General features: G+C 59.2%; 66 protein-coding genes and 5 pseudogenes (1 of these 71 running past the window's edge). 32 read left to right on the top strand and 39 right to left on the bottom strand.

Annotated features, from left to right (window positions below):
* From ACYHH6_RS13370 to ACYHH6_RS13350, 5 genes are all read right to left on the bottom strand, one after another.
* A protein-coding gene (locus ACYHH6_RS13370; RefSeq protein ID WP_352591458.1) for an ABC transporter substrate-binding protein crosses the window boundary here: on the bottom strand, positions 1-149 show its 5' portion. Its footprint begins 790 nt before the window's first position; the window shows 149 of its 939 coding nt (coding positions 1-149); it begins with the start codon at positions 147-149; the stop codon falls past the left edge of the window.
* An 82-nt stretch (positions 150-231) separates the two neighbouring features.
* A complete protein-coding gene (locus ACYHH6_RS13365) occupies positions 232-1,233 on the bottom strand; it encodes an ABC transporter permease subunit (protein ID WP_352591461.1) in 1,002 nt (333 codons plus the stop codon).
* Positions 1,230-2,774 carry a sugar ABC transporter ATP-binding protein gene (locus ACYHH6_RS13360; protein WP_352591464.1) on the bottom strand — a complete coding sequence of 515 codons (1,545 nt, stop codon included), beginning with the start codon at positions 2,772-2,774 and terminating at the stop codon, positions 1,230-1,232. The genes ACYHH6_RS13365 and ACYHH6_RS13360 overlap by 4 nt, the downstream gene beginning before the upstream one ends.
* Positions 2,771-4,150 (bottom strand): FGGY-family carbohydrate kinase, encoded by a 1,380-nt coding sequence (locus ACYHH6_RS13355; protein ID WP_352591467.1) that lies wholly within the window; start codon positions 4,148-4,150, stop codon positions 2,771-2,773. The genes ACYHH6_RS13360 and ACYHH6_RS13355 overlap by 4 nt, the downstream gene beginning before the upstream one ends.
* The gene (locus tag ACYHH6_RS13350) at positions 4,147-4,929 is read right to left on the bottom strand and encodes a DeoR/GlpR family DNA-binding transcription regulator (RefSeq protein WP_192254653.1); all 783 of its coding nucleotides are present in this window, start codon (positions 4,927-4,929) and stop codon (positions 4,147-4,149) included. The genes ACYHH6_RS13355 and ACYHH6_RS13350 overlap by 4 nt, the downstream gene beginning before the upstream one ends.
* A 199-nt stretch (positions 4,930-5,128) precedes the next feature.
* Between ACYHH6_RS13350 and ACYHH6_RS13345 the strand changes: the two genes are divergently transcribed.
* From ACYHH6_RS13345 to ACYHH6_RS13335, 3 genes are read left to right on the top strand one after another with little or no spacing between them, the layout of a single operon-like run.
* A complete protein-coding gene (locus tag ACYHH6_RS13345) occupies positions 5,129-6,172 on the top strand; it encodes a class II aldolase/adducin family protein (protein WP_352591470.1) in 1,044 nt (347 codons plus the stop codon).
* Positions 6,156-7,445 (top strand): FGGY-family carbohydrate kinase, encoded by a 1,290-nt coding sequence (locus ACYHH6_RS13340; protein WP_352591473.1) that lies wholly within the window; start codon positions 6,156-6,158, stop codon positions 7,443-7,445. Before ACYHH6_RS13345 ends, ACYHH6_RS13340 begins: the two co-directional genes overlap by 17 nt.
* Positions 7,442-8,293, top strand: a complete 852-nt coding sequence (locus ACYHH6_RS13335; RefSeq protein WP_352591476.1) for a TIGR01459 family HAD-type hydrolase — start codon at positions 7,442-7,444, stop codon at positions 8,291-8,293. Before ACYHH6_RS13340 ends, ACYHH6_RS13335 begins: the two co-directional genes overlap by 4 nt.
* On the opposite strand, the gene ACYHH6_RS13330 is transcribed toward ACYHH6_RS13335, so the two are convergent.
* Positions 8,263-8,556, bottom strand: coding sequence for a hypothetical protein (locus ACYHH6_RS13330; RefSeq protein WP_352591479.1), 294 nt, complete (start codon positions 8,554-8,556; stop codon positions 8,263-8,265). The two genes, ACYHH6_RS13335 and ACYHH6_RS13330, sit on opposite strands and share 31 nt — an antisense overlap.
* A gap of 568 nt (positions 8,557-9,124) precedes the next feature.
* Between ACYHH6_RS13330 and ACYHH6_RS13325 the strand changes: the two are divergent.
* Positions 9,125-9,968, top strand: a pseudogene (locus ACYHH6_RS13325) (transglutaminase family protein).
* 67 nt (positions 9,969-10,035) lie between these two features.
* Positions 10,036-10,866: a transglutaminase-like domain-containing protein gene (locus ACYHH6_RS13320; protein WP_352591482.1), complete on the top strand. Its 831-nt coding sequence runs from the start codon at positions 10,036-10,038 to the stop codon at positions 10,864-10,866.
* A gap of 375 nt (positions 10,867-11,241) precedes the next feature.
* On the opposite strand, the gene htpG is transcribed toward ACYHH6_RS13320, so the two are convergent.
* On the bottom strand, positions 11,242-13,134 hold the full coding sequence (htpG, locus tag ACYHH6_RS13315) for a molecular chaperone HtpG (RefSeq protein ID WP_352591484.1): 1,893 nt from the start codon (positions 13,132-13,134) through the stop codon (positions 11,242-11,244).
* A 761-nt stretch (positions 13,135-13,895) separates the two neighbouring features.
* Between htpG and ACYHH6_RS13310 the strand changes: the two genes are divergently transcribed.
* A complete protein-coding gene (locus ACYHH6_RS13310) occupies positions 13,896-14,507 on the top strand; it encodes a cell envelope biogenesis protein TolA (protein ID WP_352591487.1) in 612 nt (203 codons plus the stop codon).
* 113 nt (positions 14,508-14,620) lie between these two features.
* Here ACYHH6_RS13310 and ACYHH6_RS13305 read toward each other — a convergent pair whose 3' ends face one another.
* The 3 genes from ACYHH6_RS13305 to ACYHH6_RS13295 form a co-directional block, all read right to left on the bottom strand.
* A complete protein-coding gene (locus tag ACYHH6_RS13305) occupies positions 14,621-14,824 on the bottom strand; it encodes a hypothetical protein (protein WP_352591490.1) in 204 nt (67 codons plus the stop codon).
* 335 nt (positions 14,825-15,159) lie between these two features.
* Positions 15,160-15,456: a PilZ domain-containing protein gene (locus ACYHH6_RS13300; protein WP_352591496.1), complete on the bottom strand. Its 297-nt coding sequence runs from the start codon at positions 15,454-15,456 to the stop codon at positions 15,160-15,162.
* A gap of 167 nt (positions 15,457-15,623) precedes the next feature.
* Positions 15,624-15,857, bottom strand: a complete 234-nt coding sequence (locus ACYHH6_RS13295; protein WP_352591499.1) for a hypothetical protein — start codon at positions 15,855-15,857, stop codon at positions 15,624-15,626.
* Positions 15,858-15,891: 34 nt separating this feature from the next.
* Between ACYHH6_RS13295 and ACYHH6_RS13290 the strand changes: the two genes are divergently transcribed.
* The gene (locus ACYHH6_RS13290) at positions 15,892-16,032 is read left to right on the top strand and encodes a hypothetical protein (protein WP_352591502.1); all 141 of its coding nucleotides are present in this window, start codon (positions 15,892-15,894) and stop codon (positions 16,030-16,032) included.
* A gap of 156 nt (positions 16,033-16,188) precedes the next feature.
* On the opposite strand, the gene ACYHH6_RS13285 is transcribed toward ACYHH6_RS13290, so the two are convergent.
* Both ACYHH6_RS13285 and ACYHH6_RS13280 read right to left on the bottom strand, forming a co-directional pair.
* Positions 16,189-16,431, bottom strand: a complete 243-nt coding sequence (locus tag ACYHH6_RS13285) for a hypothetical protein (RefSeq protein WP_352591505.1) — start codon at positions 16,429-16,431, stop codon at positions 16,189-16,191.
* A 702-nt stretch (positions 16,432-17,133) separates the two neighbouring features.
* Positions 17,134-17,400: a hypothetical protein gene (locus tag ACYHH6_RS13280; RefSeq protein ID WP_352591508.1), complete on the bottom strand. Its 267-nt coding sequence runs from the start codon at positions 17,398-17,400 to the stop codon at positions 17,134-17,136.
* A gap of 637 nt (positions 17,401-18,037) precedes the next feature.
* Between ACYHH6_RS13280 and ACYHH6_RS13275 the strand changes: the two genes are divergently transcribed.
* From ACYHH6_RS13275 to ACYHH6_RS13265, 3 genes are all read left to right on the top strand, one after another.
* Positions 18,038-18,226, top strand: coding sequence for a hypothetical protein (locus ACYHH6_RS13275; RefSeq protein WP_352591696.1), 189 nt, complete (start codon positions 18,038-18,040; stop codon positions 18,224-18,226).
* Between the two features lie 213 nt (positions 18,227-18,439).
* Positions 18,440-19,678, top strand: a complete 1,239-nt coding sequence (locus ACYHH6_RS13270) for a hypothetical protein (protein ID WP_352591511.1) — start codon at positions 18,440-18,442, stop codon at positions 19,676-19,678.
* Positions 19,665-20,288, top strand: a complete 624-nt coding sequence (locus ACYHH6_RS13265) for a hypothetical protein (protein ID WP_352591514.1) — start codon at positions 19,665-19,667, stop codon at positions 20,286-20,288. The genes ACYHH6_RS13270 and ACYHH6_RS13265 overlap by 14 nt, the downstream gene beginning before the upstream one ends.
* Before the next feature lie 158 nt (positions 20,289-20,446).
* Here ACYHH6_RS13265 and ACYHH6_RS13260 read toward each other — a convergent pair whose 3' ends face one another.
* From ACYHH6_RS13260 to ACYHH6_RS13240, 5 genes are all read right to left on the bottom strand, one after another.
* Positions 20,447-20,896, bottom strand: coding sequence for a GtrA family protein (locus tag ACYHH6_RS13260; RefSeq protein WP_352591517.1), 450 nt, complete (start codon positions 20,894-20,896; stop codon positions 20,447-20,449).
* The gene (locus ACYHH6_RS13255; RefSeq protein WP_352591520.1) at positions 20,874-21,566 is read right to left on the bottom strand and encodes a class I SAM-dependent methyltransferase; all 693 of its coding nucleotides are present in this window, start codon (positions 21,564-21,566) and stop codon (positions 20,874-20,876) included. The genes ACYHH6_RS13260 and ACYHH6_RS13255 overlap by 23 nt, the downstream gene beginning before the upstream one ends.
* Positions 21,541-22,608: a glycosyltransferase family 2 protein gene (locus ACYHH6_RS13250; protein ID WP_352591678.1), complete on the bottom strand. Its 1,068-nt coding sequence runs from the start codon at positions 22,606-22,608 to the stop codon at positions 21,541-21,543. The genes ACYHH6_RS13255 and ACYHH6_RS13250 overlap by 26 nt, the downstream gene beginning before the upstream one ends.
* Before the next feature lie 179 nt (positions 22,609-22,787).
* Positions 22,788-23,012 (bottom strand): DUF768 domain-containing protein, encoded by a 225-nt coding sequence (locus ACYHH6_RS13245; RefSeq protein WP_192251991.1) that lies wholly within the window; start codon positions 23,010-23,012, stop codon positions 22,788-22,790.
* Between the two features lie 266 nt (positions 23,013-23,278).
* A complete protein-coding gene (locus tag ACYHH6_RS13240) occupies positions 23,279-24,619 on the bottom strand; it encodes a DUF6600 domain-containing protein (RefSeq protein WP_488500437.1) in 1,341 nt (446 codons plus the stop codon).
* Between the two features lie 384 nt (positions 24,620-25,003).
* Between ACYHH6_RS13240 and ACYHH6_RS13235 the strand changes: the two genes are divergently transcribed.
* Together ACYHH6_RS13235 and ACYHH6_RS13230 are read left to right on the top strand one after the other, a co-directional pair.
* Positions 25,004-25,189, top strand: a complete 186-nt coding sequence (locus ACYHH6_RS13235; RefSeq protein ID WP_352591526.1) for a hypothetical protein — start codon at positions 25,004-25,006, stop codon at positions 25,187-25,189.
* A gap of 326 nt (positions 25,190-25,515) precedes the next feature.
* Positions 25,516-25,869: a DUF2934 domain-containing protein gene (locus ACYHH6_RS13230; protein ID WP_352591681.1), complete on the top strand. Its 354-nt coding sequence runs from the start codon at positions 25,516-25,518 to the stop codon at positions 25,867-25,869.
* Positions 25,870-26,778: 909 nt separating this feature from the next.
* Here ACYHH6_RS13230 and ACYHH6_RS13225 read toward each other — a convergent pair.
* Both ACYHH6_RS13225 and ACYHH6_RS13220 read right to left on the bottom strand, forming a co-directional pair.
* Entirely contained in the window at positions 26,779-27,195 is a 417-nt protein-coding gene (locus ACYHH6_RS13225) for a hypothetical protein (RefSeq protein WP_352591529.1), read from the bottom strand.
* 10 nt (positions 27,196-27,205) lie between these two features.
* A complete protein-coding gene (locus ACYHH6_RS13220; protein ID WP_352591531.1) occupies positions 27,206-27,499 on the bottom strand; it encodes a hypothetical protein in 294 nt (97 codons plus the stop codon).
* Between the two features lie 245 nt (positions 27,500-27,744).
* On the opposite strand from ACYHH6_RS13220, the gene ACYHH6_RS13215 reads away from it, so the two are divergent.
* Positions 27,745-28,050 carry a hypothetical protein gene (locus tag ACYHH6_RS13215; RefSeq protein WP_352591534.1) on the top strand — a complete coding sequence of 102 codons (306 nt, stop codon included), beginning with the start codon at positions 27,745-27,747 and terminating at the stop codon, positions 28,048-28,050.
* A gap of 8 nt (positions 28,051-28,058) precedes the next feature.
* On the opposite strand, the pseudogene ACYHH6_RS13210 reads toward ACYHH6_RS13215, so the two are convergent.
* A pseudogene (locus ACYHH6_RS13210) lies at positions 28,059-28,776 on the bottom strand (SOS response-associated peptidase).
* 325 nt (positions 28,777-29,101) lie between these two features.
* Between ACYHH6_RS13210 and ACYHH6_RS13205 the strand changes: the two are divergent.
* Both ACYHH6_RS13205 and ACYHH6_RS13200 read left to right on the top strand, forming a co-directional pair.
* Positions 29,102-29,362, top strand: coding sequence for a hypothetical protein (locus ACYHH6_RS13205; RefSeq protein WP_352591537.1), 261 nt, complete (start codon positions 29,102-29,104; stop codon positions 29,360-29,362).
* Between the two features lie 113 nt (positions 29,363-29,475).
* Entirely contained in the window at positions 29,476-30,018 is a 543-nt protein-coding gene (locus ACYHH6_RS13200; protein ID WP_352591540.1) for a group I truncated hemoglobin, read from the top strand.
* A gap of 215 nt (positions 30,019-30,233) precedes the next feature.
* Here ACYHH6_RS13200 and ACYHH6_RS13195 read toward each other — a convergent pair whose 3' ends face one another.
* The 6 genes and pseudogenes from ACYHH6_RS13195 to ACYHH6_RS13170 form a co-directional block, all read right to left on the bottom strand.
* A complete protein-coding gene (locus tag ACYHH6_RS13195; protein WP_352591543.1) occupies positions 30,234-30,419 on the bottom strand; it encodes a hypothetical protein in 186 nt (61 codons plus the stop codon).
* Between the two features lie 453 nt (positions 30,420-30,872).
* Entirely contained in the window at positions 30,873-31,064 is a 192-nt protein-coding gene (locus ACYHH6_RS13190; protein ID WP_352591545.1) for a hypothetical protein, read from the bottom strand.
* 121 nt (positions 31,065-31,185) lie between these two features.
* On the bottom strand, positions 31,186-31,386 hold the full coding sequence (locus ACYHH6_RS13185) for a hypothetical protein (protein ID WP_352591548.1): 201 nt from the start codon (positions 31,384-31,386) through the stop codon (positions 31,186-31,188).
* Positions 31,383-31,982 carry an ATP-dependent DNA ligase gene (locus tag ACYHH6_RS13180; protein ID WP_352591551.1) on the bottom strand — a complete coding sequence of 200 codons (600 nt, stop codon included), beginning with the start codon at positions 31,980-31,982 and terminating at the stop codon, positions 31,383-31,385. The genes ACYHH6_RS13185 and ACYHH6_RS13180 overlap by 4 nt, the downstream gene beginning before the upstream one ends.
* 40 nt (positions 31,983-32,022) lie before the next feature.
* A pseudogene (locus ACYHH6_RS13175) lies at positions 32,023-32,346 on the bottom strand (DNA ligase-like domain-containing protein); the annotation flags it as partial.
* Positions 32,347-33,986: 1,640 nt separating this feature from the next.
* On the bottom strand, positions 33,987-34,469 hold the full coding sequence (locus ACYHH6_RS13170) for a DUF982 domain-containing protein (RefSeq protein ID WP_352591554.1): 483 nt from the start codon (positions 34,467-34,469) through the stop codon (positions 33,987-33,989).
* 189 nt (positions 34,470-34,658) lie between these two features.
* Between ACYHH6_RS13170 and ACYHH6_RS13165 the strand changes: the two genes are divergently transcribed.
* Positions 34,659-34,817 (top strand): hypothetical protein, encoded by a 159-nt coding sequence (locus ACYHH6_RS13165; protein ID WP_352591557.1) that lies wholly within the window; start codon positions 34,659-34,661, stop codon positions 34,815-34,817.
* Between the two features lie 78 nt (positions 34,818-34,895).
* On the opposite strand, the gene ACYHH6_RS13160 is transcribed toward ACYHH6_RS13165, so the two are convergent.
* The 4 genes from ACYHH6_RS13160 to ACYHH6_RS13145 all read right to left on the bottom strand — a co-directional run bounded on the left by ACYHH6_RS13160 (position 34,896) and on the right by ACYHH6_RS13145 (position 36,291).
* On the bottom strand, positions 34,896-35,105 hold the full coding sequence (locus tag ACYHH6_RS13160) for a hypothetical protein (protein ID WP_352591560.1): 210 nt from the start codon (positions 35,103-35,105) through the stop codon (positions 34,896-34,898).
* 36 nt (positions 35,106-35,141) lie between these two features.
* On the bottom strand, positions 35,142-35,486 hold the full coding sequence (locus tag ACYHH6_RS13155; RefSeq protein ID WP_352591563.1) for a low affinity iron permease family protein: 345 nt from the start codon (positions 35,484-35,486) through the stop codon (positions 35,142-35,144).
* A 177-nt stretch (positions 35,487-35,663) separates the two neighbouring features.
* Positions 35,664-35,972: a DUF1236 domain-containing protein gene (locus tag ACYHH6_RS13150; RefSeq protein WP_352591566.1), complete on the bottom strand. Its 309-nt coding sequence runs from the start codon at positions 35,970-35,972 to the stop codon at positions 35,664-35,666.
* A gap of 52 nt (positions 35,973-36,024) precedes the next feature.
* Positions 36,025-36,291, bottom strand: a complete 267-nt coding sequence (locus ACYHH6_RS13145) for a hypothetical protein (protein WP_352591569.1) — start codon at positions 36,289-36,291, stop codon at positions 36,025-36,027.
* Between the two features lie 210 nt (positions 36,292-36,501).
* Between ACYHH6_RS13145 and ACYHH6_RS13140 the strand changes: the two genes are divergently transcribed.
* Entirely contained in the window at positions 36,502-36,801 is a 300-nt protein-coding gene (locus tag ACYHH6_RS13140) for a DUF1236 domain-containing protein (protein ID WP_352591572.1), read from the top strand.
* Positions 36,802-36,933: 132 nt separating this feature from the next.
* Here ACYHH6_RS13140 and ACYHH6_RS13135 read toward each other — a convergent pair.
* A pseudogene (locus tag ACYHH6_RS13135) lies at positions 36,934-37,356 on the bottom strand (ATP-dependent DNA ligase); the annotation flags it as partial.
* A gap of 110 nt (positions 37,357-37,466) precedes the next feature.
* On the opposite strand from ACYHH6_RS13135, the gene ACYHH6_RS13130 reads away from it, so the two are divergent.
* The 10 genes from ACYHH6_RS13130 to ACYHH6_RS13085 all read left to right on the top strand — a co-directional run bounded on the left by ACYHH6_RS13130 (position 37,467) and on the right by ACYHH6_RS13085 (position 45,517).
* On the top strand, positions 37,467-37,655 hold the full coding sequence (locus ACYHH6_RS13130) for a DUF3606 domain-containing protein (protein WP_352591575.1): 189 nt from the start codon (positions 37,467-37,469) through the stop codon (positions 37,653-37,655).
* 348 nt (positions 37,656-38,003) lie between these two features.
* Positions 38,004-38,750, top strand: a complete 747-nt coding sequence (locus ACYHH6_RS13125) for a Crp/Fnr family transcriptional regulator (RefSeq protein ID WP_352591578.1) — start codon at positions 38,004-38,006, stop codon at positions 38,748-38,750.
* A 1,453-nt stretch (positions 38,751-40,203) separates the two neighbouring features.
* Positions 40,204-40,650: a Ros/MucR family transcriptional regulator gene (locus tag ACYHH6_RS13120; RefSeq protein ID WP_352591581.1), complete on the top strand. Its 447-nt coding sequence runs from the start codon at positions 40,204-40,206 to the stop codon at positions 40,648-40,650.
* A gap of 1,683 nt (positions 40,651-42,333) precedes the next feature.
* On the top strand, positions 42,334-42,753 hold the full coding sequence (locus tag ACYHH6_RS13115) for a TM2 domain-containing protein (RefSeq protein WP_352591584.1): 420 nt from the start codon (positions 42,334-42,336) through the stop codon (positions 42,751-42,753).
* Positions 42,750-43,052: a hypothetical protein gene (locus ACYHH6_RS13110; RefSeq protein ID WP_352591587.1), complete on the top strand. Its 303-nt coding sequence runs from the start codon at positions 42,750-42,752 to the stop codon at positions 43,050-43,052. The genes ACYHH6_RS13115 and ACYHH6_RS13110 overlap by 4 nt, the downstream gene beginning before the upstream one ends.
* Positions 43,052-43,330 carry a hypothetical protein gene (locus ACYHH6_RS13105; RefSeq protein ID WP_352591590.1) on the top strand — a complete coding sequence of 93 codons (279 nt, stop codon included), beginning with the start codon at positions 43,052-43,054 and terminating at the stop codon, positions 43,328-43,330. The genes ACYHH6_RS13110 and ACYHH6_RS13105 overlap by 1 nt, the downstream gene beginning before the upstream one ends.
* Before the next feature lie 294 nt (positions 43,331-43,624).
* Positions 43,625-43,834: a hypothetical protein gene (locus ACYHH6_RS13100; RefSeq protein WP_352591593.1), complete on the top strand. Its 210-nt coding sequence runs from the start codon at positions 43,625-43,627 to the stop codon at positions 43,832-43,834.
* Between the two features lie 10 nt (positions 43,835-43,844).
* Positions 43,845-44,336, top strand: coding sequence for a hypothetical protein (locus ACYHH6_RS13095; protein ID WP_352591596.1), 492 nt, complete (start codon positions 43,845-43,847; stop codon positions 44,334-44,336).
* Positions 44,337-44,581: 245 nt separating this feature from the next.
* Positions 44,582-44,764 carry a hypothetical protein gene (locus ACYHH6_RS13090; RefSeq protein WP_352591598.1) on the top strand — a complete coding sequence of 61 codons (183 nt, stop codon included), beginning with the start codon at positions 44,582-44,584 and terminating at the stop codon, positions 44,762-44,764.
* 555 nt (positions 44,765-45,319) lie between these two features.
* Positions 45,320-45,517 (top strand): hypothetical protein, encoded by a 198-nt coding sequence (locus ACYHH6_RS13085; RefSeq protein ID WP_352591601.1) that lies wholly within the window; start codon positions 45,320-45,322, stop codon positions 45,515-45,517.
* A gap of 676 nt (positions 45,518-46,193) precedes the next feature.
* Here the strand turns inward: ACYHH6_RS13085 and ACYHH6_RS13080 are convergent.
* Positions 46,194-47,035 (bottom strand): annotated as a pseudogene (locus ACYHH6_RS13080) (ATP-dependent DNA ligase).
* 164 nt (positions 47,036-47,199) lie between these two features.
* On the opposite strand from ACYHH6_RS13080, the gene ACYHH6_RS13075 reads away from it, so the two are divergent.
* From ACYHH6_RS13075 to ACYHH6_RS13060, 4 genes are all read left to right on the top strand, one after another.
* Positions 47,200-47,412 (top strand): DUF3606 domain-containing protein, encoded by a 213-nt coding sequence (locus ACYHH6_RS13075; RefSeq protein WP_352591604.1) that lies wholly within the window; start codon positions 47,200-47,202, stop codon positions 47,410-47,412.
* Positions 47,413-47,447: 35 nt separating this feature from the next.
* Positions 47,448-47,675, top strand: coding sequence for a hypothetical protein (locus ACYHH6_RS13070; RefSeq protein WP_352591607.1), 228 nt, complete (start codon positions 47,448-47,450; stop codon positions 47,673-47,675).
* 149 nt (positions 47,676-47,824) lie between these two features.
* Positions 47,825-47,941: a hypothetical protein gene (locus tag ACYHH6_RS13065; protein WP_435053438.1), complete on the top strand. Its 117-nt coding sequence runs from the start codon at positions 47,825-47,827 to the stop codon at positions 47,939-47,941.
* Between the two features lie 461 nt (positions 47,942-48,402).
* Positions 48,403-48,798, top strand: coding sequence for a response regulator (locus ACYHH6_RS13060; RefSeq protein ID WP_352591610.1), 396 nt, complete (start codon positions 48,403-48,405; stop codon positions 48,796-48,798).
* 353 nt (positions 48,799-49,151) lie between these two features.
* Here ACYHH6_RS13060 and ACYHH6_RS13055 read toward each other — a convergent pair whose 3' ends face one another.
* Entirely contained in the window at positions 49,152-49,436 is a 285-nt protein-coding gene (locus ACYHH6_RS13055) for a hypothetical protein (RefSeq protein WP_352591613.1), read from the bottom strand.
* 88 nt (positions 49,437-49,524) lie between these two features.
* Here ACYHH6_RS13055 and ACYHH6_RS13050 point away from each other — a divergent pair, with 88 nt between their 5' ends.
* A complete protein-coding gene (locus tag ACYHH6_RS13050) occupies positions 49,525-49,833 on the top strand; it encodes a hypothetical protein (protein ID WP_352591616.1) in 309 nt (102 codons plus the stop codon).
* Between the two features lie 157 nt (positions 49,834-49,990).
* Here ACYHH6_RS13050 and ACYHH6_RS13045 read toward each other — a convergent pair whose 3' ends face one another.
* From ACYHH6_RS13045 to ACYHH6_RS13020, 6 genes are all read right to left on the bottom strand, one after another.
* Positions 49,991-50,227: a hypothetical protein gene (locus ACYHH6_RS13045; protein WP_352591619.1), complete on the bottom strand. Its 237-nt coding sequence runs from the start codon at positions 50,225-50,227 to the stop codon at positions 49,991-49,993.
* A 209-nt stretch (positions 50,228-50,436) separates the two neighbouring features.
* Positions 50,437-50,658 (bottom strand): DUF768 domain-containing protein, encoded by a 222-nt coding sequence (locus ACYHH6_RS13040; protein ID WP_352591622.1) that lies wholly within the window; start codon positions 50,656-50,658, stop codon positions 50,437-50,439.
* 351 nt (positions 50,659-51,009) lie between these two features.
* The gene (locus ACYHH6_RS13035) at positions 51,010-51,195 is read right to left on the bottom strand and encodes a hypothetical protein (protein ID WP_162712310.1); all 186 of its coding nucleotides are present in this window, start codon (positions 51,193-51,195) and stop codon (positions 51,010-51,012) included.
* 138 nt (positions 51,196-51,333) lie between these two features.
* A complete protein-coding gene (locus ACYHH6_RS13030; RefSeq protein WP_435053439.1) occupies positions 51,334-51,552 on the bottom strand; it encodes a DUF768 domain-containing protein in 219 nt (72 codons plus the stop codon).
* A gap of 117 nt (positions 51,553-51,669) precedes the next feature.
* Positions 51,670-51,888 (bottom strand): hypothetical protein, encoded by a 219-nt coding sequence (locus ACYHH6_RS13025; RefSeq protein WP_352591625.1) that lies wholly within the window; start codon positions 51,886-51,888, stop codon positions 51,670-51,672.
* The gene (locus tag ACYHH6_RS13020) at positions 51,885-52,745 is read right to left on the bottom strand and encodes an ATP-dependent DNA ligase (protein ID WP_352591684.1); all 861 of its coding nucleotides are present in this window, start codon (positions 52,743-52,745) and stop codon (positions 51,885-51,887) included. The genes ACYHH6_RS13025 and ACYHH6_RS13020 overlap by 4 nt, the downstream gene beginning before the upstream one ends.
* Between the last annotated feature and the right edge of the window lie 443 nt (positions 52,746-53,188).

The raw sequence follows: 53,188 nt of genomic DNA, 5'->3' as shown, positions 1-53,188 counted from the left end.
TCTTCGATGCCCTTGATGGTAGCGACGAAGAACGGGTTGCCGAGCAGGCCGACCGAGATGCCAACTTTGTTCAGATCCTTGGCCGATGCCGGCGCGGTCACGACGGCCGCAAGGGCGACGCCGCAGAGCAGTTTAGCGATAGTCTTCATTGCTTGTTTTCCTCCAATTGCCCCGCGCCTCTCACGGTGCGTTACACATGAAACCGGCTCCCTTGCCGGCGACTAAGGGCCATCACGTTCTTGCTCCTGCCTGGAGCCTGTAGCGGTCGAGGGCGACTGCCACGATGATGACCAATCCTTTGATGATGTACTGCCAGATGTCCGAGACACCGGCCAAGATGAGCCCGTTGGAGAGCACCGCGATGATCAGGCCGCCGATCAGCGTGCCCCAGATCGAGCCGACGCCGCCGACGAAGCTGGTGCCGCCGAGAATGACCGCGGCGATGGCATCCAACTCGTAGGACTGTCCGAGCTGCAGCCCGTTGGCGGCGTACAGCCGGGCCGCCGACATGGCGCCCCCAAGACCGGCCAGAAGGCCGGAAGCGCCATAGACAAAGAGGAGCACCAGCGGCACCTTGATGCCGGTTAGCCGTGCCGCCTCGGCATTGCCGCCGACGGCGTAGATCCAGGTGCCGAGCACGGTGCGCTTGAGCACCAGCCAGGACAGCACGACGACCGCCAGCGCGATGATGACCAGCCAGGGAACGCCGAACAGCGAACCGTTGCCGATGAAGTCGAATGGCAGGTCCGAGTTGAACACCGTGGTATCCTGGCCGAGCAGGCGGGCGACGCCGCGCACGGCCGTCAGCGATCCCAGCGTGACGATGAAGGGCGGCAGCCTGATATAGGCGATCAGCAACCCGTTGATGACGCCGAAGCCGAGGCCGACGAGAATGGCCGCCGGCACGCCCAGCAGTCCCCAATCGGGCACCAGCGACACCATCACCGCCACCATCGCCGAGGCGGCAAGGATCGAGCCTACGGACAGATCGATGCCGCCGGTTAGGATGACGAAGGTCATGCCGGCCGCAAGCACGATGTTGATCGACGACTGCTGCATGACGATCAGCAAATTGGTCTGGGTGAAGAAGCGCGGGTTCATCAACTGGAAGCCGACCGCCAGCAGGATCAGGATCGGCAGCATGCCGAGCGCGGCGAAGGCGGTGCGCCACCTTTTGCTCGTGCCGACCGCCCGGTCGTCCGCTTTTGTCGTGTCGGCCACCTTGTCGGTCATCGCTGAGCCGCTCCCGTTGCAAGTTCCATGATCGCTTCCTGGCGCAACGGCTCGCCCTCCGACGCCGTCACCTCGCCGACGATGGCGCCGTCGCGCATCACCAGCACGCGGTCGGCGATGCCGATCACCTCCGGCAATTCGCTGGAGATCATCAGGATGGCGATGCTTTTCTTGGCGAGATTGTCGATCAACCGGTAGATTTCCGACTTCGCACCGACATCGACGCCGCGGGTCGGCTCGTCGAGGATGACGACCTGCGGCTCTGTTTCCAGCAGCCGGGCGAGCAGCACCTTCTGCTGGTTGCCGCCCGACAGCGAGCCGGCATTAGCCTGCACCGAGCGGGTGCGGATGGAGAGGTCGGAGACTGCCTTGGCGGCGCGCCTTTCGGCGGCATTGAAATCTCGCAAACCACCGGCCTTCGCATCCATGGCCAGCACGCCCATGCTGATGTTGTCGGAGATCGACATGTCGAGGAACAGGCCAAGCTGCTTGCGGTCCTCGGTGAGGTAGGCGATGCCGGCGTCGAGCGCCTCGCGCGGCGAATCGATGGATATCGGCTCGCCGCCGAGCTCAAGCGTTCCAGACGTACGCCGGTCGGCACCGAAGATCAGCCGTGCCAGTTCGGTGCGGCCCGAGCCGACCAAGCCGGCCAGTGCCAGCACCTCGCCTTGGTGGAGGTCGAAGGAGCAATCCTTGATGAGATTGGCATCCGACATGCCGCGTACCGACAGCGCGACGGCGCGCTTCTCGTCCGGTGGGCGGTGATCCTTCTTGTAGAAGGTCGACAGATCGCGGCCGACCATCATCGACACCAGGCCCGACGCGTTCAGGTCGGCGCGGTCGAGCGTGCCGACATAGCCGCTGTCCCGCAGCACGCTGACGCGGTCGGCGAGCTGGTAGACCTCTTCCATGCGGTGGCTGATGTAGATAATGGCGATGCCTTGCGACTTCAGCGTCGCGATCACCTCGAACAGCCGGTCGGTCTCACGCGAGGTCAGTGAAGTGGTCGGCTCGTCCATGACAATAATGCGCGCATTGGTCGACAGCGCCCGGGCGATTTCCACCAGCTGGCGTTCGCCGAGCGACAGGCTTGCGACCGGGGTGCGGACCGAAAAGGTCACACCGAGGCGCGCGATGATCTCGCCGGCGCGCCGATTGCACTGCTCGCGGTCGACGATGCCGAACCGTCGCGGCTCGTTGCCAAGAAAAATGTTCTGCGCCACCGACAGATTGGGCGCCAGCGACAGCTCCTGGTAGATGACGGCTATGCCCTGGGCGCGTGCCTTGATCGGATCGCCGGTCGCGACTGGCGTGCCGTCGATCAGGATGTTGCCGCCGGGATCGGGCCTATAGGCGCCGGAAAGCACCTTCATCAGGGTCGACTTGCCGGCACCGTTCTCACCCATCAATGCATGCAGTTCGCCGGCATGGACGAGCAGCGATACATCGTGCAAGGCGCGGATCGGGCCGAACGTCTTCGAGATGTGGCGCATTTCCAGCACCGGCTGGCGGGCCGTATCGATCCGGGCGGCGGCGCTCATCGTGTGCCTCCAGAGGCTGCTCCGGCTGCACGCCGGTCAGCGGCGAGGCCGCGCCAGTCGTTGCGGTAGCCGGCAAGGCCGCCGAAGCTTGCGGGGCGCACCGCCTCCGGCGCCTCGGTGGCAAACGCGCGTCCGGTGCTTTCGAAGGCAAGTGCGGCGGCACCGGTGGCGCTGCCCTCGAGCGTTGCTCCCTGCAGGAAAGCCTGCCCCGGTCGCAATTGCGCCAGCAGCGAGGCAAGGATTCCGCCAGTGTTGAGGCCGCCATCGACGATCACGGTGTTGTCGGAATGGATCAGCTCGAGGCACCGATCGACCATCAGCGCGACATAGAGCAGCGCCACGGCTGCGCGTTCCTCGGCACTGGGTGTACGCCCGACCAGTTCGCCGCGGCGATGAGGCATCGGCCCGCCCGGCGCGAAGCTCGGCAGCGCCATGATGCCAGCATCGATCACCCGCTGCACTGCCGCCGGCGCAATCGGGCCTTGCCAGCCGGGACTGATCGTGGCGAATTCGCGGCCGCCCATGAAGCGGATGGTCGGCACAGGGCCGCCGTCGACATCGACATTGACCAGCATGTCGCGCTCGCCGTCGAGCGCGTCGATCGGGCAGTCCGGATTGAGCACGATGACCCAGGTGCCGGTCGAGACCACGGTCACCGGCCCAAGCTGCTGGCGGCGATAGGCATGGAGCGCGGCATTCGAGTCATGGACGCCGTTGTGGATGGCGATCGGCTTCGGGGCCTGGCCGAAGCGCTGCTCGCCGATCACCGCGCCGGCGCGCTCGAAGCCGGGCATCTGGCCGCGCCAGCCTTCGGCGTCGACCAGCGAGGAGAAATCGCGTTTGCGCGGCGCCCATAGATGCGAGTGGCAGCCGAGATAGGAGACTTCCGATACCGGCCGGCCGCCAAACCGCCAGCTCCAGTATTGCGGATAGCCGAGGATCGATTTCGCGGCGGTGAATGCACCGGGTTGCACCGCCTGTAGCCACAGCATGTGGCGACCGTAGTTGAAGCCGAGTGGCAACCGTGGCGAGAAGGTCTCGGCAAAATCCGGAATGCGGCGATCGATTTGCGCGGCGAACTCGGCCGGCGGCTCCTGCTCGTAATCGAGGATCGGATGCGTCAGAGCCGCCTCGTCGACGAGGGCAAAGGTGCAGCCATGGCCCGACACCATCACGCCCTCGATACCATGGATGTCGGCGACCTCGCTGACGGCTCCAACCGCCCAATCGTGAAGCGCTGCCTCATCAAGCACGCTGAAGCCATCTTTGCGCATCCAGTTCGGCCGGGTCCGGCGCTGGTCGAGGATGCGTCCGTCCGGGGCGAAAACGAACAGCTTCGAATTGGTCTTACCGAAATCGAGGACGGCTGTGTTCACTGGCCGCCTCCCGAAGAAGAGGCTATCCGCACCATGACGCCGGCGTCTTCGAGCATGCGCGCATCGGTATCGGACAGGCCGTCATCGGTGACCAGCGTGCCGATGCGCGATAGCGGCAGCGCCACGTTGCGCGCGTGGATCGACAGTTTGCGGCTGTCGGCCAGCACCACGATCTGGTCGGCGCAGAGGCTGAGCTCGACGATCGAGCGGACCAGCAGCGGGTGCGATTCCAGCAAGCCGTCCTGGCCGATGCCTTGCGCGCCGAGAAAGAATTTCGAGGCGTAGAACGGCACCGCCTGGGTCAGCGAATGGATGATGCCCGGCTCGCGGTAAAGGTCGCCGCCGGCGACGGTCAGACTGCAATGGCCGTGGTCGCTGAGATAGGCCGCCAGCGGCATCGAGTTGGTGTAGAGCCGGATGTTGCGATCGGCGAGCTTGACGCCGAGATGAAAGCAGGTCGAACCGCCGTGAACGATGACGGCGTCGCCGTCACGGACCATGGTCGCTGCGAGCGCGGCGATCTGCCGCTTGGCCTCGACCGCAAGGTCGCGGTTCTCGTCATAGGGCCGAGCATAGGCGACACCCGCGTGCGAAGAACCATCGAGCGCCGAGATGCCGCCATAAACCTTCCTTGCTTCGCCGGCCTCGTCGATCTTGTCGATGTCGCGCCGCACCGTCGCCGCCGACACGCCAAGCCGCTCCTGCAGCTCCCGCACCGATGCGAAGGGGCGATCCCGCAGCAACTCGACGATCTGACGCTGGCGGCCGGAGTCGCTCAATCGTTTTTCCTCCCGGAAGCCGTTTTGCCACGGCCTTTGATGTAACTTACTCAAATGCTCTCTGATTGCAAGAACGTTTGATGATATTAGATCACTGTTGACGTAAGTCGCTCGCGTCTGCGATACAAACATCAACATTCGCCCAGCGACGGTGTATCCGAAGCTGCGAGGCTGGCGGAGCTGATAGAGGAAATGGGCCATGGCGACCTATGCGGATGCGCAGGAAATGGCTGCTTTGCGGTCGCTTTCGGCCAGCATCGGGCGCAGCCCAAATCTGACCCAGGCCGCCGGCGGCAACACCTCGCTGAAAGCAGGCGACACACTGTGGATCAAGGCTTCCGGCACCTGGCTGAAGGATGCGCTCTCCGAAGACATCATGGTGCCGGTGGCGATGACGCCACTGCTCAGGGCTGTCGAACAGCATGACAGCGCCGCCGACCAGCCGCAGATCTTCGCCATCGAGACGCTCAACGTCCGCCGCCTGCGCCCTTCGATTGAAACCACCGTTCACGCGCTGATGCCGCAGCGCGTGGTCCTGCATGTCCATTGCGTCGAAACCATTTCGCTGGCGGTACAGGCCGATTGCGAGGTGCAAGCCGCCAAACGCCTCAATGGCCTCAAATGGGCGTATGTTCCTTATTTCCGGCCGGGCCTGCCGCTTGCGCAGGGTATTGCCGCGCGGCTTCAGCCGGGGGTCGACGTGCTGATCCTTGCCAATCACGGGCTGGTCGTCGCGGCCGATACCGTCGCCGAGGTCGAAGTGCTGCTGCGCCGCGTCACGCTGCTTCTGGCGCGGCCGGCGCGCCAGGTGGTGGAACCGGATGTTGCGGCATTGACGGCACTGGCCGGGAACACCGGTTATAGGCTGCCGGTGGAAATCGAGGCGCATGCGGTCGCCATCGATCCCGAAAGCCGCCGCATGGCGTCCGGGGGCAGCCTCTATCCCGATCATGTCATCTTTCTGGGCCGGGGATCGGTGCTGGCGAAGCCCGGTGAGGATGTGCCGCGCGTCACAGAGCGGTGCGGTGCCAAGCCCGCGGCGATCCTGTTTCCCGGGCTGGGCGTGCTGATGCGCGGCGACGCCAGTGCTGGCGCCGACGCCATGCAACGCTGCCTTGCCGACGTGACGGCACGGATCGACATTGCGGCGCGGCTGAACTACCTCACCGCCGCCGAGAATGATGAGCTAATCAACTGGGACGCCGAGAAGTATCGCCAGAAACTCAATGCCGCCAGCCGCTGACACGCCGCTTGCCATAGGCATCGACATCGGCACGTCCGGTGCGCGGGCCGTCGCCATGCGTCCGGATTTTTCCATTGCCGCCCGGTCCGCCGTTCCGCTCGAGTCGTTTGGCCAGAATGCCCGCGACCCAGCAGTGTGGTGGTCAGCGGTCGGCGCAGCGCTGGCGGAGTTGCTTTCGCGCATCGATCGAACAGCGGTCCGATCGATCGCTGTTGACGGCACTTCAGGCACGTTGCTGCCGATCGACGGCGCCGGGCGGCCGCTGGCCGGGCCGCTGATGTACAACGATACGGTCGCCGACAACGCCATTCTGGCCGCTATCGCTCGCGAAGCCCCAGCGACCAGTGCCGCACTTGGGGCGACGTCCGGTCTCGCTAAGGCGCTCTGGTTCCAGCGCACGCCCGGCGTTGCCGCGGTGCTGCATCAGGCGGACTGGATCGCTGGACAATTCTCCGGTCGCCTCGATGTCAGCGACGAGAACAATGCCTTGAAAACGGGTTACGATGTCGCGGCCCGCTCCTGGCCGGACTGGATTGCGGCGACCGGAATGCGCATGGAGTTGCTGCCCGGTGTCGCCAGGCCGGGCGATGTCGTCGGCAAGCTCACCGCGGATGCCGCGGACATGTTCGGCTTACCGCGCGAGATGGCCGTCGTCGCCGGCACGACCGATGGCTGTGCGTCGTTCCTGGCGACAGGTGCCTCGACCATCGGTGACGGCGTCACCGCGCTGGGATCGTCGTTGACCGTCAAGATCCTGTCCGATCGGCCGATCTCGGCGCCACGCTTCGGCGTCTACAGCCATCGGCTTGGAGATGTCTGGCTGGCGGGCGGCGCATCGAACTCCGGCGGCAAGGTGCTGAAACAGCATTTCCCTCTGGCGCGCATCATCGAGCTAAGCATGGCGATCGACCCGATGACCGAGGCCGGCCTCGACTATTATCCTCTTGCCGCTGCAGGCGAACGCTTTCCGATCGCCGATCCGGAACTGCCGCCGCGGCTTGTGCCGCGACCGGTGGAGGACGCCGACTTTCTGAAAGCGATGTTGGAGGGTATCGCGGCGATCGAGGCGCTCGGCTATGACAGGCTCGCAGAGCTCGGCGCGCCGCGGCTGACGTCGGTCAGAAGCGTCGGTGGCGGCGCGGCAAATGCCACCTGGACGGCGATCCGGCAGCGTAGACTGGGCGTTGATTTTCTGCCGCCGCTTTCGGACGAAGCCGCTGCCGGCACGGCGCGGTTGGCGCTAATGGGCGCAAGCATGGCGGGGCTTCTATGAGTGCCAAACCAGTCGAACACCTCAACGGCATCAGGCCGCTGGCCGAGCGCTATGATGTTTTCCTGCTCGATCAGTTCGGCGTTTTGCATGATGGCACCAGCCCCTATCCAGGCGCGGTGGAAGCACTGTCGGCCCTGAAGCGCGCCGGCAAGACCATCGTGCTGATCTCGAACTCGGGCAAGCGGGCGGGGCCTAATGAGAGCCGGCTGCTAAAGCTCGGCTTCGAACCAAGAAGCTGGGACCATTTTGTCTCTTCCGGCGAGGTAGCGTGGGAGCTCTTTCACGACATGGCGGCATCCGGAAGGCTGCTGCCAAACACGAAATGCCTGCTGATAAGCCGCGACGATGACCGCTCTGCGATCGAAGGTCTGCCCTTCGCATTGACCAAGGACGGTGACGATGCCGGGCTGGTGCTGATTTCGGCCAGCGAGGGCGACCGCTACGATCTCGACCACTACCGCAGGCTTCTTGCACCAGCTGCAGCGCGGCAGGTGGCATGCTTCTGCACCAACCCGGACAAGATCATGCTGACGCCGGTAGGGCCGCGCTTCGGTGCCGGCCAGCTGGCGGATCTCTACGAGAACCTCGGTGGTAGCGTCACGCGTGTCGGCAAGCCTTACCCTGCGATATTCGACACCGCGCTAGCGCTGGTAGGCAATCCGCACCGCAGCACCGTGGTCTGCGTCGGCGACAGCGTCGAACACGACATCGCCGGCGGGCTTGCTGCCGGCGTGTCCACGGTGCTGGTTCAGTCTGGAATATTGGCGGACACCGCTGACCTGATCGACTTGTTCGACACGATGGACGCCTACCCGGATTACACGATGGATCGCTTCAGATATTGCTGATTTGATTGACCTGGCACGCTCGCGCCTGAATCCCGCCGAGCAGTTTTTCCTAGCGGCGGATCATTGCCGAGCGCTATGGCGTTGTGCCGATGTTTCGAAATCGAAAAGCGTCCGCGTAACGAGAGCCGCATCGGACCAAACGGCACATCGCCAAACGATACTGCTTCGCCGCCGCTGACAATCAGCGGATCGCCCATGCCTGTCTCGGTTTTAGCGCTCGTTGGCCCCGACCTTCCTTCCTGCATTCCAAGCGTGTCGATCATGCGCCGCAGGATCGTACTTTGAAAGCCCGCCGCCGCCTAAGGCCCGGGCCTAACCCCAAGCCCCCGCCCAGGCAGCGGGCTTACTTTTTCTCCAGATCGGCGACGAGTGCTTCCAGCGCCTTAACGTCACTCTCATAGGAGGCGGCGTGAGCCGGGTATCGCTCGCGTTGGTGGCGGTAAAAGTCGAGCCACTTTGGAAGATCGGCAATCGGGAAGGTCCCGCGCCATTTGTCTTTCACGATTGTGAAAGTGCCAGTCCCCGAATTGTAAGTCGCAGTCGTTTGCATGCCCGGTTGTAGACGCGCCAGCGATTTGCGTCATGTGAACGCGTGCAGCTAGACGCGACTTCAAACCTGAGGAACGATCTCCAAGAACCCCTCGGTGGCGTCCATCTCTGGCTGGCTGTCAACTTTCGACTGGAGTGCGAGGATCCATCTGACAAGGCGTCCAGCGGCTGAGTTTTCACGACAACTGCCGGGAGGATCGCTAGAAGCGGAAATAGTTCGTTCAAGGTCCGATTAGGCACTAGGTTGATGTAAACGTGCCAGGGATCATTGGACGGACGCCGATGCCGATCTTTTCTGTCAAGCACACCACTGTCTATCGCTATAACCGGCCTGTGAAGTTTGGCGAGCACTGGCTCATGTTCAGGCCGCGCGACGGTTTCGATCAGCGGCTGCTGGATCACGCCTTATCCGTAAGACCCGAGCCGAGGGAGGTTCGATGGATCCATGACGTTTTCGGAAACTGCGTAGCCGTGATCGATTTCCACGGATCGGCCAATGAACTTCATTTTGCGACAGACATTCGGCTCGATCACACACCTCAGCATGCGCCCGATTTCCGTATTGATGAGGCCGCGTTGAACTATCCATTCTCCTACGATCCTGACGAGGTAGCCGACCTCGCGCAAACAATGGAGCGCCATCACGCCGATGATGGTGACGAGATCGGCAAATGGGCACGACAGTTTGTCAGTGCCGGAGGCACACCGAGACCGGAAAACTGTTGATGACCCTCTGCTACGCCATCCACGAGAGCTTCGTGTATTCCCGTCGGTTCGAAACTGGAACGCAACCGCCGCTCATGACCTTGCATCTGCGCAAGGGCACATGCCGGGACTTTGCGCTTTTCATGATGGAAGCCGTTCGTTCTCTTGGCTTTGCTGCTCGTTTCGTGACCGGTTATGTGTATGTGCCGAGCCGCGACAGTGATGCTGTCCGCGGCGGAGGCTCGACGCATGCCTGGTGCCAAGTCTACTTGCCCGGGGCCGGTTGGCTGTGGCTCGCCATCCCCGACAAGCCATCCCACTTTCTGGAAGCTACTCCGGAAGCGCGACAAGTTTTCTGGGCATGAGCGTGGAGGTGAAGGTGGCGAAGGAAACCACGCCAACGAAAATGAGCGCTGTCTGATGTTCTCAGGAACTGTTTGGCAAACACGGAGTTTGCCCAGTTCCTGGATTAGAACATTGGAGCATCGATGCGGATCCGCGCAGGTTTCAGCCTTACCTACGAATGCCCGCAGCTGACACCGATGCTGCTGGTCCTTGAGATCCATCCCTCACGCCGCGTCGATCTGCTCACAGAACAAGTCATAGGTTTTGATCGCCCGATCGAGGCCCGCGGATACATTGATGCTTTCGGCAACGCCTGCACGAGAATAGAAGCGCCAGCAGGGCTGACGACGATATCGACGAGCTTCGAGATATACGACACCGGCAAGTCCGATGTTGTCCTGCCGAACGCCATTCAACACGATATTAAGGAACTCCCGGACGAGGTGCTTAGGTTTCTGCTTGGAAGCCGCTATTGCGATACCGATCGGCTTGGCGACCTCGCTTGGGCGAACTTTGGCAACACCACGCCTGGATGGACCCGAGTACAGGCGATTTGCAATTTCGTGCACGATCACATCGCTTTCGATTACCAAGCCGCCAATCCGCTGCGGACCGCCTATGGCGCCTTCGAAGATCGAGCCGGCGTCTGTCGCGACTTTGCGCATCTGGCCATCTCGCTATGCCGCTGCATGAATATACCGGCGCGCTATTGCACCGGCTATCTCGGCGACATCGGCGTGCCTCCAGTGCCGGATCCCATGGATTTCAGCGCGTGGTTCGAAGCATATCTTAGCGGTCACTGGTTCACATTTGATGCTCGGCATAACCGCCCTCGCATCGGTAGGATCCTGATGGCGACGGGTTGCGACGCGACTGATGTTGCCCTCTCAACCAGTTTCGGGTCATCGAGACTTGCCGGCTTCGAAGTTGTCACGGAAGAAATCCCGGCGGAGCACTTGTTGGCGACCCTATGACCGCGCAAGGCCATGTCGTGAAATGGACCTGAAGCTGGATAGCGCTAGCCGAACAATGCGAGACATTAGAGGTCCGCATATTGTAATCGCGCAGTTATGCCGTCACGCATCGAGCGATGCTCTTCAACATTGCGCCAATGTGCCAGCGCAACCCACTTCCTAGGCGTCCTTCCTGAACGCCCAGCGAAGTAGGTTGCTCAGCGTGAAAAAGCTGGCCTGATTTGGGCGGCCCGCGAGCATCAAATCAAAGCGACGCTGAGTGCCGCGTTCCAAACCCGTCTCCGCCTCGCTTGGAGCCATTGGAATGGGAAGCGGTAGCCCAAATCGGGGTCGATCGCCGCAACGATCTGGAAGGGTCGGCCATGAAATGAGCGACTATCCTTTGGTCAGGCCGCGCGCGATCAGCCGCGCCAGACGCTGCGAAAACGCAGTGGCGTCCGCTGGTTTGTCGCCGTCGAGCACCCGGGCCTCGTCGTAGAGAAGATGGGCTGCATCGTCCTTAAAGGCCTGCTCGTCTTCGCCGAGGCTGGCGAGCGCCAGCACGCGCTCATGCCGTGGATTAATTTCCAAGATGGGCTTGGCCGCCTTGTCGAGGCGGCCGGCGGCGTTCATCAGCCGCTCGAACTGGCGGTCCGGACCGTGCTCGGGCGCGACAAGGCAGACCGCGCTTTCGGTCAGGCGGTCGGAGGCCTTGACGTCCGAGACGGCGTCGCCGAGAGCCGACTTCACGAAGGCCAGGAAGGCGTCGACCTCCGGCGTTGCCGCCGTGTTCAGCTTTTTCCCGTCGTCGAGCAGCGGGATGTCCGATAGTTCCGCCACGCCCTGTGTCACCGACTTGAAGGGCTTGCCCTCGAAGTCCGGCGCCATCGTCACCCAGAAGCTGTCGACAGGATCGGTGAGCAGCAGCACCTCGATGCCGCGCGCCTTGAACCCTTCCAGCTGAGGCGAGGCTTCGAGCCGGGCGCGGTCGTCGCCGGCCATAAAGAAGATCGTCTTCTGGCCTTCCTTCATCGCGGCGACATAGTCGGCGAGGCTGCGCCAGCCTTCGCTCGAAGCGGTCGAGCGGAAGCGGGCGAGTTTCAGTAATTGCTCGCGCCGCTCATAGTCCTCATAGAGTCCTTCCTTGAGGACAACGCCGAAATTCTCCCAGATCTTGGAATAGGCCTCAGCTTCGTTTTCCGACAGTTTGCCAAGATCGCCAATCACGCGATTTGTCAGGCCCTTGCGGATCGACGCTAGCAGCGGGCTTTCCTGGATCATTTCGCGCGAGACGTTGAGCGGCAGGTCGGCGGAATCGACCAGGCCGCGAACGAAGCGCAGGTAGCGTGGCAGAAGGTCGGCATCATCAGTGATGAAGACGCGGCGCACATACAGCTTCAGACGGCCCTTACGGTCCTGGTCGAACAGGTCGAAGGGACGCGAACCGGGCACGAAGGCTAGCACGCTGTATTCCTGCCTTCCTTCGGCGCGGAAATGAATGGTGGCGGCCGGCTCGTCATACTGGCCCGCAACACTGCGGTAGAAGTCGGTGTATTCCTCGGGCTTGATCTCGCTCTTCGGCCTGACCCAGAGTGCCGAGCCGTCAGCAATGTCGCGCGCCTCGGCGCCGGGTTTCTCGATGAGCGTTATCGGCACCGGCACATGGCCCGACTGTGACTTGGCCAACTGCTCAAGCCGGTAGGAACCGGTATAGGAGATGGCGTCGTCCATAAGGTGTAGCACGACGCGAGTGCCGCGCATGGGGGCTGCTTCAAGCGGGGCCGGCGCGATCTCATAAGAGCCTTTGCCATCGGACGACCAGCGCCAGGCCTCGTCGCTTCCCGCCAGGCGACTGATGACATCGACGCGTTCGGCCACCATGAAGGCGGAATAAAAGCCAACGCCGAACTGGCCGATGAACTGCGTATCGTCGGCCGTGCCGCCTACGCCGACGCGTTCGACGAAGGCGCGCGTGCCCGAGCGCGCGATCGTGCCCAATGCTTCGGCCATATCGTCACGGCTCATGCCTATCCCGTTGTCTTCGACGGTGATCTGCTTGTTATCGGCATCGGCGGAAACGGTGATCCGCAGCTTCGGGTCGCCAGCTAGCAATTCGGGCCGACTGACCGCTTCGAAGCGCAGCTTTTCGCAGGCGTCGGCGGCGTTGGAAATCAGTTCGCGCAGGAAGACGTCCTTATCGGAATAGACAGAGTGCACCATCATGTGCAGCAGCCTCGAAACGTCCGCCTCGAACGCTCTGGTTTCTTTCGCCTTCGTGTCTATCGTCATCTCGCGTTTCCTGTTGTTTGCAGCTTGGTCTCCGCACGAGGTCGTGTCGGATGATCAATCGTTCAGACGGTGTTGCTTGTCCTGGACGCGCCGCCAGCCAAACCCGGGCGCCGACGAACCATGGCGGCGGACGAAGGCAGTCAGGGTTGCGCGGACGGTTCCGGCACGCTCTCGCCTGCGACGCCCGCTTTGCGGCTGCAGGCCGGCTAATCCTGAAGCAGGCATACGCTCCCACCACGCTCTCGATCTAGTCGGAAAACCCATTCCGACCAGCAGGTCACCGGCGTGTCAAACTGCCTGTTAGTCATCGCTTGCGCTTACTCTCGACGGTGCAGGACTTGGAGCGGATCGAGCAGCAGAAAGCGCGGCCTCTCACAACCGGCCAGTGATCATGTCTCAACCTCCAAAACAATTTGTTTTCATCACCTGGCAATGGATCGTCGAAAGTGTTCCTGGTCAGCCACCAAATGCCTCGGAGGCCGCCGATACCCGCTGCGCGGAGAGACACATCAGTGTTGACGCCACCGTGACCTAGTTTTCCCTTTTTTCAGTTTCAAGGGGCCGGCCATAAAAATGACAGCCCCCGAATGAGAGCGCCAACAGACTGTTATCATGCAGCTATTTGTTAGAGCACGGGCCTTTCCGCTTGATGTCCATGCGATCCGAAAAATTGGATCATTCCCTTTCTTGCCCCCAAAACATACGATCCGGTGAGCAAGGTCGCTTGAAAGCGCAAGGCCCCTTGTAAAGGTCTCCATCGGATGGCGAAGAAACTCAAAGTCTATCAAACCTCGATCGGCTTCTTTGATCTTGTCATCGCAGCGCCATCGATGAAAGCCGCCGCAGAGGCCTGGGGTGCCGATCCCGACATCTTTAAACGGGGATTCGCGAAACCGACAGACGACCCCAAAGTGGTCGAGGCAACAATGGCCGCACCAGGCGTCGTGTTGCGGCGGCCGGTCGGATCGCATGGGAAATTCACTGAAAAGGCTGTGCTTCCGAACGTACTCGAGGGGGTCCAGCGGGCTCCGCAGGGTCGTGCGCAGCGCGCGGACACCAGCAAGCAAACCGACATGAAATCCGACGACAAAGCGAAACGGAACGCGGCGGCCGCTCTCGAAAGGGAAAGAAAACGTGAGGCCCTGGATCGCGCAAAGGCGGAGGCCAGGAGCGAGCGTGCGAAGAAGCAACGCGAGCGAATGATCGCCAAGGCTAATACCGCCTTCGCGCGCGCTCGTAGCCGCCATGAGAGCACGACGAATTCCATCAGACAGCGGCGAGAGGAGCTGGACAAAGAGGAAGCCAACGAGAGTCAAAGATGGGAGCGCGAACAGCAGGCGCACGGTGACGCGCTGAAGGAGGCAGAAGAGTAGGCAGGCGGTCCCCGTTGCGCCTCGCTCCTGCGAGCCGGCTGCTGACGCAAGGCTGGCGGCCTTCAGCACTCGGTAATAGCCATCAGTTGAACGTCTCCAGGCCTAGGAGATGTTTATCCGGCGTCAGGCGCGACGGATGGGCCGGAGCGTGGGGTTCTGGTCTCCTCGGCTACGACGAGCAAAGCCTCAAGTGTGATCGCGACTCCTGACATGAGGATGGCTATGTCGCCGCTAGCACCGGTTAACGAGAGCTCTGTCGCACGATTTTGCAAAGTGACGCTGAGGTCCTTAAGTCTCCTGCGGAGGTCGTCGTCCATTTGTGTTCTCCAAGGTTAAGCCTTGGAGCAACGTGCCTGCTGACAACCTGTTCCGCCGTGGCGGCAAGTAACAACGGCTGGCCGAGATTACACTTTTGGCTTTCGCCTGCTCTTCGGCAGAACCGGTTTGGGATTAAGCCTTATCCACTGACGAGCCGCAAAATTTCTCGCGAAGTCTTCGGTCTCGAAAAGATGCTGGGTGACCGCGCCGTCTTCCATGACCTGCACAGCCCATTGGCCGTCTAGCTGCTCGATCGAGACACTGTTTTTCGGAGGGTCATCCAACGCGCTGCACTCCCACAGATCGGAAATGAAAACCAATCATGCCGGTCAGCTTAGCCGTAATGGAGTTTTGGTTTTGGCTCGGTGCCGGTAAACTTCACACCGATGCGGTCGTTTCGCCGCCAACGAACCTGGCAACGGTAGGCAATTCCGTCGGTTGGCACGTATAGCAGGAAGTGCTCCGGCACCCTCGTATCGGCGGCTACGCGCAATTCTGCACCCCCATCATGTTGGTTCCTAAGTGAGCAACTGACCTCCGAATTTTGTATTCCGGTGATTATCGCCCCGCCTTTCAGCACGCGTTGGCGATGCTGGCGACGGTTGCCATCAGAGGGAGGATTTGGTGACATACATTTGTCCGCGAAGCTTTTGCCCGTCCAATGTTGTCAGAATGAATTCTATCATAGCACCTCCTAAACCTAGCGTCTTGCTTTCCTGAGTAACAGCGCGCCAAGGCGCAGATCGTGGTCCGTTCAGCAAGCGCCTTTCGACGACCAGTCCAGCAGGAAACTACCTACTACTCGATCTCAAACATCCCCTTTACAGTGGCAATCGCCTCGTCGAATGTTTTGTGCGGAGTGGTTATTCCGGTCTCGCCCAATCCTGGCAGCACAATGAACAGCAGCCAGCCCGTATCGGTGCGCTCAAGTTTGACTGACGAATTCACGGGTAGCGGAGGTTTCTTTTTCAACGCCGAATTGCCTTGGTTTGCCGGTGACACAACGGCGACTGGCCCGCTCTGTTCCATCACCTAAGCGCACCCGCGCAGACCGGGGAGACCATCCATGCCAGCAACCGAGTTGACGGCGAAGCTGTCGCGCTTGGTCGATGAGTTCATGATCGACCTCAACGTTGGCTATTTCAGACGCCGCATCGCCGGGAACGGCAGCACCTTGGCCGTGCCTTCTAGTTCCAACGAATCGTGACCGGCGCTTCGAACACTTGCCGGGCGTCGCGCTGGTCGACCAGCTGGCCGCAGTTTGGGCAGTTGTAGAAATGGTCTCCGCTCGTCGGTCGGCTCGGCGCCGCGTGGCTTACTGGGGATTGGTGGGCCGAGATCGGACAGCTTGGTCATATTCGGCCTACGCCTTATCGACAAGCGGCGTTTTCCGCTTCGGCGCCACATAGCTCTCGACCAGGCGAACATGCCCAGCGTCGACAGTCACCAATGGCCGAAGGCTAATTGTCACTTTGTCGCCCTCGACGCGCGTGACCTTGCCGGTCAACTCCATGTTCTGGCCGATGACGGCCTTCGAAGTCGAATCGACAACCGAATGCGGGAAGGCGTAGGAAGGAATGGTTACGCTGATGCGATCGGGTGTCACCCGACCACGCACAACCGCTATGACGGCAACCTCGTCGCCTACCTTAAAGCAGCTACCCCTAGCCATACCAAGAGTCTGGCGCGGCCTGCCGGTTAGTCAAGGGGTTGCTAATATGCGGTTCTCAAGGGGCTTTATCCGTATCCTTTTCTCTGCCGGCGGCGCCACATTCTATTGTCGGTGGCGATACGACTATCACTTTCAGGGCCGGCCCGGGATGACCCAGGGCATCCGGGCCAAGAGATCGACGAAGAAATCGCGTAAGGTTCCAAGACTCATGCATCCGGAACGTAAGCGATCGTCAAGGGTTTGTGCTGACGGCAGGCGCAGTTCCCTCAAATTCGCCTGCCGCAGGTCCAGCCCAAAAAAGCGGGACCGACCCGCCGCTGCCCGTGAATGGGGCGGCGGATTTTCAGTAATGGGCGTTGGACGTAGCGGCTCACCGCGTCAATTCTTGGATTACGACTAGGAGGCCAATGGCCGGCTGGGACAACTGCAGCGTGGCGGTGAGTGTTACTCCGGCTTAAGTTTCGCAGATTAGTGGCGCGCTCGGAACCACATCCGATTTCGAGCGCGGCAAAGGAGTCTGCGGTAGCTGCAACCAGGCCAAGACCGTGATCCGTCCAAAATAGCAAATTGGCAGAGAATGCCGGCGCGGGCCATGACCTGGAGAGTTATCCCACAGCTAGTCCCCAGATGGCCGATCTAGGTGCCGAGCGCGGCACGAACATTGTCTGGAATATTCTGGACCAGGAGCGCCAGTGCGGTGCTGATATCCAGTCCAGTCATCCCTTCCGCGGTGCCGGCCTTGACGGCGCTGGTGAAAACCAGGGTGCCATAGTCCTCCCCGGCAGCCTTGAGATGTTCGGCCGCAACGATCGGATCGGGCGTGCGCAAGCAGTGCTCGACAGCCAATCTCTGGACCAGCCATTCGATCGCGCAAAGCCGGTCATGTCCGTCTGGAAATGACATTTTGTAATCCCCCCTTATCCCATAAGGGCGGTGATAATGCAGTATCTGTAGCCAGATTGTCGAATCCCGAGGCACTGTGATGCGCGACAGCGAGCTCCTGATTTTCTTGGAACCGTCGTTTCGCTGAGATGTTTCGTCACCCGAAGGGACGTGCGAAATACGGAGTTCACCATGAAACGGCTTCTTTGCGCTGCAGCCATTGCGGCATTATCAACTGGGTTCGCCTTTGCACAATCGACCGGCACCACCACAGGCGGATCCTCGACAAAGACAGGCGGATCGTCAACAACCACGACGATGCCGAGCACCACGACTGACCAGGGAACCGACTCGACTACCACGAGTGGGACGAACTCGAACTCGGCTAAGGATTGCGCGCCAGGTCAACAAACAGGCAGCGCCAAACAGGCGGCACCCGGCCAACAGGATACAGATGCCAAATCTGCAGCGCCAGGTCAGATGAAAACGACGACGGAAGGTTGCTGACGAGTAGCTATCAGGACGTAAACCGCCCGCTGGCGCGAGCCAGCGGGCTTTTTTGTATCCTAGGGAACACGAACATCTCCCCAGTTGTCCTATGGCAGCGTTTCCTTGCGCTGCGTCGTCGAATGCCAAAGCTCATCGCGGAGACCGGCTGATGGCCAAGGTTCCCGGCTGCGTCAAGACCTTTGCCGGGCTCTGGCGCATCGTCGGGATGGATGTTTGGGACAACGACTTCCTCGATCTCGTCGGCGGAAGCGCATCTGACATTCAAAGGCTTGGCGGATGGCGAGATCGCCTTCAAGGCGGCCGTCACCGGAGGGATACCCAGCGGCCGGCCCAGTGAGCCATGCATGCCGATGAAGAAGGCGCCCGTTGCGATGAAACGGTGCCGTTGAAGCGCGAATATCGCTTCCTTCTTCGGCCGGTGTGATCGATCGACCTGACCCAACGACTTCCGGCTGCGGAAGGAACCGAAGCGGCGCGGCATCGTTGATCAAGTCGCAGACGGGGCTTCAAGTCTTGCTGATGATCTTGATGCTTTCAATGGACCGATTTTATGGCTGGCAGCGTCATCGAGCCGGCGAAGCCTGGCTCGCTATCGCAGAGTGTGGCGCCATCACCTGTTGAGACACAACTGGCGCTTGGAGACATGGCCCGCGCAAACGCTGACGGTCGCCTTTGGGTCATCGCCGCTGGGGTTCCGCTCCTGTTCATGATCAGCGGGCTTGTCATTCGGTATGCTGCATTCCATTCAGTCTCGGCAGTACCAGGCTTCGAAGCTTATGCGCGTGCGCTCTGCAGGTGGGACTGCGCGTGGTATGTGGACATTTCCGAACACGGCTACGAGCATTTTCCCATTCCAGGCCAGAGCAACGTCGGACGCTGGGGTTTCTTTCCATTGTATCCCATGGTCGTGGCGACTCTTCGGTTTGCTTTCCCTTTTTCCACGATTCTGATCGCAACGATCACCTCGATTGCATGCAGCTACGCCGCCTGCCTTGTGGCATGGCCCCTTCTGGAAAAGAACATGCGCGCTTATATACTGTATTGCGCTTTCCTGCTTAGCGGCCCGTTCTCCTTCCACTTCACCACGTTCCTTACCGAACCTCTTTTCGTGCTCCTGACGTCGTGCGTCTTTTTGGCACTCAAGCGCTCCAACTACCCGGCCGCTGGCGTTTCATGCGCTTTGCTGTCAGCAACGAGGCTGGTCGGGGTCCTTGCTGTGTTTGCAACCGTCATCCAAATGTTCGAGCAGCACCGCCAGCAGGGCGGGTCGGCGGTGTCTTTCCCGCGATGGGTGCTTGGTCGTCCGGATCTGCTCGTAGCAATCTTCATCTCGCCCGCCGGCTTGTTTGCTTACATGCTCTTTTTGTATCTCACTGTCGGGGACGGGTTTGCGTTCTTGCACGTCCAGCGTGCGTTTGGGCGGGTTGCTGGCGATCCGCTCCTTTTTCTATGGGACGGTCTCGCTGCTGTGCCGACAAAAGGATGGCTGCCCACGGCGCCGCAATGGAGCGCGCTCGCAGCGATTACAGGGCTGACCCTATCGGTCGTTCTGGCGGCTCGCAGGCGATATGGCGCTGCGCTCTTCTGTGCGAGCAGCATCATCCTGCCGTTGATCACCAACCTGGCTTCCATGGTTAGATACGTCATTGGGCTTGCGCCGCTTATGATGTTGATTGCCGAGCTGCTGTCGGTATCGAAGCTGACCTATCTCGTGATTTTGGTTCTTTTCCTGAGCGCATGTTATTTCATGACTTTGGCATGGATTGGAGGCTATCTTGCCTTGGTCTGACAGCCTGTCACCCTATGGCCGTGCTGCCTCGACCAGCGGCTACGCGCTGGCGTTGGTTCTGGCCGTGTCCGAGATTATCATCCTCGCACTCGCTCTCAACCCAGATGTCAACGCCGATTATCGGGCCTATTACATCGATCGCACGACGACGTGCCTCAATCGCGATGCGGTTGGCAGCTACACTCCTGGCCAGACGGTATCGTTTCGGTCCGACGGCGCCAAACAAGCAGCCGGCATGATGGTCTGCGGTTGGTCGGGCCCGGTAGCCGACGGAACCCATTCGCTGGGCGAGACCTCTCGGTTGAGACTGGAAATACCTTCGCTTCGCGACGGGCTTACGGCAACGCTACAAATGTCCGCCGTCATTCGTCCACCACAGACTACTCAAAGGGTAATGATCTCGGTGAACGGAGTCCGGGTACACGAGGTAACACTGTCGAGCAAAGACCCGACGACGATCTCGTTCGCGATCCCGCACGCAGCGTTTGCCAGCGCAAAGGTACTCGAAGTGACTTTCGATTATCGCGACGGGATTCCGCCAAGCCCGGCCGCCAGCAAGATCTACAAACGCGCCATTAAATTGGTATCGTTTCGGCTGGACGCCGGCTAGAGCCCTTTACCGTTTTGCGGCAACGATGAAGTGCTCTAACTCTTTGTTTTGACGCAATTCCGGACGGAAACGCCGCTTTAGCAAGCGGCTTTGGAGCAGTTCATCGTTTCCGCGAAACGGTGAACTGCTTTAAAACGAATCTTTCTGGCGATCACGCATCAGCCATCGCCGGACCGATCGGGAATGTGTTCTGCAAAGACCCATCGGTCGAGTACGACGAAATTGATCGCGGGCACAAGCAAGCAGGTAATCACGATGGGAAAGATGAGCGGCAGGCCCAGCTTCGCCGTCAAAAGCGCCGGCGCGCCATAGGCGATGGCGAAGCCGATCGCCGCCAGCAAGAGAAAACGCGGAGCCCCTGATCTATGCGACTCGCGCGACATGAAGGTTACCGACCTGTGCGCGAGATAGGAAAACAACGCCGCGGCTGCGTAAGCTGCAAGGGACGCTCGGATGGGGCTGAAGCCGAACCGTTCCGATTTGACAAAGGCGGCCGCCAAGGCGGCATACAGGATTGTGGCGGCGATGCCGACCAGGCCGAAGCGCGCCAGAAGCTTTAGGGCAGCGCCGCCGGCAGACCGATGCTCAGACACGCCCACTACACGCATACTGGGCTCCAAGCGGCAGCAGCGCCAGGGCACGCTCAACCTTTTTGGCGAACCCGCCGGCCGACGGGAGCAGGAGGAAGTGCTCGGATCGAACCTCCCTAAAGCCTGCTTGTCGAAAGAGGGCCGCTGCTTTGACCGCGTTGAGCAAGACCGCGTCTTGGTCGAACGGACACCGGTGCACCGCCAGACGCGTCAGCGGATTATAGGGATTGTGCTCGATGATGCAGGCGACGCCGCCTTGCCGCACGACGCGTCGCATCTCGCGAAAAAAATCGAGCCAGAATGCGGGCGAAACATGATGAACAACACAACTGGCAAAAGCCAAGTCGAACACGCAGTCGTCATAAGGCAGGCCCGTCGTGGTGCATGTCCTATAGACGACGCCCGGATTGTCCTCCCTGGCGCGCTGGATCGACCCTTGCGAGACATCGCAGCCATCCAGGCGATCGAAAGCGCCGTCTAGATAAGGATGGAGCGAACCGACACCGCAACCCACATCAAGCGCCCGCACCAAGGCTCCCCGGCGACGAAGTCCTCGCTCGGCAACTAGGCGCCGCAGCAGATCGGCCTTTGCGACCAAAAAGAAATCGTGCTTGAGTCCGGAGAAGCGGATCGACCCATCGATCGTCTCTCCGTAACTGGATCTATAGCTGTCGAAGAGCTCGGACACTGGGAGCGACTCCGTTCTTGGGCTTGCGAAATGATCTCCGGCGCCCACCAGCGATGGCACGCACCGGCTCGTCGAAGCCGGTAAGCCGATTAATCACGTAAAGAGGGCGGCGTTTCACCTCGGCGTGGATGCTACCGACATAGAGGCCGACCACGCCGGTCATGAAAAGATTGATGCCACACAGGAACGATACGATCACCACGGTGGACGTCCAGCCAGCAATGACGCCGGTTTCAAAAATCCAGGCGAACACGGCATAAGCGCCAAAGGTCAGCGCTAGTGCGGAAATGGCCAATCCGCCCCAAAGCGCAAAGTGGAGCGGCTTTTCCGAGAAGCTGACAACGGCGTGAACGGCGAGGTGCATCATCTTCCAGAAGGGGTATTTGGTCTGGCCGATGGTCCTCGGGGGGCGTTCGAATGGCACCCCCGCTTGCCTGAACCCCATCCAGCCGAACATGCCCCTGACAAAGCGATCATGTTCCGGCATGTTTCTGAAGACATCCAGCGCCCGCCGACCGACCAGGCGGAAGTCCCCGACGTTGCGCGGAATGTTGACCGGCGACATCTTCTCCAGGAAAAGGTAGAAAAGATCGGCGCTAAGCCGCTTGAACCAGGATTCGCCCTCGCGCTTGACACGGAGGGCGTAGACGATCTCGAAACCTTCCTTCCACTTTGCCACGAGATCAAGAACGACCTCCGGTGGATCTTGCAGGTCGGCATCCATTACGATGACGGCATCCCCCGCAGCAGCATCCATGCCAGCCGTGATCGCAATCTGATGTCCGAAATTACGGGAAAGCTCGATAAGCCGGAAGCGTGGTTCGGCGGTGACGACCCGCCGAAGGTATTTGACGCTGCCGTCATGGCTCCCGTCATCGACAAAAATCACCTCGGTCTCTCCGTCCAGCCGACTGATCAGCGACTTGATCCGTTCGACCAGTCGCGGCAGTACTTTTTCTTCATTATATATCGGCAGGACCAGCGAATAGCGCGGCGACGCGTTCACTCCCCTCCCGACGCTTTGGATCACAGAGGCTCGCATGCGGATGAAAATGAAAGGCCCGCACCAAAGTTCCATAAGGTATAGCTAATTTAGAAAATTTTTATATATGGCAAACCGGGGGGAAAGACAGGCGCGCTGCTGGCACCTGTTCAAAACTCAATCGTCCATACCTTCAGCCTCGTCGTGACCGCGAACCGCCTGAGGCAGCGACAAAATCTTCAATCCGCGCGACCGCCGTCGCGATGTTCAACGGCATGAATGATCGCTTCATAAACGCTACCGATCTCTTCATCGATCTCCTGAATTGGGATGCCTTCGACGGCGGCCGCCCGCAGGGCCTGGTCTGCCATATCGGTCACAAGCCGGCCCGGGTCGTCGGTTGGCCCTTCCGGCATATGTTCGGAAATCCATTTGTACAGAAAGTCGGCACCGCGGGTGCTCATGGCGTTTTCTGGATAACGACCTCTGCCGACACAAACCTAGGAAGGGTAACAGACAATGTCAGGCCTTTCGAAATAGCCTCGGGGCGCGCGAGGTGACGTCTCACCCTCTTCGGGTTGCATTCCTTGTTCGTCGACGGACGTTCCGCGCTTCCAACCGGTATGGAGGAGCGCAGGCGGCAGCGAAGGAAAGTGGCGAGGGTTCGCAGCTTTTCGCGCATTGCCAGTTCAGCGGCACCGCGATTGAATAATCGCGGTGCCGCGCACAGCTAGCAGTTCGCGTCAGTCTGCGGATCGCACGCCTTGTTTTTTTGCTTCTGTGGCTTGGGCTTGGCCACCTGCTCGGGCTCGGCCTGCTGCGGCTCGGCGGCGGGCTGCTTCTTGCCCTTCGGCTTCTCAGGCTTGGCCGCCTGCTCGGGCTCGGCCTGCTGCAGCTCGGCGGCGGGCTGCTTCTTGCCCTTCGGCTTCTGAGGCTTGGCCGTCTGCTGGGGCTCGGCCTGCTGCGGCTCGGCGGCGGGCTGCTTCTTGCCCTTCGGCTTCTCAGGCTTGGCCGCTTGCTCCGGCTCGGCCTGCTGCGGCTCGGCGGCGGGCTGCTTCTTGCCTTTCGGCTTCTCAGGCTTGGCCGCCTTTTCGGGCTCCGCCTGCTGCTGCTCGGCGGCGGGCTGCTCGCCGACCTTCGGCTTCTCAGGCTTTGTGGTTTCTTCGGGCTTGGCCTGCTCGGTCGTTGCAGCGCCTTCGGTCGGCTTCGATTTCCGGCCAGCCTGAACCTGCTTCACCTCGTCGATGCCTTTGAGCTTGGCGGGTTTGGCCTTGGGGTCGGCTTTCACCTCCCCCTCAAAGACAGCGACCGTGTTGTTTTCCAGTTTGCCGGACTGCTCGAGCGCGTCGGTCTTACTAACCTTGACGGTAGTCACCTTCTGGTTCGTCTCTTTTTCGATCACATCGACATCAATGATTTTGTTGATCACCACGTTGTTCTGGATCGTCACGTCGCCGGCCGGCTCGGCCGCCTCGACGATGCGCACAAACTCCGGCTCATCACGGATAACGACGGTAGAAATGTCGGCAGCAAGGAATTCGCGGGTGGGGACCACAACCCAGTAATAATCAGGCGTCGTGTCGAAAGTCACCTCGATTGAAATCAAATCCGGATCGCGGCGCGGCGGCAGCGGAGCCCAAATCATGTACTCCCTGTCACGACGCCAACTCACCCATGCTGGCGCCCAACGAGTGCCCGGAACCCAGTACCAGCCGATATCGTCGGCATAGCCCCACCGGCCGTAATGGTACGTCGCCCAGCCGAATGGCTCGTCCGACACCCACAGCCAACCATACTGCTCGGTATAGGCCCAGTGTCCAAGGGTATACGGACGCCAATCGTCAGGTACATCAACCGGCACGAAAACGAACGCGCCGTGGTACGAAACCCAATCACCGTGAGGAGACAGGTCTTCATAGAATGTGCTGATCGAAAGCTGGGTGGCAGCCGCCGCCTCGGACACAAGTGACAATGGCATAATCGGGTTGGGAATCTCGACGACCGTGAGCAGACAGGCGGCCACGCCGGCCAGCATCAATCGCATCGCATTTTGGGCAAGGACGCGTTTCATCCTGGTCTTCCTCCGAAACAGATCGCCCTTCATCTTAAAAACTCGCCGGCTGTAGGATTGTTCCACGTTGCGAACGTTGCCCGCATCCACAACGACCGGGCGTCGCACAATTTGAGGCGGTGAACCTGGTCATCACCGCCGTCACAAAATGCGTGCCGAAGACGCTTTGCGCACCGGCCATCACGGTCGCTTGGGTTGAGCTTGCGATAGAGTCATCCCGCGAGGTTAGGAGGTGTTTCTTGCACTCAACTACGAAACCCAGCGTCGCGCTGAACCTCTGGTGCCACTGCGCAGGCAGTTCCATCTGATTAGGCATCGTTGCGCTGGGTCGGATGAACGAATGGCTGGTTTCGGGAAGTCCGCGGGCGCTCGCGAGTGGCTTAGATGAGCGCATGCCAGTCATTCCAGCTGACCGTCCGCGTGCCGGTGTATCATCCCTTCTACATCGTCGATCAGAGCGAAGACCGCGCCATCCGGACAGCCAAGGGTCTGGCTTCCGGCCACGTTGGAGGTATCGCCTTGACCGCGAAGCAGACCCTGCCCTTGGCGACTGCTCTTCACCGCTGGTGATGTTCCCGACATGGAATAAAATTAGTCCGCCAAGCTGCCGGCACGGTTTGACATCGCCTCAAGGATGACCTCAAACACTGCCGACAACAAAATTCCGCGCGAGGCACCGCCGGCAACATGGGAACCCTCCCTAGTACGATAGGTTGAGTCTAGTGACGGCGAAGCATTTGTGTGTCCCTCAACAGCGATGTCGGGTCTCGGAACCCTAATTCGCCGTCACACTTCACCCCCCAAATCATCGTTCCGTGCTGGATCGTTTCGACGCTCACCGCGTTGGTGGAAATCCAACAAGGAGGATCACCATGGGCGACGATCGGCACTAAAGAATTCGGCAACGGGCATACGAAATTTGGGAGCGCGAAGGCGGCGGGCATGGCGACCCGGAGAAACACTGGCACCAGGCTGAGGCAGAAATCGAGCGCGAGGACCAACTGGAAGCTGAGCAGGCATTTACAGAACCAAGCGCCGTTGGAGCGACGGTACTATCGGCCAAGTCGAGAAAGCCGCGCCGCGCTGAGACCGCCAGTTCCGACGTCATGACGGTAGAAGCTTTGGCGATGCGCACCGGCATTACTGGCGACCAAGCCCAAGACCTAATCGATAGGTTGGGCAATGACCGCGAAGCGATCGAGGAAGCGGCCCGAAGCTTGGCGACAGGTCAACAGAATTTCAGCAAATAGGAAGCCCGACCGAAGCGGGCTTCGCTCGTTTGCGATCGGTGGCTAATGCAAATATCCCAAGAGCCACAGAATGATAATGATTGGGATCGGGATCCCGAGGAGCCAGAGTAGTCCGCCTCGTAGCATGATTTCCTCCCTTAGTTGCTGGCGGTGAACGCTCCTCGATTGTCTTGGTTCCGCGGCGGCCTCTTTGCCGTGCTGAGAGCGGTCAGCTTTCCGTGTCCACATCCTCGCCGACGAACCAGCCGCGAAACGCGCGACCGTTGCGAAAGAAATCAACAAGGTATGTCGGTAGACCGTCGATACTTCGATACTGCGTTAGGAGGTCGGGAGCCTGATCTATCGTCTTTTCTTCCACCGGCCCACAGGATCAGAGGCGGCGATGTAGGAGAGATCGCGCAAGGTGGCGGCGATGATGCGGGGGGTTATGAGGCGCCCCAGCCACGGAACTTTCTCACAGTAGAATCGACGCCTTAATGACATATCCCCTTTCATGATATGAGATGTTCTAGGTCACCTCTTTAGGTTCAGAATTGGCTGCTCGCTAACGTCAGCGCGCGGGCTGGGGTGTAGTGCCGCATTGCTCGTTGGCAAAGAACGCAAAAAGGATCGCAAAAATGGCCGCATGCTTGCGACGATCGACGTCGACGGCCGCGACGTTGGCGAGGTTATGATCCCCGAGGGCTGGCACGGCCCTGGACTGGCAAACGCCGGCCCTTGTGCAATTGAAAGGAACCACGGGATTAATCGTGAGGCGAGCGTTAGCTCCGCTCTGACCGCCGCCACGCGGTCAAAGCGGGAAGGTCGACGTCCGGCTCGGCGGCGCCTATCGCCCTCAAGGCTGCGATGCCGGCGATCGAGACAGGTCCAGGAGTGTCGGCGAGCAGTCTCGCCAAGGCTGCCATGCTGTCAGTCATTCTTCAACTGGCGTCCATATTTGACGGCATTGGCAATAAATTCGGTGTAGGCCGCCTCCAGCTGCTCGACTGCCTGGTCTTTTGAATTCTCTCGTCCGCCCACGCTGCAGCCCCGACCCGTGTCGGGATCGGTGCCGTTGACGAACCATGCCCAGTTCCCGGGTTTATCACCGCTGACCGTGGGCATGATGCGCCCGGCTCCATGGTCACCGTGACAGGCCGAAAAGTCTTGGGGAACCTCGCGTCCGCCGATAATGGTCCGTTCCCACTTGAGGTGCACCCGTGCTCCTCTATCACGCGCGAAGGCGAAAGCCTCGAAGCGCCGGAAAACATGAGCCAACTCGATGCCTTCCTGGTCAATCACCCGGAATCCGCCATCGGTCTCTTCTACCTCCAACCGTTCTGTCATGACGGTCCTCTCACGCTCGAAACCTCTCAGTGTGCCAGACAATCTTCCCGTCGATTTTCATCGGCTTGTGAATGACCAGGCGCTTTGGCAGATGCTCAGGGTGAACTTCCAGAAGCGTGATCTTGATATTCGGCTTGCATCGACTGCAGTCGAACTTCAGGCGCAACGGGTCAACGCCGCCGCCGTAAACCATCATCAGGTCGGCCGAGCGGCAGTAAAAGACGTTGCCACAGGTGCACTCCGCCTTCACAAGCATGTTGTGCCGGGTTGCCTTGCCCAGCGTGTCGATCGGTTCATGCGCCATGAGAACAAAAAGGGAACAAATTCCTTGAACGTCAAGCCGGTTTGTGGAATCTTTTAGGTATGAGTGATGAACCAACACGACTTGCCGAAGGCATGACAGTCAGTGCCGCGCGAAGGACGGCGCGTCGACAATCATGCGTGCGAGCACGCTGGCTGCGGCAAGGATGCTGGATTCGGCTTTGCTAGGCCGCGTCAGGCGTCCCACTGGTTCTGCATGGAGCACCGCGGCGAAGGAGAAAGATACCTGTGATTGAGGTGCTTTACACAGCCAAAGACCGGCAGGACGAGCTTGCCGTAAACATTGCAAGGAATCGCCCAGAAATTGAGAGGGCGGTCAAGAAGGCGTGCAAGGTCTTGAACAAGCTTACGCCGGACGGCGCCTTGTACGCGAGCGGCTGGGTTCTTACTGACCTGATCGTCAGCCTTATGCCCGAAGAGGAAAGCGCCCGTGAATTGTTCCGGATCATGCAGCGTCAGATCGAGGGAGAACTAAAGACCGCCTACGCCTACGCCGACGCCGAACCGGGCGCTGATGCACCCACCTCGCACTAGTCGATTGGTCACACGTCGAAGAGATCAGTCGGCCCGAGGCCGATCCTATCGATAATGTCGGGCGTGTTGTTGCGCGGACTGCCGACCTTGCTGTCGATCGGCCACATCGTCATTAGATCGGACGGGAACGGCTTCATCAGGTCACGCTGATCCGGCTCCGGCCCAAGCCACCGCATGTAGTCTACCGGCGCCAAGATGACCGGCATGCGGTCATGGATCGTCGCCATCAGCTCGTTCGGCTCGCAGGTGACGACTGCAAAGGTGCGGATGAGTTCGCCAGTCGTCTTGTCTGCATATTCTTCCCAGATTCCGGCCTTGGCGAACGGCTCGCCCGATTCCATGGCGATGGCGTAGGGCTGCTTTTTCTTGCCCGGAGCATCGAGCTTCTGCCATTCGAAATAGCCGTCGACCGGCACCAGGCAGCGGCGTGAGGCGTATGCCTTACGAAACAGGCCATTGGTTGAAACGGTCTCGCAGCGCGCGTTCACCGGAGGTGGCCGGCCTCCGCCGTCGCGCGCCCAGCCTGGTACGAGGCCCCATTTGGCCGAAACAAAACCGGCCATGCTGGTGGACAGCTCTTCGCGGATGATGATCGGATAGAAGGCTCGGCGCACCATTCCAGATCGGAAAGTCATCGCCCAGCCGCTCGATATCGCCGGCATGCGCGAATTCGAAGCGTCGAACCAAGTCAGGGATTGTCGACTTGACGAAAACGCGTCCGCACATCTTAGCGCTTGCTCAATGAAGATCAGGAGCGACCAACATGGGAACGGAATGAGAACAAGTCAACCCGCCAGCCCGCCTGCGCGGTTCTGCATCGCCTCGAGGATTAGCTCGAACACGCTGCCAACCTCTTCCCTGATCTCGTCCGACTTGATGTCTGCCTTATCGGCCCCTTCACCGCGGCGAAGACGGTTTGGGTGGCAGTCCGAGTGTGCAGGCGGCCGCGCCGTTTGTACGTTTTTTACCGTCGCTTGACGCACGAGGGGTGCGATACTTAAAGTCACAGCCACGTTCTGCACGGTCAGTCTGCTCTACGGGAGCGTGCCTGATGTTGAACCGAATGTATTTCGCCGCCTTTTGCCCTTCGGACCTGGAGACGTGCCAGCGCGCCTTCGATCGCCTTTGCGCCCAGCAGCATTTCGACCGCACGTCCGCCAAAGCGGAGCACTTGGCAGGGGTCGTGCTTTTTCTCTTTCACAATGGCATCACCGACGAGGCAGATCTTTTTGACGCTGCCTCCGCCGCTTCCCGTTTCGCTCCGTTGGTGCACAAGGCCGTCAATTCCATGGCGAATGCGTTAGGGGAATAATTCAGGGCCGCGAGTCGTTGTCTTCTTCAGGCGACGGGGATTGAGGCATAGGGAATAGTTGAAGCCGCCAGACAGGTTGCGGCCCGTCTGGCCCCATCGAGAGGAGTCCAGACATGAAAACGACTGTTTCGACCTCCTTCACAAGACGAAGCGTGGTCGCAGGACTTGCCGTTACCGGCGCATTGACATCAGCTTTGGCGAACTCTGCGCAGGCCACGCAAACCGCACCGGAGAAAAGTCTCTACGAGCGCTTGGGGGGCGTCTTCGCCATCGCTGCGGTGGTGGATCACTTCAGCGACGCCATCGTGAAGAACCCCGTTGTCGGGCAGAAGTCCAAGAACCCGCAGCTGCGGAAATGGCACACCAAGAACCTCGGAAGGCTGCCCGGTCTCAAATTCATGCGCACACTGTGGGTCTGCGATGTCGCTGGTGGGCCTTTGAAGTTTGTGGCCACCAAACCTGGCACGACACCGCTCGACCTTGAGGAGGCCCACCGGGACCTGCGGATCTCTCCCGCAGAATTCGATGAGGTGGCAGCGGAGCTTGGGCGAACCCTGGACCACTTCAAGGTTCCGAAGCCCGAGAAGGCCGAGGTCCTGGCAGCCTTCGCCGCTCACAAAGATGAGGTGACTGCCGGCTACGTCAAACAGGGTTGAAGGCTAGCCCGCCAGACACAGCCGTGGAAGATGCGGGCTTTATCAGCCACTAGTGGCGGTACCTGGGGAGTTGGGATCGCACCCCCCGCAGGAGCCGTATGTTCCCGATCGCTAATATACTCTGCGCGCCGCGCTTGACAGCGCCTCGGCGAAAGTCATGGCGCGAAGTTTGCTTGCAGAGGCTTGGCGGGGGGACGTGCCGGGGTCGGAGGAAGTCAATGCCGCGGGTGCTCATAGGCCCTCTTTAGGATTCGGGCTTCGCGCATCACGGATGAGAGATCGTAGCCCAGCAACGATACAAGCGCCTGCACCTGTTCTTCAGAAACACCGGTTTCACGCGCAACTTTACGCACGAACTCGACTTTTGGGTCCAAGGGTTTTTCTTTTTCTCTGCCAGCCATCAGGCATAATTCGGCCACAGCCTAAAGGTTTCAGGGAAGAACGTTTTCGCCTGCCGATGGCTCTCTCAGCCGCTACAACCTCATCGACCGTAAAACCACCAGTGCCACCACGACGCCGACGAAACAGAACGCGACCCAGACGCTGGTCATCGATGGCTTTCACTCAGCTAAGCCGATCGTGGTGCACGATCGCGTCCAGGAGAGCCTCGTACACACTCCCGGTTTATTTCTTCCTCAATCTCAACGCTGCTGATCGCCTTGGCGTCGGCGAATAGCTTTTTAAGTTCGGCAACTGATGTCGGCGCCGACGGTCTGGGGAACGTTGGCCGAAATCCACTTGTACAAAAAGTCGGTGCCGCGGGTGCTCATCAGAAGATAAGCTGACGACGTTTATTAGGTTCCGCGCGGATAGACATTCCGCCAGGGAAGAACGCATGCAGTACCGAAGAGAAACTAGAGCCGAACGATCTTATCGAGATGCAGGCGTATCCGCTGGCCTTCCGCAAATGACAGCGCGAACGATTCCAGATCGAATGATCGGGTCATTTCCTGGTCTTCCTCAACCACGCGGACAAACCACTCTCCGCAGGCTTCGACCACTTCGATGCAAGGCAAGGCCTTGCGAATTGGAACCACGTTATCCATCACAGCCTCCCTACGAAAAGCAATGGTAACGTCGAATTTTATAAGAGCGGCTGACGGCGGTTTTCAATATCAAAAGTTAGGCTCCCGAGACATTGCTAGCTGCGGCGCAGCTATCCGAATCCTAGCGTAACCCCTGCATGATGGCTTCGAATATCGGGCCAATTTCTTCATCGATCTCCTGGCCCGGAATGCCTTGGGTTTCCGCCTCCCGTTTCGCGTCTACTGCCATATCGATGACCAGCAAGACCGGGTCGACAATCGCATCGTCATGCAAACGGTCTGATATCCAATGGTAGAGAAAAGCACTGCCGCGCTTGCTCATTCTTCTCGAAAATCCTGCACCGAGGCATGGCGCAGCTTTGGCTCGCCGCGCAGCGTCTTCACGCGCATGTTGATGCCCGGCCTGACCCATTCGACATCCGGGGTCACCACGGCCGTGGGCAAGCCCGCCGGGGGCCGGCCCCTGCCCTGCTGGACGCGCTTCCAAAGCCGTTCCTTGATCCCATTGCTTGTGGCGATCACGGCTTTGCCGACATATTTGCCGTCCCTTGCGAGCAGCGCTTCGCTTCGCTTGCCGGCCTGGCGCTGGACGCCGAGCAGTTCGAATTCGCCGATGTCCCAGCACTTGACTTTCACCCAAGCCTCGTCCTTGCCGCCGCGGTATGGGCTACCCCGACGCTTCGAAACAATGCCCTCGAGGCCCATTTTCTCTGCCGCCTCATAGAACGCGGCCCCGCCGCCCTCGACGTGCTGGCTATACTGGATGATACCGTCGGCTGGCTTGACCAGTTCCCACAGTATCGCCTTGCGATCGATCGCCGGCAGCGTGCGCAGATCCTGGCCGTCCCTGTGCAGGATGTCGAACGCGACGAACGCGAGCAGTTCGGCGATTCCAGGCCATGCGCGAGTGAATCTCATGGAAGTTCGGCCGACCGTCCGGCTCGGGCGCGATGATCTCGCCGTCGAGGATGAGCGCCTTGGCCGGCAGCTTCTCCAGCGCGGCGACAATCGGCCAGTAGCGCTTCGACCATTCGTGGCCGGTCTTGGTGAAGGCACGGCCGCCGGCCCAATCCAGCACCAGCTGGGTGCGAAAGCCGTCATATTTGATCTCGTGCAGCCAGTCGTCGCGGATCGGGGCAACCTCGACCAGGATCGGTTCCTGCGGCTTGATGAACCTCAGATGCTCAGGGTGAACTTCCAGAAGCGTGATCTTGATATTCGGCTTGCATCGGCTGCAGTCGAACTTCAGGCGCAACGGGTCAACGCCGCCGCCATAGACCATCATCAGGTCGGCCGAGCGGCAATAAAAGACGTTGCCACAGGTGCACTCCGCCTTCACAAGCATGTTGTGCCGGGTTGCCTTGCCCAGCGTGTCGATCGGTTCATGCGCCATGAGAACAGAAAAGGAACAAACTCCTCGCGCGTCAAGACCGCTTGTGGAATCTTTTCACCATGAGCGATGAACCGACGCTGAAATCGATGACTGTTTGCCCGTTCCGGACGATTGAGCCGCAACGGGCCGTGGGGCTATAGCCCTAACTAAAATCGCAGGACGACCGAAGGAACGCGTCTGCGATAGCACCGGACGCGGCGGCGACCATGTCGCCAATAACTACGGCAGACCCGTCTCCAGCCCCGCCGGCGGCGGTGGCGGCGGTGGCGGCGGTAGTAGTAATCTGGGTCGTAATCTGGGTCGTAATCTTGGTCGTAGTAGCGCCTGTGGTTGACCGGCTCCACTTCCGCCTCAGGGTCGAGTTCATCGAGAATGCCGCTTTTAGCCCCTGGAATACCGGCCACTGCGTTGATAGGCCGAACCGCGCTTGCAAAGGCCGCCGCCCCTGCAATGCCAAACATTGCCGTCAAGAAAGATCGCCGATCCATTTAAGCCTCCCAAAGTTGCCAACTCTAAACAAAGCGCACCGCTGTGCGATACGAGCGAGTCCGGCGCGCGGTGAAGTTTAAGGACTCGCCAGCCGCCGTGGCGCATGGCGAGTCCTATCAGCGCAGGAAGGGACGTTAGCTGCACCGATCCACGACATGTCAGCCAAGCACCATGCCCATCACCAGAAAGGTGACGGCTGTCACGAAAATTGGCGCGAGCAACCACCGCGCTTGGCCAACGCTTTTATCCATCTGGTTTCTCCGAATTTGGAGAAACAACTGCCTTAGCTTTAAGCCGTTCCGTGTATTCCCAAGTGTAAGACTATCGCGTTTATTGCGATGGTACTTGGTCCGATCCGGCTTCAGACCAAAGTCCGGTGCATCGCCAAGCATAGTTATCCAAACGTGGACAAGATCGCTAAAACTGTCTGGACTTCATCCTTGAGTTATCGTTATCTGTCTCGCGTCCTGGCGACAGCGAAACGAACTCGCACTCAGGTAGCCCAGCACCTTGGCGAGGAGTGATTTGACGCCATCCCTGGAATAGGATGTGCCCGAGACGGCATCAACAAGCGTCCGATCAAGACTGTCAACTTCTTCGTCGATCTCCTCGCGCTTGATACGGACACTGCGTCCGCCTTAGCCGTTTCGGGATATGGTTGGCGATCCAAGGACCGAGTTCAGCCGGCCAGCTTGCGGTGCCAGATCCTCCAAGCCGACAAATCTCTGCTGAAATCGGACGCCGCTCGGCTTTAGTCGCCTGGCGGACCGAGAACCCCCTAGTCTACTAACGGGCTCCTCCCTCTGCGCCATCTCCGAGCGCGGCGAGACCTCGGCGAATAACTCCCGTACCGCGTCAGAACGGCTCGGCATTCTTTTCTCAAACCGCCAAGCGTCCAGCACCGCGAGTTCCTCGGCACTGAGCATGATCTGTAGTCGGTATGTTCGCTTACGGGGTGGCAAGGCCCTTCCTCTCTCCTAGAACTCGATCTGCCATACCGGCGGCGTCCTGGTGGACCAATAGGCACCGCGCCTGCATGGCTACCGCGCCTTCAATATTCTGGCCTCTCGCAGCAGTGATGATCGATCCGTGCCAATCACTTTGATCAGTCCACGTGCCTGCGCCTCGGTGATACCCGTTTCCCGCGCGAGGAACCGGACGAGAAAATCCTCCTGCTCCTCCCTATCCCCTCGGTCGCGTCGTTTCTGATCGCCGATGTAGGACGACTTGGGCTGCTCAAGTGAGCGGGGCAATGGAGCATCGTCCTGTACCGAAACGGCTTTCACCTTCAGGCCAGCTTCCTTGGCAGCCGTCAGAAAGGCACGTCGAGCATTCTCAACGTCTTCGGCTGTGCTCAGAGGGCCCGTGCAAGCTTGAAGTGCAGCCCGATACCTTGGCCCGTGCGATTCCGGCCAGCGCTCCATCATGAAAATGGCGACCTCGGATACGCTGTTCAAGGTGCGAAACTCCCCCACCTTTTCCGTTTCAACCATGATTGGAATTGCGAAAAACGGGTCGTGCATGGAATACCCCTGGGGATGCCAGAACCGAACGAGAGAGCACTATTTTCGTTCCGGTCGCCGCGAGAAAAGCACATCGGACCATGCGTCAATAGGCGTGTAGACGGGTCGCCGGGCAATCGGTAAACACATCCAATGGATAACAAGCGGCTCGACCACAAACTGGATTGTAAGGCGTGCGGGACGATCCAGATGGACATTCCCGAGGGTGCTGAAGAGCACACGCCGATTCATTGCAGTAAGTGCGGTGGCTACCTCGGGGAATGGGGAGCACTGCAGGACGATTTTTACGCCCAAACGCGCGGCGCTGAAGCCTTCGATCTGAACAACGGCAACATCACTAAGAAGTAGCGCGGGGGTTGCCCTGCTTGTCAGTGGCCTTCATGGATTGGTTGCAGAATAAAAACCGGGTCGATCCGGGAATCGCCCTTAGCGGCCGAGCGGTAGCCTTGAAAGCGTAATCAGCTCCGCTTCATCAACCACGCCGGCCATATAGTTGGCGATGATCCGAGAGGCCAGTGTGCCTTGCGCATCAGCGGATTGGTCTGCGAATTTCAGCTGTTCGAAAACTCGGCCCAGCAGGGCCAACTCGGCAGGATCAAAAATCCCCGCGTCCACAGCTTTTCGTCTGATCGGCATGGCTACGCGTCCTCCTCGTGAAACTGCAACCAAGCGTCACGTAGATCCTACTTGCCGTGTGAGTGCCTCTTCTTCCAGCGTATGAAGTTTTTCCCGAATCTCCTCAGGCTCGGCATGCTCTAATCCGACGACGTCGTTCCTTGTCTCCCTCAGCGAAACAATGATCTCATCAAGTTTTGCGTGGATAGCGGCTGTGTCGCGATATCCTTGGATTAGAACCACCCCGGTGATTACAATCGCTGCAACCGACAATGCGTAAGTGACGACATTTGTCAGGCCGAATGGGACCAGCGCCGTGCAGAGCAGCATGGCTATGAGCAAGAAATAAAAACCCGGAGGGCGGGATAGAAAGTCCCCCATTGCAAAAAGGAAGCGGTTCATGTCCAGGCAGAAGTCAAGAAGACGACGAGTGCGGTGATGGTGACGGAAATAGGCACCGCCGCGAGCCAGCTCGCTTCCAGGAACCAGGTCTCCTTGTCACGAAGCATTGGACATCCTTCCTCTTAGGTTCTCTGCAGGAAACCCGCCGCCCCTGCTTGGAGCGGCGGTCATTTCGTATTACTCGATGATCTGCACGACCTTGCGTGTATCGGGATCAACGAGGACTGCATGATCTCCGACAACCGTGTACTTATAGCGGACGTCTGGGACGTCGATCGTGTGAAGCTCGACCGTATCGGGAAGTGCCGTACCGACATTGAGTTCGACGCCGAGCAGGCTGACCGATGCAAGTTTCTGCTTGTGAATATATTCGCGAACGACGGTCTGCTGTTCGGGCTTCAGGACAACGACGTCCTCGGCAAAGGAGGTTCCGATGCCTGCCATAAGCACCAGGGCGCCGGCGGCGCTGACGAAATATTTGGTCATGATATTTTCCTTTTCAGTTGCAGGTCAGTTCGAGGTCTCGGACGGGAGTAGGTCACCCGCCGTTAGTCGGCGCTGGCGCTGGGGCAGCTGGCGCCGGGGCTGGTTCCGCAGGCTTCGCCGGTGCGGCCGGAGCTTCCGCCTTTGGAGCTTCAACCTTTGGAGCTTCAACCTTGACGTTGATATCCTTGCCACCGTCGCCGTGGATATTGATGACTCCGGTAAATATCAGCAAGACCACGATTGCAATAAGCCCAAGAACAACAGCGATCGCAGTGCCGCCGCCTCCGCCAGAATTAACAACAGTTGGGCCGTCAGCCATGGCTACGTCTCCTATTTTAGTTATCTAGATTTGCATAACGGTCGCCACTACATAGCGTTCCACCCCAGGGTCCAGGGTCTACGCGAGATAGGCCTTTAGTCTGATGCGCTTCGGACTGAAGCCCATGACAGGAACAATCTGCTGCTACTCAAGTTCGATTTCCTGGCGAGCAGGCGTGGTGCTGCCGCCAGGTTCAACGAGGAGAAAATCATGAGAATGCACCTAACAAGCGTCGCCGCGGCGGCATTGCTGTTAGCAGGCGTTGGCGCGGTCGCAGCGCAGGATGTCATCATCACCCCTGAGCAGGACACGGTCGTCCGTGAATACGTGAAAAAGCAGCCGCTCGCCTCGGTGAAGATCCCCGGCGTCGAACTCAAGATCGGGACGGCTTTGCCTGACACGGTGGAACTTCACGAGGTCCCGAACGTCAAGTATAGGTATGTTGTGGTCGACAACCGCACCGTCCTGGTCGATCCAGGCACCCGGAAAATTATCAAGGTCTACGACTGATCGAATGGCTGTGGCCCGCCGCCAGTTGCGGCGGCGGGCTGCAGTAATGCAGCAATAATTTCGAAAGCCGACAAGCCGGGGGCCGGCCCGTGCCCTGCTGGACACGCTTCCAGAGCAGCACTTGACTTTCACCCAAGCCTCGTCCTTGCCGCCGCTTCGGTATGGGCTATCCCGGCGCTTCGAAACAACGCCCTCGAGGCCCATTTTCTCTGCCGCCCCATAGAATGCGGCGCCGTCGCCCTCGACGTGCTGGCTATACTGGATGATACCGTCGGCCGGCTTGACCAGTTCCCATAGTATCGCCTTGCGATCGGTCGCCGGCAGGCTGCGCAGATCCTGGCCGTCCCTGTGCAGGATGTCGAACGCGACGAACGCGAGCAGTTCGGCGTTCCAGGCCATGGGCGAGTGGATCTCATGGAAGTTCGGCCGACGGTCCGGCTCGGGCGCGATCATCTCGCCGTCAAGGATGAGCGCCTTGGCCGGCAGCTTCTCCAGCGCGGCGACAATCGGCGGCTTGATGAACCTCAACCACTCACCATCGCTTCGCGCACGCACACTCCCACCCGCCTAAGCTTAAGCTAAAATAGTTCCAAAACCGGAAATCGGCTTTTTGGTGCAACAAACACGTCAACCGGACGTTGCGGAGGATCGCAGGAGGAATCGATATGGCCGACGATAAGAGCAAACGGGATTCTCGCGATCGGGACCGTGTTTCAGCCGACGACGATTATGAGGTTCAGTATCTTGCCAAAAAGGCCGGGATCACGCCCCAGCAGGTGAAGGACCTGATCGCCAAGCACGGGAACAATCGCGCGACGCTGGAGCGGGAGGCGAAGGCTCTGGGGAAGCGATAGGTAAGCCAGCATGCCAGCATACCAAGTGGAAGAGTGGCATGGAGACGAGCTTGTCTCGTCTCATGCCACAGACGCCGATGATCCGATATCAGCGGTAGAGAAAGTCACTGGGCAACGGGCGTCGCCTCGAGCTCTTCAGGGACGCTGGTTTCGTGTGGTCGATGAGGATGCGAGAAGCACGCACGAATTCAGCGTTGCCGAAGCTGAAAAATAATGCCTGAGGCTCGGCTCTAACGAAAGCCTGCCAGCCGATAATCCTGTATTGGCCGCCCCAGTTGTAGAACAGGACGGGAGTGGCAAAGCCCGTTGTTAGATCATGACAAAATGCTAAGGTTAGCGATGTCCGACTTGACGACACCGCTGATCCGAAAGCTCGAAAGCCTAGGTCGTCTTTCATCAGATGATCGCGAGCGCGTCGAAGCGATGGTGCTTGTGGGTAAGCAGTTGCAGCCCGGTGAGCAGATTGCGCAGGAAGGGGACGAACCCAGCCGCTGTTGCTTGGTGGTTGAGGGGCTCCTGCGACGCTATAGCGTTTTGAACAACGGCAACCTGCAAACGCTCTCAATCCATGTCCCCGGCGATATACCCGATCTCCAAGGCTTGCATCTAAGGATCATGGATCACACACTTGCGTCGATCGGTAGAAGCAAGATTGCGGTGATTTCACACCACGACATTCTCGAGGTTGTGCGTAAATCACCTCGCCTGGCAAATCTATTTTGGCGGGAAAGTTTGGTAGACGCGGCGGTCGCGCGCGCCTGGGTCAAGGTATTGGGAGGGCATGATGTGGTGGGCAGATTAGCCCACCTCGCCTGTGAGCTTTACGTGCGCATGACGGTCATGGGGCTGGTAAGAGACCATTCTTATCCGTTACCGCTAACTCAAGTTCAGATCGGCGAGACAATCGGCGCGAGCGTAGTGCACGTCAATCGCATGTTGAAGAAACTGCGTGCTGACGGGCTTTTGGAGCACAAAGAAGGGCGGCTGGTCATTCTGAACTGGGACGCCTTGTGCGAGATGGCAGACTTCGACCCTGGGTACCTAAACCTTCGAGACCCACTCTATTTGGATGTAACGTCAGTCGCAATCGATTAGCATCTCCATTCGCTCCTCCCAGAAATCGTACAGCGAGGCAAGCGGTGGCCCGCGCCTCTAGTGAGGGAAGCGCGGGCCCGGCTGTCCTACGGGACCAGTCGGCAGCGGGAGGAGATGCGCCATACCGCTGCACTCAACTAACCTCGCGGCATTTGCGCAGTTCCATGAGGCAAACAAAAAAGCCCGCCGGTTAAACCAGCGGGCGAGGCTGTCATGAAGTGCACTCAGCGGCAGGAGACGCTGCAACTATCAAACTTGGTGGCCTGAAGCTGGTTCCAACGGAAGTGAAAAAGCCCGCCGTCTATGGAGAAACGGCGGGCTTCTCGCCAGCCCAAAAAGGCCCGCCGGTGAGCCCAGCGGGCAAGTGGGCTGGGGACGCACTGAGAGATCAGTGCAATAGTACAAGTTCGGATGTTTCGAGATGTTCCAGCAACTCACAAATTTGGATCGTACGTGCTGGAAGGGGACGCTAGCGTTAAGCCTGGCGGAGCAAGCTAATGTCTCCCAACCTTTACGGCCGCAAAACAAAAAGCCCGCCGGCTTAGGCCAGCGGGCAATCGGTCTGGAGTAGCCGGAATCAACCGGCGCGAGTTCAACGAACGTTGAAGATGTCGGTTGCAACCTCGCTCTCGTCGCTCTCAGGGGTCCAGCGAGGACGAGTTGTTGCCTGAAGCAGCGCGGTACTGGAACACTGCCGCGCCACAAAAGGATGCGCGCTCACGGTAAATGGAACATTAAGCCACGCTAAAAAGCCAACGCGAAAAAAAGACCGCCCGAATGCGGAAACGGGCGGGCAAGCCTTCTGGAGTGCCTGCCCGGCAAATGTCAATGAGCGGCGAAAGGTTGGTTGTCGGTGCGTTCACAGCGGGGTCTGGCGCTACACCCAGCGCGACATGATTGGCATGGCCGCTTGCCTCCTGATGGCCGCGCTTGGCGCCTATATCTTGTTTGCTCTAGCGCCTCTTCGGCTTCGGCGTGATCTCCTCGATCTGTGCCTTAACGCCGTCCTGCACCCATTGCCTGTTTAAGCGCCCTTGCGGGGCAAAGCGTTGCTCGCAAGTTTGTTTGCGTAATCCTCGTTTTGTCGTGATGCTGTTAACCCATGCAGTTCGAGACCTTCAAAGCGCGCCCAGCTATCATCGGCTCCCAAGCGCCCCTAGCCATTTGGGTGGTGAATGACGGTTGTGTGAGACGATTGTGCAAGAGAGATCGGCCATGCGTTCCCTGTTACACGCGCTTCATGTCCATGCCGCAAAACGGGGCGATCGGCTATTGCCGAAGCTGTTGACTATGTCGCCGTGGCCGCGAACAGCCGATGAACGAGAATTCAGCTGCCGCTATGCAAGTAGCGAAAAGCGAGCTTGGCAAGCCGAGTCGGTCGATAGCGGGCCAGGCGTGCGGTTGCGCACATAAAGCCGGTCTATTAGACAGGTCTCATCAACGGGACCAACACATGATTGACGAGCATAACCACGCAGCCGAACTAGCCGAACTAACGGCGGATGTTGTCTCCGCCTACGTTAGCAATAACCCCTTGCCCGTCGGCAGCTTGCCCGAACTGATTTCATCTGTGCACGCCACATTGTCAGGCTTGGGCGGACAGATCGCTCCGCCGGCGGAGTCTAAGGAGCCCGCCGTCAACCCCAAACGCTCGGTGCATGCGGATCACATCGTATGCCTCGAGGATGGAAAAAAGTTCAAATCGCTTCGGCGCCATTTGATGGCCGAACACGGCATGACGCCGGAGGCCTATCGCGCCAAATGGGACCTGCCCGGCAGTTACCCCATGACAGCGCCTAGCTATTCCGAAAAGCGATCGGAATTGGCAAAGGCTGCGGGGCTTGGGCAAAGACCATCGCCGCAAGAGACGGCACCCACAAAGCGCAAGGCGAAGGCTTAGGGCGACTCAGCCATATGCAATCATGACGCCGCGTCAAGACTCGGCTATTACTGACCGCGGCGGCCCTCTATCCCGCCCAGCCGGCGCCATTCAGGCAACCTCGAGCGAGCGGCGCCGGCTATTTTCCATTCCGCCAAAATACACTTTGAGCATCGAGGGCCAGGGCCTTTCGACCGTAAATGGCAATGCAGCCAGCGCTAGAGGCAACCCTGACTTGTTCAGAAACTGGCTAAGGTCCTTCGCGACGGCGGAAAACCGCAGCCGACGATTATAGACTATACATCGCCCTTCCTGCAGGCTCAGGCACTGCTGGCATACTTCACCCTGCCCCACTGACTGCACTGAGGACACAAAGGATGGAGATAGGCCAATTTGTCCCCTGGAATATTTCCCGAACTAGTGATCGTCAGGCTGCCGCCCTTGAAACCCTCCAAACTATAAGATTCCCATGCGCCGCTGAGGGGCTGATTGTCTTCTCGTAGTTTCAAATACCCGGTGCGACCGCAATCGCAAACCAGCTTTTCCCGCAATACAGTTGAGAGCATTTAGGACAGCCTTCCGACGATGCGGCGAACAGGCCCGATGCTACCATGGACATTAGGTGTTCGAGTTCCCGCACTGCCTAAGCTAAAGGCGTATTAGCGCAAGCTCAACTAAGACTGAAGGACTAAGCCGTTGGATGTCATGGCAGGCTTGAGTGCTAGGCGCGCTCCGCGCGGCGGCTTGTCAGTGCGCTTCCACGAAGGCCTTGCAGCTAGGTGACAGCTGATTAATCCTGCCTACGCTCTGGGTGCCAATGGCCCGGCTAAGGCCATTCGCGGGAGTTGCTACGCTCCGCCTGGTACGGTGTTCCTGTTCGTCCCCTTCGTCAAGCACTCCCCTTTAGCGTCGACCCTTGCGTGTAAAGGAACTGATGGGCATAACTCGAGTGGCGCGGGACCGACGCTGGCGGTCGCAACAACAGGGGTGAACGAATGCTGGTCTTCCACATCTTCTGGACCATCTTCTGGCTCGTTGTCCTCGGTTCGATCCCACCCCTGGGAGCGATCCTCATTGCGTACTTGGGTGCGGGCTTAGCCGAGACCCTAGGGTTGACAAAGTAGGCAGTGTCCAAAGGCTTGTAGGCGACGGCGGCCGGTGTCGAGTTCATCCCCGAGAATGGCGGTGGCGCCGGCGTGAGGCTGAGGAAATGATCAAAGCGGCGTTGTATCTCTCGATTGCCATGTCGTCGCCCATCGGTGTCGCCGACGCCGGTACCCCACAGCACATCTATGAGAGTTGCATCGGTGATGCTACGAAAGAGTTCCAGGACATTTGTTGGCCTGCAGACCGGATAGAAAAGGTTATACTTCTCGAGTGCCGCGCCCAGCTCTTGGGTCTCTTGCGCTCAATGCCACCGGCTGTCGACAAAGGCGAACTGCCGAGAGACGTCGCTTGGACAAAATTCCGGAAGGGACCATGGCCAGTGTGTTGGAATATCAGCGCCGGCACCGAACCTGCCAAATGAGTCCGACGCCTTCGTATTCAACACGTTGCTGGAAAAGCACCGACGCAGCCGCGCTGAAAGCGGCGAAGGGCTTGGGACGCTGATATCAAAGCACTCCCTCCAGGGAGCCGGCTTGCGTTTGCGCTCAACTAGCGCGATGCTTTGAGCTGCTTGGACTTTCTCGGGGGAGATTTTCAATGGCCTTGTCAACACAAGAGCAGATTCTTATCGAACAGCGCGTCATAAATGAAGCCAAGTCGGCTGGTGTCGCTTATCTGCTGTGGTTCTTCCTCGGTGGGCTTGGGGCGCACCGGTTCTATTTGGACCGTACTGGGAGCGCGATTGGGCAACTGCTGCTTTTCATTTTCGGACGGATGCTGATGGTCGCCGGTGGCGTCGGGGCGATTCTGCTTGTCGCACTTGGCATCTGGGTTCTGGTCGACGCCTTCCTGATCCCTGGCATGATCCAGCGGCACAAGAGTGACGTTCGGAAGCAGCTTGGGGTGGATGTCCTCATCGCCTCTGGTGGACAGATGCCGATGATCGACACGAGCAAGTGGTCGAAGGCCGATCGCGAACGACTGGCTGCGCAAGCCACTCGGGAGCGCACACCATGACGAACATCCAAATCCAGAGCGAGCAGGAATTCACCTACGATGGGCGTGTCGGCGCATTCCTATTCATTTGCGGTCCAATTGTTTCCGTTCTGGGGTACGCTTGGCTGCTCAACGAGCTAACTTCCAGTTATGCCAGCAGTGCCGATCTCGCGCCGCCTTTTGTAGTTATGGCAGCCGGCGGCGTCGCCTTGCTGATCGGATGTGTGATGATGCTGATAGGCCGGACCTATCGTCACGTTGTGACCGTTCAACAAAGTGATCGTGCCGCCGATCCGCAAGCAATGCGGGACGGAAGATAATGCCGAAACTGCTGCCGGTGTCGAGTTCATTCTCGAGAATGGCGGTGGTGTGTATGTTCGCCAGCGTCTGCGGGCCGGGAATGTTCGATGCTAGGCCTTCGCTAAGGAAGTTCGTGCTCGATCGCGAAGCGGTCGGCATCGATCCAAGACTGCGAATCTTCTGCTTCATGACGGACCCTAAATCGTCAAAGACCCGACAGGCCGGCGTGACCGGTTCGGCGCGCGATCGATACACACCTTTGCCGAGATCAGTTTTCCGCCCTTCGGATATCTCCTGACCTTCGATTCGGAACCGCCAAGCGACGGGCTCACGGACATCACCTTTTTCGCTCATGAGCACTGGAAGCGATACCGCGAGATACACCTGCCGTTGCCGATGCGGGAGGTCCACACCTACTTCCCAGGCGATTTCAGGACGGGCTCGGAGTGGCAAGCAGCATTGGATAGAACCAAGCCGGAGCTTTGACCCGCCAGCGCCCGTTCACCCTTGAGCTGCGGCTTGCTTTCCCCGCTTCAACGGTCCTGAATATCAACAGTGTGAGATCGCAAAGTTCGTAAGAGGGGGACTGTCCATGACAGAGCGCAATGGCAAGACCGCATATCCGAAGGTCGGGGTCTGGTTCGACATCGAAGCCGGCGACATCCACCTGAGCATCGAGGGCCAGGGACTTTCGACTGTGAATGCAAATGCTTCCAGCGCCAGAGGGAACCCTCACCTGTTCAAGAAGCTGGCGGAGGTTCTTCGCGATAGCGGCAAGCCTCACCCGACAATCACAGAGTAGGTGCATCGCTATGGACGAGACAGAGAACCAACGCACAGAAAGGCTGAGGCTCGCCGAAGCTACTCACGTCGCTCGCAGAGATGATATCAAACCGATCATGCAGCAAATCCAGGCCTTCGCCGTAGACGGTATGAAAGCCCCAGGATTTGCAGCAGCTGCAGGGGTCGCTGCCGCTCTCGGATTCTACAGCGCTAACTACGCACGGCTGTCACAGAATCCGGACAATCTCCTTATCTTCAACGCCATCCTTTCGTGGCTTTTCGCCAGCCTTCTTTTCACGGTCATAGCGCCCGGTCTCGCCTACTTCAGTCAAATTTCTTACGCCGAGTCCTGGAGTCACGAGAGGTACGACAACGACCATCCATTCGTTCACGACACGCCAAAATCCATCCGTTTTGAGCGGATCGGCAACGTTGTTCGCTGGATGACTGTCGCGGTTGTGTGTGGCTCGATAGCGTGCATCGGTCGGGCGGGATATCTGTTTCTTAGTCTCGTAAAGTGAAGGCGAGAAGGATGTAAGCGTGGTCGCGCTCTACATCGCCGCACCGCCTCGATGCTTGCCGGCGCGGTCTGGCGCTACTGGCAGCGCGACATGATAGGCATGGCCGCTTGCCTGCTGCTGGCCGGCATGGGCGCCCTGGCCCTATTGCTTCCGTGAGCCAATGCCAGCTACCGCCCTTGCCAGCCGGCCCGGCATATAGGATTATTGTCCTCGTTGCGGCGAACCCCTTCAAACGGAGATCGCCAATGGCCAGAACCAAACCTTCAAAACAGCTTTCGCAGGACGAAATCGAGCGCTTCCTCGTGGCAGCAGAGGCGCTGCACAAGAGCATCGTCGGGCCGCTCCTAGCGTACCACAGCGAGCATTACCAAGCGCTTCGTGAGGTCCACGGACCGCTGTTGAAGTCCATCGAGACCATTACCGGCTAGAGAGCGCCATTCATCCAGCCGAACGGCACAGGGCCGGTGAAGCCCCCTACGGCTAGTTAGCGCCTCGCGGAACCATTTCCTCTCGGCTGACGTTGGGTCAGTTGGAAGGGACATCCAAGGTGGTTGACGAGTTAGGCAAGCCGCCCGAAACAGCGAGCGGCATTGCCGCGCGGCGTCTGGCGGCTGACACCGGTATCACCCTTGCGCAAGCCACAGAGCTTGTTAGCTTCCTTGGACCGTACAACTGGTCGTCGCTCTTGCGCGAAGCGCGGATGCTCAAAAAGCCCTAGGCGTTGAAAAGCCCGCTGCCAGGGCGTTAGCAGCGGGCCTTGCACATGCCGAACACAGGATCTTGGGGCATGCATCCGGCTGGTGCAAAAAACGGCGATTGTGGAAATTTGTTCCCGCGCCGTTCGCATAAATTAGCGACAGCTTGACTAGGCCGTCGCTCGCTCCAGAATCCTCTGCATTCGGCTGGGTAGAGCCTTAAGGCCAATTGCCCGATTGCTGATGCCCATAAATCAAGGACGGAACCGACCCAACTAGAGACGCACTGTGACGGACGAAGAACTGACGCTTAGCAGCATCTCCAAGCTGTTCAGGGAAGCGAACAAGAAGCTTCAAGCGTCGCCAGACGCACCAGGTAGGCTCAAAAATAAGGTGGCTGGCTTGTCACTCAAGATAGCAGACGCCCTTGACGATCAGATGCACAAGGACGGTGATGCGAGCAAGGACGCGATTCCGAGAGGTTGAATGGGTTGCCGGCCTGACAGGAATGGTCTCTTGCGAACCGGGAAGCCCGCGCCTCTTGCGGAAAGCGCGGGCCGATCGGAGGCCCGATCTTCGGCAGGCGATGGAGGGCACCACCTGCCGCACGCCTCACATTTAGCGACAGCTAATGTTCCGTCAAGCCAGGTTTGGTCGGGTCGACGGTCGGCCGAGGGACGATCCAATCATAACCCGCAGTGACCGGTGCGGCCTGCACCCCCAAGGAGAGACCCGGGTCGCACTGGCCATTCAATAAGCGCCGTCTTGGTCCGCTTGAAATCATGCCGTGTTGCGCGAAAGTCGCCGCTTGTGGACATAGGTGATTGATGCGCCGTAATGCAAAGGCTCTGCCTTTCGTGCCGACAGAAATTCATGTCAGCATCGGTTGAGGACGAAAAGGGCCTTCTAGGCATCCTTTCGATTCAGACAACCGAAGGCATGCTGGACTTGGCTCTGGACCTCACGACGGCAGACGCCATAGTGAACGCCGTCCAAGAAATCCGGTCAAAGCTCGACCCTGAGAGCTAAAAGAATGCCCGGTCAAAGCCGGGCAAATAGGAGGTCTTGGGAACACCGAACGCGGAGGAATCTACCCCTTCGGTGCCCATAACCTTGCACTACATTATGACGTGCTCATGAAGCCGTTTACAACCGAAACCCGTTACGTCTCCTCCCGAAAATCCTGCAGGGAAGCGTGGCGCAGATCCTCCTCGCCGCGTAGATGCTTCACGCGTCCGATCAGCCCCGGCTTGACCCATTTTGTTGCCGGCCGCTTCATGCCCTTCGGCGCCGGTCCTGCATGCTCCTGGACGCGCTTCCAAAGCCGTTCGCGCATTTCGCGGTGCAGGGTGATGAAGGCCGAGCCAACATAGCGGCCGGTGCCGCGCTCGGCCAGCAGCGCGAAGGCTGGCTTGCCTGGTTCACGCTCGACGCCGAGCAGATCGAACTCGCCGATCGCGTGGCACTTCGCCTTGCCAGTTTGTCGAAGTCCCGCTTCGATACCGGCTGTCCTTGCGTTTCGACACCACGCCCCCAAGCCCGGCTTGATCGACAAGGTGAAAGACCGCGGCGCCGGTGCCCGGCAGAGCTTCGCTGAATTGGAAGCGTCTCGGCCAGGATCTCGCGACGGTCCTCCAGCGGCATGTCCCGCAGGTCGTGGCTGTTTAGGTGGAGAAGATCGAACGCCACGAAATACAGATCATGCTGCCGGCGGGTGATCGCCTTGCGCAGCTCGCCGAAGTCGGACAGGCCAGCATCATTCAAGACGATGATTTCGCCGTCGATGATCGCGCTCTCGACGCCAAGTTCACCAGCGGCCTTAGCCAGGTCACGATACTGCGACGTCCAGTCGAGCCCGCGCCGGGTGAAGATCCGCACACCCTCGTCGTCGATGATGATCTGGGAGCGATAACCGTCGAACTTCACCTCGTGAATCCATCGGTCGCCTTCGGGAGGCTTCTCCACAAGGGTCGGCATCACTGGAGGAATGAACGAAAACCGGATCCTGCCGGCAGGCTTACCCATCGGAACCCCACGCAACTCGAATTTGATTCAATATAGCGGAGTGGTTTCATAGCGGAGTGGTTTCGGTTCCGTTAGCGGTCTCTAATAAGCAATTCGGAACTTTTGGGCGAGGCTTTGGTTCTTTTCAGCAGGAGGATACGGCCATGACGGACGACAAGAACAACGGTGACAATGGCGACCGCGACCGCGCATCAGTTGACGAGGCATATGAGGTTGCTCGCATCGCGAGGAAATTTCAGCTGACTATGCCTGAGGCTCGATACCTGATCCGAAGGTGCGGCAACAATCGTACGACCTTGGAGCAGGCGGCTAGAAAGCTTTCGTATCAGTCCGTGAAACCAGGCTTTCGGGCCTAAATCAGTCTCGCTTGTTGATCCAAAGGGAGTAGAAAATGCTACGCGGAATCGCAATCGCCGCAGCGCTGCTCATTCAGTCTCCAGCACCGGTATTTGCAGACACGGCGCAATATTGGATCGCCAAGGATGCCGTCTCGAAGCAGTGTGAGGTGGTCACGAAGGAGCCAGACGGAACCCTCGTCATAGAGCTTTCGAAAACCATATATAAGACTGAGGCGGAAGCGAACGATGCATTGAAAAAGATCCCAGATTGCAAGAAGTGAGAGGCGACCGCCGGCGCCAACGAAAACCCCGCAATTCCCAACATGGTTGATGACATCGGCAAGACGCCCGAAACAGCAATCGGCGTTGCCGCGCTTACCCCCAGTGATAAATAAGCAATCGTGGCCCGGCGGGACAGGAACACAATTGGGTGCAGACCATGCCCGGCAAGGGCTGGAACGTGTTGCTGCGCCTCTACGCGCCGCTGGGCCATGGTTCGACAAGACATGGACGTCGGGCGCTGCAAATTCTTCAACTGACAACCTAATTTGTAGCTACGTTACGACGGACGTCGCATGGCCAATGGACCAAGGTCCCCAATCGCGAGGCAATAAGGTCCTAGCAGACGGATTGCAGGAACGCCCCGGCCATCCTCCGAATTATGTAGCACCGTCGATTGAATTCCTTCGTCGCCGGTTGTTGGTCCCGCCGCCCTTCAGCCCAGGGGGATGGCGGGACCTACTTTTCGTCGTAAGTGTGGCTTGCTTATCGGGTTAATTGCGTGATTGCTAAAATGCCGCTAACTTGGCCGACGCGCGGGCCTCTATCGTCCCGCAGTGGCCGGTGTTGTCTGCACCCCTATCTACCCCTGCACCGGCCATTTCTGTTGCAGGTGCCTAGAACGCCTCAGGCGCCTGGAGCGGATTGTCATTAGGTCGAAGAACGGCCCAGCGGCTGGAACGAATACCCGGTTGTGCGCGTAGTAGTGCAAGACTGGGGCATTAACAAATGATGGTTGGGGCGATTCTGGTCGTTGAAGACGAGCCACTTATCCTGCTCGACGTCGAAACGGCGTTGCAGGAAGCTGGCTTCGAAGTGGTAACGGCTCATAATGCGGCTGAGGCGATTGCAGCCTTTGACGCGCAGCCGGACGAGTTCAAAGGTCTTGTCACAGATATTCGGTTGGGCGCTGGGCAGTCGGGCTGGGACGTTGCCAGGCATTTGCGGCAAGCCAACTCCACCCTGCCCGTGATCTATGTGAGCGGTGACAGTGCTATTCACTGGGGCGCTGAGGGCGTCCCGGAAAGCGTGATGATAACCAAGCCGTTCGTCCTGCCTCAGATCATAACGGCCCTGGCAACGCTCCTAAATGCGCAGCCGCCTGCACCTGAAGCTTCGAACTAGAGCCGCAAGCTCCTGTATCCGTATGGTCGCTGCTTCTAGCGCTATTTCCGCACAATCCAGTCCAGCAGCTCGGGATCGACGTCCTCGCTACCTTTATAGGTGCGGAACAAAGCAAGGCGTGTTCCCGCCAGCGCTGCTTAGGTATTTTCTCTTCGATGACGGATTTCTTAAAGGCGCTGCGCAGCACCTCGCACTCGAAAGATGATACCGAAACAGCCCGCTTATCCATCGCCGTTGCCCTCTAGCAACGGGAAAGCGTTTTATAGGTCCGTGGAACTCCGTTTTTCAAATCAATTTTCGGCTATGTGCAACTGGTACCGCGCTTATTAGGATCCGCTCATCTTGAGGCAAAGCTAGCGGCTGGCCTCCGTATGCGGCGCAAAGAAGCAGCGGACAGTCAAAGGCGGGGAGGATGTGCAGATGTGATACTGGCTGTCTTCACTCTCCATGACGCGTTTCTTGGAGATGAAATACCGGCCGTCACCTCCCGTGCGGATATTGAAATCGCCGCCGGGCAGCGGCTCCGCGTAGCGTGGGCTGATGACCCGACAGTCCTTCTTGTCGTCGCAGCATTCATAGCCGGTGACCGGATCATGGTAGCCGGAATACCAGTTATGAGCGACGACAAGCGCGATCAAAACAAGCCTCATTTGTTGGAAACTTGCGCCTCGGGTCGCATATTAGCAATCCCTTGACTAACCGGCGGGCCGCGCCAGACTCTTTGCTATGGTTCGGGGAGATATCAAGGTTGGCGATGAGGTCGCCGTCACAGCCGTTGTGCGCGGGCGGGTGACACCCGAGCGTATCAGCGTAACAATCCCCTCTTATGCGATCCCGCATTCAGTCGTGGATTCGACTTCGAAGGCAGTGATCGGGCAGCACATGGAACTGACGGGCAAGGTCACGCGCATCGAAGATGACAAGGTGACGATCAGCCTTGGGCCCCTTGTCACGGTCGATATTGAGCACGTTCGCCGCCTGGTCGAGAGTTATGTGGCGCCGAAGCGGAAGGCGCCGCTTGTCGATAAGGTCTAGGGACGAGAACAAACCGGGGACTCACAGATTCGCGGTTTCGATCTAGAATCTTGTGTCCGCGCCTTCGCCCTCGATATGGCCGGCAAGCTCGCCATGGACCTCGGCATCGGCCTTGGGGCCGGCATTGGAATGGCGATTGCCGGCTAGGAACCGGCGGTTAGGGCGGGTCTGTTGCCATAGCTTTAAATAGCAGCAAACACGCCAGCAGCGAAACGACGCAGCCTAGTATGTCGTCTGCGGTCAGGCCGGAAAAATAAACGAGATCGAACGCCAATGCCGCCATCGCCCTAGCCAATCCTGATTTCGGAACACGGCGAATTAAACCGTTAGAGAGCACTAATGTTCCGTATGGACTCAAGGGCGCCGCCTTGCGCTCACGCTCAAGCGGCGCCATGCAGCGTCGGGCTGGGGAGGAGCGGAACTCTTTCCATGCCTTGGCCCGGCTGCTTTGGCCTTCCCCTGGTGTTCGGCAGTCGGGCCGCGTCACGTCCATGATTCAATGAGGTGAGAGTGCCGCAAAGGACAGCGACAGCACCAGAGCAACGATGACGAGCGTTGCCAGAATCCCTGTAGCGATCCAGAACCTTTTCGATTTCGGCACGGTCATCCACCCTCGCCGCCGGCACGATGCTGCATCGCATCGAAGATGACGTCGAACACGCTGCCGACTTCTTCGCTGATCTCTTCCAGGCTGATGCCCTCTTTTTCCGCCGCCTCAATAGCCTGATCGGCAAGGTCTGTAATTGCCGCCGGATCGTCGGTGAAGGCGTTCGGCAGATGCTCCGCGATCCATTTTTCGAGGAAGTCGATTCCGCGCTTGCTCATTGAAGGAGCCAAAATGCGAGTAGGGCAAAAAACGCAAAGGGCAGCACCGCATCTGCCACCAACACCCCTTTGCTAGTCTCCCGCCTCGGCTGAGGGTCCAGGACGAGTTTTTTGGGGTTCGGCCGTTCGTTCATGGGAGATAAAGTTGCGGCAGCAAATTAGGTTCCGCTAATCCTTAACTGCTCGTAAACCCGCCGCCCCATTCATGGCAGCGGCGGGTCGATCCCGCTTTCAGGGCTGGACTGCGGCAGGCGAATTGAGGGAACTTCACTCCCGTCAGCTCAACCCTTTGTCGACTACCTACGTTCCAGAGCCGGCAGCGTATCGCGCAGTTGGCGGCCAAAAGTTCTTCTAATTCTCCGCATGGCTAAAAACGACAGCGCCGCTTTCCTTGCGAATTTCAACGGCCACGATTCCATCATCGCCCTTCCGGGTTTGAAACATCGCGATAGCGTGATCCTTTGCCGCTTTCTCGGCATCGAACATTTCCTTGTCGACAATGCCCTGTCTTCCATACCAGATGACAGTAAAGGCCATTATTCGCCGGTCCTTTCTTTCGCGTTTAAAGCCGGGCTCATCTAAGCCGCTACAACCTCACCGACCATACCACCACCAGTGCCACCACGATGCCGACGAAACAGAATGCGACCCAGACACTGGTCAAGGATGGCTCACTCAGCCAAGCCGGCATCGTGGTGCACGATGGCGTCCAGGAGAGCCTTCGTACAAGCTGCCGGTTTCTTCCTCGATCTCAACACTGCTGATGCCGATCGCTTTGGCGTCGGCGAATAGCTTTTGAGTAAGTTCGGCAACTGAAATGATGTCGGCGCCGACGGTCTCGGGGACGTTGGCCGAAATCCACTTATACAAAAAGTCGGTGCCGCGGGTGCTCATCAGAAGATAAGCTGACGACGTTTATTAGGTTCCGCTGATGCGCTTCCCCTGCGTCAGACCGTCGGCTGTACGATCCTTGAACGAAGGCCGCCGGTCTTTCCTTTAGCTGCCGAGCGTCTAGCAAGGCGCTGGCCACTTGCGCGTGATCCAATCCAGCAATTCGGCATCCACCACCTTTACATCGGCATAGTCGCGGATCATTTGTGAGGCGTAGTCATGCCATCGATCTTGGGGGAGCTGCTCTTCAAGGACCGCTTTATGGAACGCATTTCGTAGGATTTCCCCGTCCAGTGCCGACACCTTTGGGCCAGACATCGCCGCCTCTCGCTTGCTCATTCTTCCCGAAAATCCTGTAACGAAGCATGGCGCAAGTCTGCCTCGCCGCGCAAATGCTTCACACGGCCGATCAGGCCCGGCTTCACCCACTGCGTCGACGGTCGCTTCATGCCCTTGGGGGCTGGGCCAGCGTGCTCCTGGACGCGCTTCCAGAGTCGATCGCGGATCTCCCGGCTCGAATTGATGAAGGCAGAGCCGACATAGCGGCCAGTGCTGCGCTCGGCCATAAGGGCAAAGGCCGGTTGGCCGGGCTCGTGCTCAATGCCGAGCAGGTCGTATTCGCCGACCGTATAGCACTTCGCTTTCAACCAACTGGTCGATTGCCCGCTTCGGTAAACGCTGTCCCTGCGCTTCGAAACCATTCCTTCAAGCCCGGCCTGATCGACAAGATGGAAGATTGCTGAGGAATCGCCTGGCAGGGACTGGCTGAATTGGATGCGGCGCCCTTCTGGTATCATCGCGGCCAGTATCTCGCGCCGGTCTTCCAGCGGCATGTCTCGCAAATCGTGGCCGTTGAGGTGCAGAAGGTCGAAGGCGACGAAATACAGATCATTCTGCCGCTGGGTAATCGCCTTGCGCAGCGCAGCGAAGTCGGACAACCCGGCATCGTTTAGAACGATGATCTCTCCGTCAATGATAGCGCTTTGCACCTCATCAAGTTCGCCGGCAGCCTTCGCTATGTTGCGGTATTTCGACGTCCAGTCGAGGCCACGTCGGGTGAAGACGCGGACCCCACCGGCATCCTTCACAATCTGCGATCGATAACCGTCGAACTTGACTTCGTGAATCCAGTCGTCGCCTTCGGGAGGCTTCTCGACAAGGGTCGGCAACAAAGGCGCGACGAATTTCAAACGCAGCATCAACACACCCACAACCGGCGAGTTAATTAGCATGCGCTTGATTAGTTCCGGAAAATTTTAACGAATCATTGACCGCGCTGTCCCAAAATAGGACGGCGCGGTCAAATCACCCAACCGACTGCGCAGGCGGCTCCGGCAGGCTACGCCCTACCCAGCCCAGTGTGCCGGAGCCGCTTCCACACACATCTAAATACCAGAAATGGTTGAATTAACGGTTACGGCACGTGGTTTCCAAAAGGGGAATTCAACCAGGTTGAGGAAAACAAAAAAAGCCCGCCAAGGGGCCAGCGAGCCTAAGGTTGACGAGGGTAAGGGTTTGAATTCTCTCGTCGCGAGATAGTTTCGCCGAAGCTTACATTTGGGGCAATTAGTCCTTACGGCCTATCGGCCCAACCCTTCTCCACTCAGCGAAGAGGTTAGATTTGGCATTGACGATTAAG

This window comes from Mesorhizobium sp. P171375 (genome assembly GCF_057786075.1).
Note: the sequence above shows the minus strand (reverse complement) of the source record. Positions and strands in the feature narration are given on the sequence as shown.

Bases quoted from the DNA above. Each gene is read 5' to 3' on its own strand.
- ACYHH6_RS13365 (WP_352591461.1), bottom strand. From the start codon at position 1,233: ATGACCGACAAGGTGGCCGACACGACAAAAGCGGACGACCGGGCGGTC.
- ACYHH6_RS13360 (WP_352591464.1), bottom strand. From the start codon at position 2,774: ATGAGCGCCGCCGCCCGGATCGATACGGCCCGCCAGCCGGTGCTGGAA.
- ACYHH6_RS13345 (WP_352591470.1), top strand. From the start codon at position 5,129: ATGGCGACCTATGCGGATGCGCAGGAAATGGCTGCTTTGCGGTCGCTT.
- ACYHH6_RS13340 (WP_352591473.1), top strand. From the start codon at position 6,156: ATGCCGCCAGCCGCTGACACGCCGCTTGCCATAGGCATCGACATCGGC.
- ACYHH6_RS13335 (WP_352591476.1), top strand. From the start codon at position 7,442: ATGAGTGCCAAACCAGTCGAACACCTCAACGGCATCAGGCCGCTGGCC.
- ACYHH6_RS13330 (WP_352591479.1), bottom strand. From the start codon at position 8,556: ATGATCGACACGCTTGGAATGCAGGAAGGAAGGTCGGGGCCAACGAGC.
- ACYHH6_RS13320 (WP_352591482.1), top strand. From the start codon at position 10,036: ATGCGGATCCGCGCAGGTTTCAGCCTTACCTACGAATGCCCGCAGCTG.
- htpG (WP_352591484.1), bottom strand. From the start codon at position 13,134: ATGACGATAGACACGAAGGCGAAAGAAACCAGAGCGTTCGAGGCGGAC.
- ACYHH6_RS13310 (WP_352591487.1), top strand. From the start codon at position 13,896: ATGGCGAAGAAACTCAAAGTCTATCAAACCTCGATCGGCTTCTTTGAT.
- ACYHH6_RS13305 (WP_352591490.1), bottom strand. From the start codon at position 14,824: ATGGACGACGACCTCCGCAGGAGACTTAAGGACCTCAGCGTCACTTTG.
- ACYHH6_RS13300 (WP_352591496.1), bottom strand. From the start codon at position 15,456: ATGTCACCAAATCCTCCCTCTGATGGCAACCGTCGCCAGCATCGCCAA.
- ACYHH6_RS13290 (WP_352591502.1), top strand. From the start codon at position 15,892: ATGCCAGCAACCGAGTTGACGGCGAAGCTGTCGCGCTTGGTCGATGAG.
- ACYHH6_RS13280 (WP_352591508.1), bottom strand. From the start codon at position 17,400: ATGTCATTTCCAGACGGACATGACCGGCTTTGCGCGATCGAATGGCTG.
- ACYHH6_RS13275 (WP_352591696.1), top strand. From the start codon at position 18,038: ATGGCCAAGGTTCCCGGCTGCGTCAAGACCTTTGCCGGGCTCTGGCGC.
- ACYHH6_RS13270 (WP_352591511.1), top strand. From the start codon at position 18,440: ATGGCTGGCAGCGTCATCGAGCCGGCGAAGCCTGGCTCGCTATCGCAG.
- ACYHH6_RS13260 (WP_352591517.1), bottom strand. From the start codon at position 20,896: ATGCGTGTAGTGGGCGTGTCTGAGCATCGGTCTGCCGGCGGCGCTGCC.
- ACYHH6_RS13250 (WP_352591678.1), bottom strand. From the start codon at position 22,608: ATGCGAGCCTCTGTGATCCAAAGCGTCGGGAGGGGAGTGAACGCGTCG.
- ACYHH6_RS13245 (WP_192251991.1), bottom strand. From the start codon at position 23,012: ATGAGCACCCGCGGTGCCGACTTTCTGTACAAATGGATTTCCGAACAT.
- ACYHH6_RS13240 (WP_488500437.1), bottom strand. From the start codon at position 24,619: ATGAAACGCGTCCTTGCCCAAAATGCGATGCGATTGATGCTGGCCGGC.
- ACYHH6_RS13235 (WP_352591526.1), top strand. From the start codon at position 25,004: ATGAGCGCATGCCAGTCATTCCAGCTGACCGTCCGCGTGCCGGTGTAT.
- ACYHH6_RS13225 (WP_352591529.1), bottom strand. From the start codon at position 27,195: ATGACAGAACGGTTGGAGGTAGAAGAGACCGATGGCGGATTCCGGGTG.
- ACYHH6_RS13220 (WP_352591531.1), bottom strand. From the start codon at position 27,499: ATGGCGCATGAACCGATCGACACGCTGGGCAAGGCAACCCGGCACAAC.
- ACYHH6_RS13205 (WP_352591537.1), top strand. From the start codon at position 29,102: ATGTTGAACCGAATGTATTTCGCCGCCTTTTGCCCTTCGGACCTGGAG.
- ACYHH6_RS13200 (WP_352591540.1), top strand. From the start codon at position 29,476: ATGAAAACGACTGTTTCGACCTCCTTCACAAGACGAAGCGTGGTCGCA.
- ACYHH6_RS13195 (WP_352591543.1), bottom strand. From the start codon at position 30,419: ATGGCTGGCAGAGAAAAAGAAAAACCCTTGGACCCAAAAGTCGAGTTC.
- ACYHH6_RS13190 (WP_352591545.1), bottom strand. From the start codon at position 31,064: ATGGATAACGTGGTTCCAATTCGCAAGGCCTTGCCTTGCATCGAAGTG.
- ACYHH6_RS13185 (WP_352591548.1), bottom strand. From the start codon at position 31,386: ATGAGCAAGCGCGGCAGTGCTTTTCTCTACCATTGGATATCAGACCGT.
- ACYHH6_RS13180 (WP_352591551.1), bottom strand. From the start codon at position 31,982: ATGAGATTCACTCGCGCATGGCCTGGAATCGCCGAACTGCTCGCGTTC.
- ACYHH6_RS13170 (WP_352591554.1), bottom strand. From the start codon at position 34,469: ATGCACGACCCGTTTTTCGCAATTCCAATCATGGTTGAAACGGAAAAG.
- ACYHH6_RS13165 (WP_352591557.1), top strand. From the start codon at position 34,659: ATGGACATTCCCGAGGGTGCTGAAGAGCACACGCCGATTCATTGCAGT.
- ACYHH6_RS13160 (WP_352591560.1), bottom strand. From the start codon at position 35,105: ATGCCGATCAGACGAAAAGCTGTGGACGCGGGGATTTTTGATCCTGCC.
- ACYHH6_RS13155 (WP_352591563.1), bottom strand. From the start codon at position 35,486: ATGAACCGCTTCCTTTTTGCAATGGGGGACTTTCTATCCCGCCCTCCG.
- ACYHH6_RS13150 (WP_352591566.1), bottom strand. From the start codon at position 35,972: ATGACCAAATATTTCGTCAGCGCCGCCGGCGCCCTGGTGCTTATGGCA.
- ACYHH6_RS13145 (WP_352591569.1), bottom strand. From the start codon at position 36,291: ATGGCTGACGGCCCAACTGTTGTTAATTCTGGCGGAGGCGGCGGCACT.
- ACYHH6_RS13140 (WP_352591572.1), top strand. From the start codon at position 36,502: ATGAGAATGCACCTAACAAGCGTCGCCGCGGCGGCATTGCTGTTAGCA.
- ACYHH6_RS13130 (WP_352591575.1), top strand. From the start codon at position 37,467: ATGGCCGACGATAAGAGCAAACGGGATTCTCGCGATCGGGACCGTGTT.
- ACYHH6_RS13120 (WP_352591581.1), top strand. From the start codon at position 40,204: ATGATTGACGAGCATAACCACGCAGCCGAACTAGCCGAACTAACGGCG.
- ACYHH6_RS13115 (WP_352591584.1), top strand. From the start codon at position 42,334: ATGGCCTTGTCAACACAAGAGCAGATTCTTATCGAACAGCGCGTCATA.
- ACYHH6_RS13110 (WP_352591587.1), top strand. From the start codon at position 42,750: ATGACGAACATCCAAATCCAGAGCGAGCAGGAATTCACCTACGATGGG.
- ACYHH6_RS13105 (WP_352591590.1), top strand. From the start codon at position 43,052: ATGCCGAAACTGCTGCCGGTGTCGAGTTCATTCTCGAGAATGGCGGTG.
- ACYHH6_RS13100 (WP_352591593.1), top strand. From the start codon at position 43,625: ATGACAGAGCGCAATGGCAAGACCGCATATCCGAAGGTCGGGGTCTGG.
- ACYHH6_RS13095 (WP_352591596.1), top strand. From the start codon at position 43,845: ATGGACGAGACAGAGAACCAACGCACAGAAAGGCTGAGGCTCGCCGAA.
- ACYHH6_RS13090 (WP_352591598.1), top strand. From the start codon at position 44,582: ATGGCCAGAACCAAACCTTCAAAACAGCTTTCGCAGGACGAAATCGAG.
- ACYHH6_RS13075 (WP_352591604.1), top strand. From the start codon at position 47,200: ATGACGGACGACAAGAACAACGGTGACAATGGCGACCGCGACCGCGCA.
- ACYHH6_RS13070 (WP_352591607.1), top strand. From the start codon at position 47,448: ATGCTACGCGGAATCGCAATCGCCGCAGCGCTGCTCATTCAGTCTCCA.
- ACYHH6_RS13060 (WP_352591610.1), top strand. From the start codon at position 48,403: ATGATGGTTGGGGCGATTCTGGTCGTTGAAGACGAGCCACTTATCCTG.
- ACYHH6_RS13050 (WP_352591616.1), top strand. From the start codon at position 49,525: ATGGTTCGGGGAGATATCAAGGTTGGCGATGAGGTCGCCGTCACAGCC.
- ACYHH6_RS13045 (WP_352591619.1), bottom strand. From the start codon at position 50,227: ATGGCGCCGCTTGAGCGTGAGCGCAAGGCGGCGCCCTTGAGTCCATAC.
- ACYHH6_RS13040 (WP_352591622.1), bottom strand. From the start codon at position 50,658: ATGAGCAAGCGCGGAATCGACTTCCTCGAAAAATGGATCGCGGAGCAT.
- ACYHH6_RS13035 (WP_162712310.1), bottom strand. From the start codon at position 51,195: ATGGCCTTTACTGTCATCTGGTATGGAAGACAGGGCATTGTCGACAAG.
- ACYHH6_RS13030 (WP_435053439.1), bottom strand. From the start codon at position 51,552: ATGAGCACCCGCGGCACCGACTTTTTGTATAAGTGGATTTCGGCCAAC.
- ACYHH6_RS13025 (WP_352591625.1), bottom strand. From the start codon at position 51,888: ATGAGCAAGCGAGAGGCGGCGATGTCTGGCCCAAAGGTGTCGGCACTG.